At 35.6% G+C, this 57,671-nt stretch carries 57 protein-coding genes, 1 pseudogene and 2 riboswitches (2 of these 60 cut by a window edge); of the genes and pseudogenes, 10 read left to right on the forward strand and 48 right to left on the reverse strand.

The annotated features are described in order from the left end of the window. The 5 genes from COD11_RS10930 to COD11_RS10945 form a co-directional block, all read right to left on the reverse strand. Nucleotides 1-687, reverse strand: the 5' portion of a protein-coding gene (locus COD11_RS10930; RefSeq protein WP_098796956.1) for a sirohydrochlorin chelatase. 237 nt of this gene lie to the left of the window's left edge; the window shows 687 of its 924 coding nt (coding positions 1-687); it begins with the start codon at nucleotides 685-687; its stop codon lies off the left edge, out of view. 20 nt (nucleotides 688-707) lie between these two features. After that, complete coding sequence (gene cobJ / locus COD11_RS10935) at nucleotides 708-2,342, reverse strand: precorrin-3B C(17)-methyltransferase (protein ID WP_098796957.1); 1,635 nt, start codon at nucleotides 2,340-2,342, stop codon at nucleotides 708-710. A 32-nt stretch (nucleotides 2,343-2,374) separates the two neighbouring features. Beyond that, complete coding sequence (locus COD11_RS10940) at nucleotides 2,375-2,758, reverse strand: (2Fe-2S) ferredoxin domain-containing protein (protein ID WP_098796958.1); 384 nt, start codon at nucleotides 2,756-2,758, stop codon at nucleotides 2,375-2,377. 126 nt (nucleotides 2,759-2,884) lie between these two features. Then, nucleotides 2,885-3,071: riboswitch (cobalamin riboswitch) on the reverse strand. A 232-nt stretch (nucleotides 3,072-3,303) separates the two neighbouring features. Beyond that, a riboswitch (cobalamin riboswitch) is annotated at nucleotides 3,304-3,500 on the reverse strand. Nucleotides 3,501-3,605: 105 nt separating this feature from the next. Then, on the reverse strand, nucleotides 3,606-3,752 hold the full coding sequence (locus tag COD11_RS26815) for a hypothetical protein (protein WP_176551045.1): 147 nt from the start codon (nucleotides 3,750-3,752) through the stop codon (nucleotides 3,606-3,608). Nucleotides 3,753-3,821: 69 nt separating this feature from the next. Beyond that, nucleotides 3,822-5,144 carry an MFS transporter gene (locus COD11_RS10945; protein ID WP_098796959.1) on the reverse strand — a complete coding sequence of 441 codons (1,323 nt, stop codon included), beginning with the start codon at nucleotides 5,142-5,144 and terminating at the stop codon, nucleotides 3,822-3,824. 370 nt (nucleotides 5,145-5,514) lie between these two features. On the opposite strand from COD11_RS10945, the gene COD11_RS10950 reads away from it, so the two are divergent. The 3 genes from COD11_RS10950 (at nucleotide 5,515) to COD11_RS10955 (ending at nucleotide 7,234) form a co-directional block, all read left to right on the forward strand. Then, nucleotides 5,515-6,717, forward strand: coding sequence for an L-lactate MFS transporter (locus tag COD11_RS10950; protein ID WP_098796960.1), 1,203 nt, complete (start codon nucleotides 5,515-5,517; stop codon nucleotides 6,715-6,717). Between the two features lie 88 nt (nucleotides 6,718-6,805). Further along, entirely contained in the window at nucleotides 6,806-6,934 is a 129-nt protein-coding gene (locus COD11_RS27475; protein ID WP_255301597.1) for a hypothetical protein, read from the forward strand. A gap of 102 nt (nucleotides 6,935-7,036) precedes the next feature. Then, entirely contained in the window at nucleotides 7,037-7,234 is a 198-nt protein-coding gene (locus tag COD11_RS10955) for an alpha/beta-type small acid-soluble spore protein (RefSeq protein WP_098796961.1), read from the forward strand. Between the two features lie 38 nt (nucleotides 7,235-7,272). On the opposite strand, the gene COD11_RS10960 is transcribed toward COD11_RS10955, so the two are convergent. The 17 genes from COD11_RS10960 to COD11_RS11040 all read right to left on the reverse strand — a co-directional run bounded on the left by COD11_RS10960 (nucleotide 7,273) and on the right by COD11_RS11040 (nucleotide 26,140). Beyond that, complete coding sequence (locus tag COD11_RS10960) at nucleotides 7,273-7,773, reverse strand: GNAT family N-acetyltransferase (RefSeq protein ID WP_098796962.1); 501 nt, start codon at nucleotides 7,771-7,773, stop codon at nucleotides 7,273-7,275. Between the two features lie 16 nt (nucleotides 7,774-7,789). Then, nucleotides 7,790-8,821 (reverse strand): glutathione S-transferase family protein, encoded by a 1,032-nt coding sequence (locus COD11_RS10965; RefSeq protein ID WP_255301598.1) that lies wholly within the window; start codon nucleotides 8,819-8,821, stop codon nucleotides 7,790-7,792. A gap of 120 nt (nucleotides 8,822-8,941) precedes the next feature. Continuing rightward, a complete protein-coding gene (locus COD11_RS10970; RefSeq protein WP_098796964.1) occupies nucleotides 8,942-10,906 on the reverse strand; it encodes a TRAP transporter permease in 1,965 nt (654 codons plus the stop codon). After that, nucleotides 10,899-11,408 carry a DUF1850 domain-containing protein gene (locus tag COD11_RS10975; protein ID WP_098797010.1) on the reverse strand — a complete coding sequence of 170 codons (510 nt, stop codon included), beginning with the start codon at nucleotides 11,406-11,408 and terminating at the stop codon, nucleotides 10,899-10,901. Before COD11_RS10975 ends, COD11_RS10970 begins: the two co-directional genes overlap by 8 nt. Before the next feature lie 73 nt (nucleotides 11,409-11,481). Next, complete coding sequence (locus tag COD11_RS10980; RefSeq protein WP_098797011.1) at nucleotides 11,482-12,492, reverse strand: TAXI family TRAP transporter solute-binding subunit; 1,011 nt, start codon at nucleotides 12,490-12,492, stop codon at nucleotides 11,482-11,484. A gap of 483 nt (nucleotides 12,493-12,975) precedes the next feature. Further along, nucleotides 12,976-13,530 (reverse strand): ribosome hibernation-promoting factor, HPF/YfiA family, encoded by a 555-nt coding sequence (hpf, locus tag COD11_RS10985; protein ID WP_098796965.1) that lies wholly within the window; start codon nucleotides 13,528-13,530, stop codon nucleotides 12,976-12,978. A 19-nt stretch (nucleotides 13,531-13,549) separates the two neighbouring features. Continuing rightward, the gene (locus COD11_RS10990) at nucleotides 13,550-14,011 is read right to left on the reverse strand and encodes a universal stress protein (RefSeq protein ID WP_098796966.1); all 462 of its coding nucleotides are present in this window, start codon (nucleotides 14,009-14,011) and stop codon (nucleotides 13,550-13,552) included. A gap of 139 nt (nucleotides 14,012-14,150) precedes the next feature. Further along, the gene (locus tag COD11_RS10995) at nucleotides 14,151-15,128 is read right to left on the reverse strand and encodes an agmatinase family protein (RefSeq protein WP_098796967.1); all 978 of its coding nucleotides are present in this window, start codon (nucleotides 15,126-15,128) and stop codon (nucleotides 14,151-14,153) included. Beyond that, nucleotides 15,125-16,387, reverse strand: a complete 1,263-nt coding sequence (gene hutI / locus COD11_RS11000; RefSeq protein WP_176551046.1) for an imidazolonepropionase — start codon at nucleotides 16,385-16,387, stop codon at nucleotides 15,125-15,127. The genes COD11_RS10995 and hutI overlap by 4 nt, the downstream gene beginning before the upstream one ends. Continuing rightward, nucleotides 16,380-18,062: a urocanate hydratase gene (gene hutU / locus COD11_RS11005; RefSeq protein WP_098796968.1), complete on the reverse strand. Its 1,683-nt coding sequence runs from the start codon at nucleotides 18,060-18,062 to the stop codon at nucleotides 16,380-16,382. The genes hutI and hutU overlap by 8 nt, the downstream gene beginning before the upstream one ends. Then, a complete protein-coding gene (hutH, locus tag COD11_RS11010; protein WP_098796969.1) occupies nucleotides 18,059-19,573 on the reverse strand; it encodes a histidine ammonia-lyase in 1,515 nt (504 codons plus the stop codon). The genes hutU and hutH overlap by 4 nt, the downstream gene beginning before the upstream one ends. 119 nt (nucleotides 19,574-19,692) lie before the next feature. Beyond that, nucleotides 19,693-20,136: a histidine utilization transcription antiterminator HutP gene (gene hutP, locus COD11_RS11015; protein ID WP_098796970.1), complete on the reverse strand. Its 444-nt coding sequence runs from the start codon at nucleotides 20,134-20,136 to the stop codon at nucleotides 19,693-19,695. A 164-nt stretch (nucleotides 20,137-20,300) separates the two neighbouring features. Further along, entirely contained in the window at nucleotides 20,301-21,278 is a 978-nt protein-coding gene (locus COD11_RS11020) for an aromatic ring-hydroxylating dioxygenase subunit alpha (RefSeq protein WP_176551047.1), read from the reverse strand. 19 nt (nucleotides 21,279-21,297) lie between these two features. Further along, on the reverse strand, nucleotides 21,298-22,434 hold the full coding sequence (locus COD11_RS11025; RefSeq protein ID WP_255301599.1) for a BMP family ABC transporter substrate-binding protein: 1,137 nt from the start codon (nucleotides 22,432-22,434) through the stop codon (nucleotides 21,298-21,300). A 72-nt stretch (nucleotides 22,435-22,506) separates the two neighbouring features. Next, on the reverse strand, nucleotides 22,507-23,436 hold the full coding sequence (locus COD11_RS11030) for an ABC transporter permease (protein WP_098796971.1): 930 nt from the start codon (nucleotides 23,434-23,436) through the stop codon (nucleotides 22,507-22,509). Between the two features lie 56 nt (nucleotides 23,437-23,492). Further along, a complete protein-coding gene (locus COD11_RS11035) occupies nucleotides 23,493-24,602 on the reverse strand; it encodes an ABC transporter permease (protein ID WP_098796972.1) in 1,110 nt (369 codons plus the stop codon). Then, on the reverse strand, nucleotides 24,599-26,140 hold the full coding sequence (locus tag COD11_RS11040) for an ABC transporter ATP-binding protein (protein WP_369689278.1): 1,542 nt from the start codon (nucleotides 26,138-26,140) through the stop codon (nucleotides 24,599-24,601). The genes COD11_RS11035 and COD11_RS11040 overlap by 4 nt, the downstream gene beginning before the upstream one ends. A 245-nt stretch (nucleotides 26,141-26,385) precedes the next feature. On the opposite strand from COD11_RS11040, the gene ndk reads away from it, so the two are divergent. Continuing rightward, nucleotides 26,386-26,841 (forward strand): nucleoside-diphosphate kinase, encoded by a 456-nt coding sequence (gene ndk, locus COD11_RS11045; RefSeq protein ID WP_098797015.1) that lies wholly within the window; start codon nucleotides 26,386-26,388, stop codon nucleotides 26,839-26,841. Between the two features lie 107 nt (nucleotides 26,842-26,948). On the opposite strand, the gene COD11_RS11050 is transcribed toward ndk, so the two are convergent. Next, nucleotides 26,949-27,530, reverse strand: coding sequence for a YitT family protein (locus tag COD11_RS11050; protein WP_098796973.1), 582 nt, complete (start codon nucleotides 27,528-27,530; stop codon nucleotides 26,949-26,951). Between the two features lie 294 nt (nucleotides 27,531-27,824). Between COD11_RS11050 and COD11_RS27995 the strand changes: the two are divergent. Next, nucleotides 27,825-28,157 (forward strand): annotated as a pseudogene (locus tag COD11_RS27995) (GtrA family protein); the annotation flags it as partial. Between the two features lie 134 nt (nucleotides 28,158-28,291). Here the strand turns inward: COD11_RS27995 and COD11_RS11060 are convergent. The 3 genes from COD11_RS11060 to COD11_RS11075 all read right to left on the reverse strand — a co-directional run bounded on the left by COD11_RS11060 (nucleotide 28,292) and on the right by COD11_RS11075 (nucleotide 31,601). Further along, nucleotides 28,292-29,869, reverse strand: coding sequence for a sensor domain-containing diguanylate cyclase (locus COD11_RS11060; RefSeq protein ID WP_176551048.1), 1,578 nt, complete (start codon nucleotides 29,867-29,869; stop codon nucleotides 28,292-28,294). 387 nt (nucleotides 29,870-30,256) lie between these two features. After that, entirely contained in the window at nucleotides 30,257-30,979 is a 723-nt protein-coding gene (locus COD11_RS11070; RefSeq protein ID WP_098796976.1) for a DUF2161 domain-containing phosphodiesterase, read from the reverse strand. Between the two features lie 124 nt (nucleotides 30,980-31,103). Beyond that, nucleotides 31,104-31,601, reverse strand: coding sequence for a GNAT family N-acetyltransferase (locus COD11_RS11075; protein WP_098796977.1), 498 nt, complete (start codon nucleotides 31,599-31,601; stop codon nucleotides 31,104-31,106). Between the two features lie 155 nt (nucleotides 31,602-31,756). Here COD11_RS11075 and COD11_RS11080 point away from each other — a divergent pair, with 155 nt between their 5' ends. Further along, complete coding sequence (locus COD11_RS11080) at nucleotides 31,757-32,599, forward strand: hypothetical protein (RefSeq protein WP_098796978.1); 843 nt, start codon at nucleotides 31,757-31,759, stop codon at nucleotides 32,597-32,599. A gap of 121 nt (nucleotides 32,600-32,720) precedes the next feature. On the opposite strand, the gene COD11_RS26820 is transcribed toward COD11_RS11080, so the two are convergent. From COD11_RS26820 to COD11_RS11095, 4 genes are all read right to left on the reverse strand, one after another. Beyond that, nucleotides 32,721-32,870 carry a hypothetical protein gene (locus COD11_RS26820; protein WP_176551049.1) on the reverse strand — a complete coding sequence of 50 codons (150 nt, stop codon included), beginning with the start codon at nucleotides 32,868-32,870 and terminating at the stop codon, nucleotides 32,721-32,723. 83 nt (nucleotides 32,871-32,953) lie between these two features. Next, complete coding sequence (locus COD11_RS11085; protein ID WP_098796979.1) at nucleotides 32,954-33,139, reverse strand: alpha/beta-type small acid-soluble spore protein; 186 nt, start codon at nucleotides 33,137-33,139, stop codon at nucleotides 32,954-32,956. Between the two features lie 534 nt (nucleotides 33,140-33,673). Further along, nucleotides 33,674-34,132 carry a GNAT family N-acetyltransferase gene (locus tag COD11_RS11090; protein WP_098796980.1) on the reverse strand — a complete coding sequence of 153 codons (459 nt, stop codon included), beginning with the start codon at nucleotides 34,130-34,132 and terminating at the stop codon, nucleotides 33,674-33,676. Nucleotides 34,133-34,179: 47 nt separating this feature from the next. Then, a complete protein-coding gene (locus COD11_RS11095) occupies nucleotides 34,180-34,701 on the reverse strand; it encodes a DinB family protein (RefSeq protein ID WP_098796981.1) in 522 nt (173 codons plus the stop codon). 112 nt (nucleotides 34,702-34,813) lie between these two features. On the opposite strand from COD11_RS11095, the gene COD11_RS11100 reads away from it, so the two are divergent. Further along, nucleotides 34,814-35,371 carry a hypothetical protein gene (locus COD11_RS11100; protein WP_098796982.1) on the forward strand — a complete coding sequence of 186 codons (558 nt, stop codon included), beginning with the start codon at nucleotides 34,814-34,816 and terminating at the stop codon, nucleotides 35,369-35,371. Nucleotides 35,372-35,564: 193 nt separating this feature from the next. Here the strand turns inward: COD11_RS11100 and COD11_RS11105 are convergent, their stop codons facing one another. Further along, the gene (locus COD11_RS11105) at nucleotides 35,565-36,206 is read right to left on the reverse strand and encodes a DUF421 domain-containing protein (RefSeq protein ID WP_098796983.1); all 642 of its coding nucleotides are present in this window, start codon (nucleotides 36,204-36,206) and stop codon (nucleotides 35,565-35,567) included. A gap of 176 nt (nucleotides 36,207-36,382) precedes the next feature. On the opposite strand from COD11_RS11105, the gene COD11_RS11110 reads away from it, so the two are divergent. Continuing rightward, on the forward strand, nucleotides 36,383-36,853 hold the full coding sequence (locus COD11_RS11110) for a nucleoside deaminase (RefSeq protein WP_098796984.1): 471 nt from the start codon (nucleotides 36,383-36,385) through the stop codon (nucleotides 36,851-36,853). Between the two features lie 288 nt (nucleotides 36,854-37,141). Here the strand turns inward: COD11_RS11110 and COD11_RS11115 are convergent, their stop codons facing one another. From COD11_RS11115 to COD11_RS11135, 5 genes are all read right to left on the reverse strand, one after another. Then, complete coding sequence (locus COD11_RS11115; RefSeq protein WP_098796985.1) at nucleotides 37,142-38,638, reverse strand: aldehyde dehydrogenase family protein; 1,497 nt, start codon at nucleotides 38,636-38,638, stop codon at nucleotides 37,142-37,144. 479 nt (nucleotides 38,639-39,117) lie between these two features. Next, entirely contained in the window at nucleotides 39,118-39,312 is a 195-nt protein-coding gene (locus tag COD11_RS11120) for a hypothetical protein (RefSeq protein WP_098796986.1), read from the reverse strand. 86 nt (nucleotides 39,313-39,398) lie between these two features. Then, nucleotides 39,399-40,826 carry a sigma-54-dependent transcriptional regulator gene (locus tag COD11_RS11125; protein WP_098796987.1) on the reverse strand — a complete coding sequence of 476 codons (1,428 nt, stop codon included), beginning with the start codon at nucleotides 40,824-40,826 and terminating at the stop codon, nucleotides 39,399-39,401. Continuing rightward, the gene (locus COD11_RS11130; protein ID WP_231309534.1) at nucleotides 40,823-42,472 is read right to left on the reverse strand and encodes a sensor histidine kinase; all 1,650 of its coding nucleotides are present in this window, start codon (nucleotides 42,470-42,472) and stop codon (nucleotides 40,823-40,825) included. Before COD11_RS11130 ends, COD11_RS11125 begins: the two co-directional genes overlap by 4 nt. A gap of 13 nt (nucleotides 42,473-42,485) precedes the next feature. Beyond that, nucleotides 42,486-43,634 (reverse strand): iron-containing alcohol dehydrogenase, encoded by a 1,149-nt coding sequence (locus tag COD11_RS11135; RefSeq protein ID WP_098796988.1) that lies wholly within the window; start codon nucleotides 43,632-43,634, stop codon nucleotides 42,486-42,488. A 230-nt stretch (nucleotides 43,635-43,864) separates the two neighbouring features. Here COD11_RS11135 and COD11_RS11140 point away from each other — a divergent pair, with 230 nt between their 5' ends. Then, on the forward strand, nucleotides 43,865-44,821 hold the full coding sequence (locus COD11_RS11140; protein WP_231309533.1) for a C40 family peptidase: 957 nt from the start codon (nucleotides 43,865-43,867) through the stop codon (nucleotides 44,819-44,821). A gap of 77 nt (nucleotides 44,822-44,898) precedes the next feature. Here the strand turns inward: COD11_RS11140 and COD11_RS11145 are convergent, their stop codons facing one another. Together COD11_RS11145 and COD11_RS11150 are read right to left on the reverse strand one after the other, a co-directional pair. Next, complete coding sequence (locus COD11_RS11145) at nucleotides 44,899-45,423, reverse strand: hypothetical protein (RefSeq protein ID WP_231309532.1); 525 nt, start codon at nucleotides 45,421-45,423, stop codon at nucleotides 44,899-44,901. 72 nt (nucleotides 45,424-45,495) lie between these two features. Then, a complete protein-coding gene (locus COD11_RS11150; protein ID WP_255301600.1) occupies nucleotides 45,496-46,872 on the reverse strand; it encodes a sodium-dependent transporter in 1,377 nt (458 codons plus the stop codon). 161 nt (nucleotides 46,873-47,033) lie between these two features. On the opposite strand from COD11_RS11150, the gene COD11_RS11155 reads away from it, so the two are divergent. Further along, a complete protein-coding gene (locus COD11_RS11155; RefSeq protein WP_098796990.1) occupies nucleotides 47,034-47,603 on the forward strand; it encodes a DUF6434 domain-containing protein in 570 nt (189 codons plus the stop codon). Nucleotides 47,604-47,849: 246 nt separating this feature from the next. On the opposite strand, the gene COD11_RS11160 is transcribed toward COD11_RS11155, so the two are convergent. The 10 genes from COD11_RS11160 to COD11_RS11200 form a co-directional block, all read right to left on the reverse strand. Further along, on the reverse strand, nucleotides 47,850-48,590 hold the full coding sequence (locus tag COD11_RS11160; RefSeq protein WP_098796991.1) for a YdcF family protein: 741 nt from the start codon (nucleotides 48,588-48,590) through the stop codon (nucleotides 47,850-47,852). A 302-nt stretch (nucleotides 48,591-48,892) separates the two neighbouring features. Beyond that, complete coding sequence (locus tag COD11_RS11165) at nucleotides 48,893-50,236, reverse strand: MATE family efflux transporter (RefSeq protein WP_098796992.1); 1,344 nt, start codon at nucleotides 50,234-50,236, stop codon at nucleotides 48,893-48,895. A gap of 23 nt (nucleotides 50,237-50,259) precedes the next feature. Then, the gene (locus COD11_RS11170) at nucleotides 50,260-51,021 is read right to left on the reverse strand and encodes an ABC transporter ATP-binding protein (protein WP_098796993.1); all 762 of its coding nucleotides are present in this window, start codon (nucleotides 51,019-51,021) and stop codon (nucleotides 50,260-50,262) included. Further along, complete coding sequence (locus COD11_RS11175; protein WP_176551050.1) at nucleotides 50,990-51,979, reverse strand: ABC transporter ATP-binding protein; 990 nt, start codon at nucleotides 51,977-51,979, stop codon at nucleotides 50,990-50,992. The genes COD11_RS11170 and COD11_RS11175 overlap by 32 nt, the downstream gene beginning before the upstream one ends. A 7-nt stretch (nucleotides 51,980-51,986) precedes the next feature. Then, nucleotides 51,987-52,832 carry a nickel transporter permease gene (gene nikC / locus COD11_RS11180; RefSeq protein ID WP_098796995.1) on the reverse strand — a complete coding sequence of 282 codons (846 nt, stop codon included), beginning with the start codon at nucleotides 52,830-52,832 and terminating at the stop codon, nucleotides 51,987-51,989. Continuing rightward, a complete protein-coding gene (nikB, locus tag COD11_RS11185) occupies nucleotides 52,829-53,770 on the reverse strand; it encodes a nickel ABC transporter permease (RefSeq protein WP_255301601.1) in 942 nt (313 codons plus the stop codon). Before nikB ends, nikC begins: the two co-directional genes overlap by 4 nt. 1 nt (nucleotide 53,771) lies before the next feature. Further along, on the reverse strand, nucleotides 53,772-55,304 hold the full coding sequence (gene nikA / locus COD11_RS11190) for a nickel ABC transporter substrate-binding protein (RefSeq protein WP_098796996.1): 1,533 nt from the start codon (nucleotides 55,302-55,304) through the stop codon (nucleotides 53,772-53,774). Between the two features lie 334 nt (nucleotides 55,305-55,638). Next, complete coding sequence (locus tag COD11_RS11195; protein ID WP_255301602.1) at nucleotides 55,639-56,802, reverse strand: serine hydrolase domain-containing protein; 1,164 nt, start codon at nucleotides 56,800-56,802, stop codon at nucleotides 55,639-55,641. A 127-nt stretch (nucleotides 56,803-56,929) separates the two neighbouring features. Further along, nucleotides 56,930-57,082, reverse strand: coding sequence for a hypothetical protein (locus tag COD11_RS26825; RefSeq protein WP_162987314.1), 153 nt, complete (start codon nucleotides 57,080-57,082; stop codon nucleotides 56,930-56,932). A gap of 191 nt (nucleotides 57,083-57,273) precedes the next feature. Further along, nucleotides 57,274-57,671: the end of a hypothetical protein gene (locus tag COD11_RS11200; protein ID WP_098796997.1), read on the reverse strand. Its footprint extends 454 nt past the window's final position; only the last 398 of its 852 coding nucleotides appear in the window; its start codon lies beyond the right edge, outside the window; its stop codon occupies nucleotides 57,274-57,276.

The following is a 57,671-nucleotide window of genomic DNA, read 5'->3' on the forward strand; positions in this document are numbered from 1 at the left end:
ATAGCCGGCAAGCTTGAATTCAACCTCAGGAAACTCTTGTTGAAACTCTTCAATCATGTGCTCTAAACGTTTGATTAAAATACCAGTAAATAGAAAATAAGGTAAAATAACAATTCTCTTTGCCCCTAATTTCACACAACGTTCAACGCCTTCTTTAATTAAAGGATCTGTTACACCCATAAAAGCAGGTTCAACAAACTTATAATGTAGCTTTTCCCATAAAAGTCTTGTAATTTTATATAAATCACTGTTTGCATCAGGATCACTGCCGCCGCGACCTAACAAAATAACAGCTGTTTCAGGATCTTCTTCGTTGATTTTCTCGCCAACTTCTTCTAAGCGGCTTTTACAAATTTCCATTGTTTCTTCATGTATGCCAAAAGGTCTTCCATACGTAAATGAAACATGAGGATACTTTTCCTTCGCTTCATCAATCGCAGCTGGTATATGGATTTTAGAATGTCCTGCTGCAAGTAGCATTAGTGGAATGACAAAAACACTAGTTGCCCCTTTTTCTACACATGTTTGAATACCTTGATTAATAGTTGGTCGTTCGAACTCTAAAAAGCAGGTTTCCACTAAAAGCTCCGAATCTAATTGTGGCTTTAACTCTTCAATTGTTTGTCTTACTTGGTCGTTTCCTTCATGATCTCGACTTCCATGTCCAACGAGTAAAATTGCTTTCATACTATTCTCCCCTATCCTTATTAATCTCCGCACGGAGCTGGTTCAATTTCAATTTTTGGACTCATGTCCCTATATGAATAGCCTTGAACATTACCAACACGTTTAAAATACTTGAAAAACCTTTCGTTTGGATGTCCTTTTTCCTTGTATTCATGAACAATATTTTCAATCACTTCGACGATTTTTTCGGGCTCTATTCCTTCAGCAACCGGTTGACCAGGATGAGCTGTTCGACCGACTGTTTTGGCTCCTAAAAACAAATCAAATTTTCCTTTTCGAAAAATAATTCCGATATCTTCATTCACAGCACCAAAACATGCCATTCCACACCCGTTAAATCCTACCTTTAATTCTTTTGGTAAATCTAGCCCGCTTAACTTTTCATGAAGCTCCTCTGCATATGGAATGGAATCTTTCTTTTCTCCTTCACAAAAATCACAAGCCTTGATTTGAAAAACATCACCAATAGGTTCTAATAAAAACCCAACTTCTTTAAGTTTTTCGGTGATCACTTCCGGTTCACTCGTCGGAATTCGTAAAAGAATTTGATGATGTGGTGTATACTCCATTGAACCATCGTCCCCGGTCACTTCTGCAAGAGTCATCATCTGCTTTGGAGTGAATTTTTTATTTGCAATACCAGGGCTGACAGCTAATTCAAAAATCGATGTAATCGGGTTGTTTACAGAATTTCGAGACTTTTCTTCGTTAATAGAAGGATCTGTGTCTCCCTTAACTTTTTGCAACGCTTCTAAAGCAAGTTGCAAAGAGCTTTCTTTTTCTTTGGTTGCTTTTGCTTTTTTATTTGGTGGCATATCGTTAATACCTTTATGTAATGCCCATGGTTCGTTTTCATGTCGAAGACGCTCATGTGGCTTTAATCTCTGCTCAGTGGTATTTAACGTATACTTACGTTGATAACCTCTTGGCGTAATCATTTTATTGTCATATAAAAATGTCGATGAATTTCCAATCACAACCGTTGTAAGCATTCCGATATCAAACTCGAGCATATGCTCAAGATCTGTAATAACGATATGCTGTCTGTCACGATACGCACTTTTCACAAGTCCAACAGGTGTTAATGGTGAACGATAGCTTAATAAAATCCGTTGCGCTTCTTGTATTTGTCTTGTTCGACGACCACTTTTAGGATTATAAAGAGTTATAACAAAATCAGCCTGAGCAGCTGCATCAATACGCTTTTCAATCAATTCCCAAGGAGTTAAATGGTCACTGAGACTGATTGTGCATGCATCATGCATAATTGGGGCACCTAAAAGTGATGCACATGAATTAATTGCCGAAACACCCGGAATGACTTCTACACTCACACCAGTTTCTTCTGACCAGCCTTTTTCAATTAAAACCTCATAAACAAGTCCGGCCATTCCATACACTCCAGCATCACCACTTGATATGACAGCTACTGTTTTTCCTTCTTCGGCAAGTTTCACAGCTGCTTGGGCACGGCTTACTTCCTCTGACATTCCTGTACTAATAATCTCTTGATCTGTTAAAAGATCCTGAATTAATTCAACATATGTTTTGTATCCAATAATACAGTCACTTTCTTGAATCGCATCTTGAGCCCTTTTTGTCATATGTTCAAAGCTTCCTGGACCAAATCCGATCACAAGTAATTTTCCTAGCAAGTAAATTCCTCCTTTCAATACGTATAACGGTATTAAACGTTACTCTTTTGCGGTTTTACTATTCCTTTAATCGACTCTGAATTTTCAGGTGCAGTAAAATGATCTTTATCATATGTGTAAATAACGCTGTCTTCTACCACATTTCCACCTACAAGATGCTCAGTAACAATCTTTTTAGCTAATTCAGGCGTTGCAGCTTTATACCAAACTCCCTCCGGATAGACCACCATTACACACGCATCTTTGCATCTTCCATTACAACGAGTTCTTGTTGTATGAATGCTTGCATCCAAATCTAAGTTTGTAATTTCTTCTCTGATTGCCTGAGTTGCTTCTTCTCCACCCTTTCTCATACAGCTGCTTCCGTTACAAATAAGTACATGATGCTTTGTTTCTGTTAGATTCCAAGTCGTCATCTAAACACTTCCAATCTATTAAAATTTTTCAAATAAAAATGCACCTCTATATAGGCAGAGGTGCATTAAAAAATGGCGCAAGTGACCAGCATTTTCTACTACACGTCTACCTATATGCCCGTAGGTATCAGTATAAAAAGATAGGCAGGTCTCCTGACTTAGGTTCATAGCTTTATAACGTCTTCCCGTTTACATTCAGTGACATTATGCTATAAAGCTTCCCATAACAGTGGCGGGTACCGTGTCGGACTTTCACCGACTTCCCTTTTAAGCACTACAGTAGTTGAAGTGCACCTAATCTTTAAAACTCTATTTAATTTACTCATCTAAACGTATTAGGTTGTCTCTTGAAATATGTCTTTTTATAAAAACAATCATCAAACCAATGGAAAATACCTAAGCTATCAACCATAAAACCTTATACATTTAGACAGAACAAAAAATCCGCTCATATCTTTATTGAGCGGATGAAAAGGCAATACGAAAGCAATCCAAAAAATTAAAATGGTTGCATTCGTCTCACCTTCTCACCTCCCGAAGAAACTGAAACTTGATAAATTAAGACAGGTCTCCTGACTTGTGTTTCACTCTACTTTAAGCCCCTTCCCATATATCACTTTTAATAAAGCTTCAATACAGTGGATTGCTTATTTCGTCGACACTTACAGTTGCGGGGACAGTTTCTGATTTACACCGAATTCCCTATTAAGCCTTAAGCGGCATCTTAATCTACAGCGTTTACTATTTTAAGTTGTTATCAATTGATAGGTATTATATTAAAGCAACCAAAATGATATTTCAACATATTGTTGGATAAAATGACAAAAGTTACAATTAAAGTGGTGATTTATTCCATTCCCTCATCTTTTTCATCATACGCTATTAACACAATATTTTCATTTGTTTCACTTCTTAATTCTTTTTCTAGACTCATGATTTTGTTTAATTGATCACGATCTAAGTTTGCGACTGGAAAGTTTTCATAAACGCTCATGCTTTTAACCTCCTTTGTTTTATAATAAGATTTTCACCAATAAGATATCGATTATGCACCTGGTTATCATCATTCTGTTCTTGGCTTTTTCCTGAAGAACACTTCTGGTTCCCATCTGTTAACAGGATGTGTTCGATGTTGTCCAGGTTCACTTGGAAGTCGAGGTGCATCTTTAGGCTTGTTTTCTTTTGATGATGCCTGTTGTAACGATTGTCTAAGTGGCTGCCATTTTTTAAGAAAAGTAACAACAACTACTAGCGCAAATCCTAAGGCGGTGTAAATGAAAACAGGTGTTAAAGTATTTTCACCTACACCAAGAATTCTTCCACCAGCAGATTTTCCACCAGCCTCTCCTAAGCCGTAAACAACATTTGATAAGGCAAAAAACAACCCGATTAATTCTCCTTTTGACAATTGTGAGATGGTACTGTCTATTGTAGGAAGAATCATCATTTCACCAATAACAAACACTCCTCCACTAAGGATCAAATGGAAAAATGATTGTGCAAAAAATAACGAGGCAATTCCAATCGTTATGAAGAGAATCCCTAATCCTAATGCAGTTAGAGGCTCTACTTTCCTAATAATTCGCTTTGTAATCAAGCCTTGTAATGAGATGACAATTAAGCTATTAACTGTCCATATCAACGCAACATTTTTAGGCTCCGGTAAAATAACTGTTGCTCTAAGTGGTAATGCAAGAGATAACTGTGCATATAAAGCCCATATAATAATCGTTACAAAACTAAACACCATAAAGGGCTTGTTTTGAAATGCCTGTTTGTAAGCTCCCTTAGGAATTCCCTCACATGGCACATCACCACAACCCTTTGGGAGAAAAATCCAACTTTGTAGTGCTAAAAGGATATAAATTCCACCAGCAATCCAAAAGATCATTTTAGATGTTCCGGTTAAAAGAAAAAAAACAATTAATCCTGCTGAGCCTGTCCCAATATTTGCAGCTATGCCTCTTATGGAAAAAGCTGTTGTTTGGTTCTCTGAAGAAGCAAAGGCTGCGATGGCTGCTTTTGTTGAAGGAGCATTTAATCCAGTACCAAATCCCATTGTAATAGCAGTAACGATCAAAAAAGAAAACTGTGTGAATAAACCAAACCCAATAAGTCCGCATGCAGCAATCAAAGCTCCAAGTCCTATCGTAAATCCTCGACCAATACGATCAGCTAAAACTCCTCCGGCCACGCTCCCAACTTGAAAGGCAATGGCAATACTTGCTAACACAATTCCAATTTGTCCTATCGATAAACCTGCATCTGTTTTTAAAATAATCGGAAGCATCGGTGTAACCAAATATGTTCCTAAATGTGAAAGTAAAACACCAAAAAGAAGGATAAGTAGCGGCTTTTCTAGTTGTAATATGTCTTTTATTCCCATATGATTATCCTCCTTTTCTTTTCATTTTACTTTTCCCTAACTGCAATAGGTTATGTAATTGACCCGAAAGATCGCTAGACCTAGTAAGCGCATTCACAAAAAATAGCGTTGACACTAAGAAAAACTATGACATAATAAAAAGAGTTAAATTTGAAAACTTTAGATAGCCAACATCAATATCATGGATAAGGATGGATGGAAATCATATCATTTTATGAAACGTTTAAGCATTAGGCAGATCCACTACAAAATCATAATATTTGGTTGCTTTTGTAAACACTTTAAGTGAGTGCACAAGAGACCAACGTTGATAATCATTTGTCACCGTTGGTCTCTTTTTTATTTGTTAATAACTTAGGAGGAAATAAAATTGAACAGATGGTTAGTTGTATTAGGAGCAATTCTCATTCAAATTAATTTAGGAGCAGTATATGCATGGAGTTTATTTAATCAGCCTTTAATGGATAAGTTTGGTTGGGCAAAAGAAGATATTGTTGTTACCTTCTCCATCACAATTGCAGTATTTGCCTTAACAACCATTTTTGCAGGAAGGCTTCAAGACCGCATCGGACCAAAATGGGTAGCAACAATAGGTGGAATTTTACTTGGAGTTGGCTTAATTCTATCAAGTCAAGCTACTACATTATTTCAATTATACTTTTTCTACGGTGTTGTGGGTGGAATTGGTATCGGAATGACTTATGTTTGTCCATTATCTGCATGTGTAAAATGGTTTCCTGATAAAAGAGGCTTTATTAGTGGAGTTGCTGTTGCCGGATTTGGTTTAGGTGGTTTAATTTATAAACCTGTTATCGGATATTTAATTGATACTTTCGGTGTATCGTCTTCTTTCTTTTATTTAGGAATACTTTATTTTGTATTAGTTGTAGCAGGTGCACAGTTATTAAAAAATCCACCAAACGATGATACCACATCCTTAACAAATACTTCTAAAGTAACAAATGATTTTTCACCAGTTCAAATGTTAAAAACGTATCAGTTTTATCTTTTGTGGACGATGTTTTTATTTGGAAGTGTGTCTGGACTTCTTGTTATTAGCTTTGCAGTAGATATTGGGGTTGATTTAGTAAAACTTGATGTTGAGCAAGCTGCAAATGCTGTAATGGTGATTGCATTATTTAACGCGGCTGGGCGAATTCTTCTAGGAAAAATCTCAGATCGCATTGGACGCAAAAATACACTTGTGATCATTTATGCTTTAACCGCACTCATCATGTTTTATATGAGCACGGGTTTCATGAACTATCCGATTTATTTAATCGCAGTTTCTTTCATCGGCTTTGGTTTTGGTGGATTTCTCGCTCTCTTTCCTTCTGTAACGGCAGACTACTATGGGACAAAAAACATAGGTACAAATTATGGTTTTATGTATCAAGCATACGGACTATCTGCCTTCGCTGGACCTTTTATCATCAAAGCTATTTCTTTTACTCAAGCATTTATTTTTGCAGGTTTTATATGCATATTGGCAATCATTATGGCTAAATTTGTTAAGGTACCTTCTCAATCTTCATCAGATGAACTCCTTAGTAAGGAACCTTTAAGAAACTGATTCTTAAGTAATAAAGATTGGACCAAATTCCCACCTCAAAACATCAAGCATTTGCACAAACTATTAGTGAATCAAAGGAGGGTTAAAAATGGATAAAAACCAATCAATGCAACCACCAGATACAGGTAAATTAACAAATTTTCATTACGGCTCTGAAAAGGATGACCGTACAGAAGAAATGAAGAAAAAAGTAAAAAATCGCCATCAATCAAAATAAAGAGATCCTCAATATTTTTTGAGTTAGGCGGGTACAATAATTCATGAGCAACTGATTGTAGTGCTCGGGAGTTCCTAAACCATTCAAAAGGGGTGTTGTACAATGGCAAGAAACAACAAATTAGTTGTGCCTGGTGCAGAAAATGCTCTTAATTCCATGAAAGAGGAAATTGCGAATGAATTTGGGGTACAACTTGGAGCCGATACGACAGCTCGTGCAAACGGTTCTGTTGGTGGGGAAATGACAAAGCGTTTAGTTGCAATGGCAGAAAACCAACTGCAGAATCATCAACAATTTTAAATGTAAATGTAAATGGACCTCAACATGAGGTCCATTTTTTAAACTGAACGTCTAAAAGCTTTTACAATAACACCATCATTAGCAGGTTCAAAATCATATTGCGGAATTCGTTTAAATCCAAAACTTTCATATAATTTCATTGCACTTTTCATAAAATCAGCTGTGTGAAGTCCAATAGAATCAATATCTTTTTCTTTTGTTCGTTTCATACATTCATTGATTAATGCTGAAGCCACTCCTTTTCCTCTAGCTTCCGTAGAAACAGCAAGTAAACGTATTTCGGAATAATCAAGCTTATCAACGATTCCTTCATATGCATCAGATTGTGGTGGAAATAACGCAACACTTCCTAAAATTTCCCCATCTATTTCAGCCACAATTAACTCTACTCCATCTTGGACATCTGCTTCAGAGGAGATGGCTTGTTTTAGTGCCTGCCAATGCTCTGATGAAACAGATGTTGCATGCTCGCTATAAGCTGAAACTCTTTGTTTTCTAATAAAAGGGATCTCTTCCCTAGACGCATCTCTTATGATCATTTTGTGATCTCCATTTTCATTTTTTTATGATAAACTTCTCTTTTTGTTTACTTAGTAACTCCCGGTTGTGCTGTGATTTCCAAAAAGATAAGTCAGGTCCCTTCGGCAAAATTTTTACATCTTCTTTTTCTGTGAAGATTGTGATTGAAAGATGATAATGATTTTTTATAGCGTTAAAATCTGTTGTATCCCCAAAACCTGGTGTTTGAAATAAATCACGCACATAGCCAGACAAATTTGAAAATTCTCTAATTAAGGTGCGATTTGTATTAAATGCTGAATAATAAGCAGCATCAAATCGAACTAAAGTTGTGTAAAAGCGAACATCTGAATCTGTAATAAAATCACCATGCAAGAAACGCTGGTTAGAAAGTCGCTCATCTAGCTCATCTAACCGAGCAAAAAGCTGGTCATAAGCTTGCTCATAAGCATCTTGAGAAAGCGCAAATCCACATTTATAAACTCCATTATTAATATCTTGAAAAATAAGATCATTTAGTTCATCGATTTCTTCACGCAAGCTTTCAGGATATAAATCTGGTGCTTTTTCCTTATGAAACGGTGACCATACCGTTTCAAAATAATTAGTTAACTTAAAATAGTCATTATTCACTACTTTTTTAGTTTGTAAATCCACCATAACAGGTACTGTAGGACGTCCTGTATATTCAGGATCGGTTTGATGATAAATTTCACTCATATACCTAATATCAAGGATTGGATCCTTACTCTCTTCATCCAATGAAAATTCCCAGTCCACACGATTGAGTTTTGGACGAAAAGGACTTGCTGTTCCTAAGCTGATAACATCTTCTAAGCCTAAAAGTTTACGAACAATAACAGTTCGGTGCGCCCAAGGACATGCTGCTGTCCATAATAAGCGATAGCGTCCTGCTTCAACTGGAAGCTCATCTGGCTCGCTACCGAACGGAGTAGTAAACTTATTGGATTGACGTTTGAAAGCGCCATCTTCATTGATTTCAACAGTTTTTGTAGATTTATCTAAAGATTCAAGATCCAGTTCACAGCTCTGATCTTTACGTGACACCTCATCACTCCCCATCTAAAGTTGCAGTACTATGTTTAGTTTAGTATTTACCTGAATAATCAGTCAATTAATAGGCTCAGCAAAAAGCCTGATACGAGAAGTATCAGGCTTTAAACTAATTTAATTAGACATTTTTAACGTATTTCCTTTATCACGTTTCCAAATAAATTGTAGAGCCAGTAAGGCTGCAAAGGCAATGATTCCTGTAATATCAGAAATACCTTCAGGATAGATGAGCAGAAGCCCTGTAACAAGTGCGACAATTCGCTCAATCCAATGAAGTTTGCGCATCCAATAACCGATAATACCAGCACCGATAGCAAGCATTCCAGATACGGCTGTAATAAGCACCCATACTAATTCATACCACGTTGTGTCAATCATGAGCAACTCTGGTGAAAGAACAAATATATATGGAATGATAAAGGCAGCAATGGCCAGTTTGGCTGAGTTGACCCCTGTTTTCAAAGGCTCTCCTCCTGCTACACCTGCTGCTGCAAATGCAGCTAAGGCAACTGGTGGTGTAATATCTGCAATAATTCCAAAATAGAAAACAAATAGATGAGCTGATAAATCAGGTACACCTAATAAGATAATCGCCGGTGCAGCAATTGTTGATGTAATAACATAGTTAGCAGTTGTTGGCGAACCCATTCCAAGAACAATTGCTGCTAACATGGTTAGCATTAATGTTGGAATTAAGTATCCTCCAGCTAAATCAATCAATCCATTTGCAAGCTTTAATCCTAAACCTGTTTTTGTTACAATTCCAACAATAATACCCGCTGCAGCAGTTGCAGCTGCAACACCTAAAGCAGAACGAGCACCGTCTACAAGTGCTAGCACAAATTGCTTTGGTCCCATTCTCGTTGCTTTATTAAATAGCCCTACGATTATCGCTACTAAAATTGAATATAATGCAGCATGTGTGACAATAATTCCTGACATTAATAATACGATGACCGCTATAATTGGAAGTAGCAGGTAAAACTTTTTTAACACTTCTTTTCGATCAGGCATTTCTTCTTTTGTTAATCCACGAAGACCAATTCGCTTCGCTTCAAAATGAGTCATAATCCAAATTCCTGCGAAATATAGAACGGCAGGGATTGCAGCAGCTTTTGCTATTTCCCAATACGTGATACCGCCGCCGATAAATTCAACCATTAGAAAGGCAGCAGCACCCATTATAGGAGGCATTAGCTGACCACCTGTTGATGCAGCAGCTTCTACAGCTCCAGCAAACTCTTTTTTATATCCAAGCTTTTTCATCATTGGTATTGTAAACGAACCAGAGGTAACAACGTTTGCAACGGAGCTTCCACTTATCGTTCCTTGTAGGGCACTTGAGAAAATCGCAACTTTAGCTGGTCCACCAGTTCTGCGCCCTGCAATGGAAACAGCCAAATCATTAAAATATTGTCCTACTCCAGTTCTCACTAAAAATGCTCCGAACAAGAGAAATAGGAAAATAAATGTTGAGGATACGGCAAGTGGTGTTCCTAAAATCCCCTCAGTAGTAAAGAACATCGTTTGAACTAATCGCTCAAGTGATAATCCTCTGTGTGCAAGGAAACCTGGCATATACTGCCCATAAAGTCCATACACCAAGAAGATAAGGGCAATAATAGTAATCGGAAGACCAACTGCTCTTCGTGTTGCTTCCAACACTAATACTATTGCGATGATTCCAACGATAAAATCCATTTGTGATAGACGTCCAACACTCATAACCAAATCATTAAAATTAATTGGCCAATAAGCTCCTATACCAACACTAAGGAGAGCTAATATGCCATCATACCATGCAATTTGAAGCTTTCCTTTTTGACGTTTTTTCCTATTAGCAGGAAAAAGTAAAAAAATCAAGGATAGTGCAAACCCTAAGTGAATGGTCCGCTGAATTTGTGCAGTAAAAACACCGAAAATGGCTGTATATAATTGAAATAGTGAGAATGATAGCAGTCCAATAAAGGCAATCCAGCCAATAATACCTGTTAATTTACGTGTACCGGCTTCAGGATCATATTTTTCCAATAATGCCTGTTGTTCTTCTTCATTTAACGTTTTATTTTCATCAACCACTTATGTTCACTCCTTTCAATAGCTCCCATAATGACATTTTTTCAGGTGACATCCGCACCCATGTTCCTGGTTTAATAAAATTTGATAATGTATATGTGTGATCTTTATAAATAATTCGATGATCCGCTCTTACCTGCCCGAGACGAAGATCAACAAATGGGAAAGCACGGTTCATATTCTTTATGTAGTATGTACCATTTTTTTCTTCAAATACCTCATCTCCTTCTGCATTAGAAGGCATGCCTATTGCAAAATCTTTGTAAGAAAATTCAGTTAAGATAATTTGCTTCTTAGTAAGTTTGTAGGTTTCAATGACATCTGAAAGATGAATGGAATGTGTATATTTAATTTGAAAGGAATTCTCTTTCTCAAAAGGTAGATATGCAAGTAGTTTTTCTTCGTTTTCATAAGTAAAAGCAAGAGTTTGTTTAAAAGGAATGAAAACGAGCAAAGTGATAAGCAAGAGTAGAGGTACAGTGACTAGAATTATCTTAAGCCTCATAGAACCATCCTTTAAAGCATTGCAAATGAAATCGATAGACCGCACCATGCGATCTACCGATTTTTTAACCATGTTATTTCGAAATGCCTTTTTCTTCAAAGTACTTAGCAGCTCCAGGATGAAGTTCCATATCTCCAATTCCTTCTAGTGCTGATTCAGGTGTAATGAACTCACCTTTTGCATGAGTGATTTGATCAGTGTTATCGAATAAAGCTTTTGTCATCTCATACACTAAGTTTTCATCAAGCTCTTTTGAAGCAACTAACATTGCCTTAACAGCAACTGTACTTACATCAGATTCGATGTTATACGTTCCACCAGGAACAGTGTCTGCCGCATAGTAAGGATATTTTTCTACTAGCTCTTGAACCTTATCTTCTGCGATTGGAACAATCACCACATCATCTTGTGCTGATAGTGCTTCAACAGCTCCAGTTGGAGTACCAGCTGTAATAAATGCAGCATCAATGTTACCAGCTTGAATACCATCTGTTGATTCATCAAATGATAGGTTTTGTGCTTTAATGTCATCAACAGTTAAGCCGTGAATTTCAAGAACTTGGATCGCATTGATGTAAGCTCCAGAACCTGGTGCACCTACAGAAACAGTTTTCCCTTTTAAATCTTCAACAGATGTGATTCCGCTATCAGCAGTTGTCACAAGCTGAACTGTTTCTGGGTAAAGTGAACCAATTGCTTGAACGTTATCAATCGGTGCATCTTTAAACATTTCTTTTCCTTCAAGAGCATATGAAGCAATGTCTGTTTGCGTGAAAGCAAGCTCTGCTTCGCCATTTCTTAATGTCTCCATATTCTCTGCAGATGCTCCTGATGTTTGTGGTGTTATGTTTGCATCTGTGTTTTCAGAAATGATGTTTCCGATTTGTCCACCAAGTGGATAATATGTACCACCAGTACCACCAGTTAAAAGACTAAGGTTTTGAGTTTCGCCACCTGTGTCATTACCTTCTTCTCCACCTGTAGCTCCCTCATCACCGCCTCCAGTGCCACCGCCACAAGCAGCAATGACCATCATAAGTGATAAGATCATGATGAACAGAAAACTACTACGAAATTTCTTCATCATATTTTGTAAAGCCCCCTTTTTTTGGTAATTTTGTGTAAACACATAATTATACTACCATAGGTAATGGTAGATTTGTCAAATGATATGTAAGATAGAGTGACATAAGTTAATTAGGTAAAGTAGTTTAATTTGTAAGGGTTTACTCAAAAAATAACCTAATATCTTTGAAAGAAGTTTATATGTTCTCTATCTTTTGAATGTTGCTAAAATTATCTTAAAATATCGAAATATGTCGAATGGTAGATTCTTATAAACTAGTAACAATGATCAATAGATTACAATAAAGCTAACTAGCCTTTGAATAATTTTTACCCAATATAAGAAAAAAGAAACGTATTTGACTCTTTTTTCGTAGATAATGTGAAAAAGGATTTATCTTCGATTCTGAACATTTTATCTTCGATTAGACAATTTTAGACATTTCATGCACAAAAAAATAGGACCACCTTATCAAGGTAATCCCGTTTTTCTCCCATATATTTAAACATTTACAGCTTTCATCTCATCAGACATTATTAAGCCATACTGACCATTTTTTCGTTTATAAACAATACTAAATTGATCTGTTTTTGCATCTTGATAAACAAAAAACTGGTGATCAAGTAGATTCATTTGTAAAATAGCTTCTTCTGCACTCATCGGTTTGAATTGAAATTGCTTAATACGAACAATTTCTTCTTCTTGCTCTGCTGTCGGAACCTCTTGCACTTGAGCATTTTCAATTAATTTTCCTTTGCGTAGCTTACGATTTCTTCTTGTTTTATACTTACGAATTTGTCTTTTTAACTTTTCTTCTACTAGATCAATAGATTGATACATATCGTTTGTTTTTTCTTCTGCTCGAATGGTTATATCACCGAGATGAATGGTTACTTCAATACAGTGATTATTTTTGAAGGTAGATAAATTGATATGAATTTGGAAAGTAGTTGTGTCCTCAAAATAGTGCTCCATAACCAAACCAATTTTTTGATCAACATAGGTTTTTAAAGCTTCGGTTAATTCAAGATTTTTGCTGTGAATAATTAGATTCATTGCTATTCCTCCTAAAACTTTAGTCTTCCTCTTTTTCTGTTCGAACGATCAATACATCGCAGTTTGCGTATCGTAAAATGTGTTCAGATACACTTCCGACAAATATTCTTTCAACAGCGTTCATTCCTGTTGCACCACATACAATTAAGTCCACATTCTTTTCAGGTGCAATTTCTTTTGCAATTTTTACTTTTGGAGAGCCATATTCAATAATTGTTTCTACATTTGATAACCCGTTTTCTATTGCAGTATTTTTATATTTTGTTAATAGAGAATGTGAGAAATTTTCAGCATGTTCAATAAATGCTGGTTCTATTGGTAAACCATAGGATGTTAACACTACTTCTCTTGAATCAATAATTGTACACAACATTAAGTGTGCATGGTTTCTTTTTGCGATACTAACAGCCTTTCTAAAAGCCCACTCAGCTTCTTTTGATCCATCAATTGCAACAAGGATATTCTCATAGACCATATTCATGATCATCTCTCCCTACTTTTCTTTTAAGGAAGTTTCTTCCTATGAGTTAAGTTTACCTTGTCATAATGGATAGCTCGGTGATATTTCTCACACATTGAAACAAAAAAAAACAGCCCATCTTTAAAATGAGCTGAACCCTCTATTTCTTATCTTGCAACAAACACCCCGTTACATACTGAAGCCATGCATAACAGCCAATTTTCACTGTTTCTTGAACAGATGAATCCTTACTTGGATCTAAACAAACAAAATCTATATGTTTTACAGATGGTTCCTTCCCAATTTCTAATAAGCTATCAAATAATTCTGATGTACTCATACCTCCCGGTGTAGAGGCTGGTACCCCAGGAGCAAAGGAAATATCAAGAACATCCATATCAACTGTAACGTAAATTCGATCAACACAATTTAATAAATGCTGAAGAGATTCTTTCACTGTTTGGAGAACACCTTTTTTTCGTGCAGCTTTTAAGGTGATGATGTTGATACTATGTTTTTTTGCATATTCAATAAGTGATCTTGAATTGAAATAACCGTGTGGACCGATATTCATTATATGCTTACCCATAACAGTATTGTCGTCAATCAATTGACGTATGGGTGTTCCATTCGCCGGGCCTAATATACGTGGATCTCGAACATCAAGATGGGTATCAAGTTGTAAGATCCCGATTGTCTCAGTTGGATACATTTCTTTGATTCCTCGAACAGCACAAGCAGTTGTCGAATGATCACCACCTATCATACATGTTCGAGAAGTTGGATAACGTTTGGTAAGGTATGCGGTTGTTTGCTGAATTCTTTGATGTGACAATGGAATATCTGTTGTATGCATGTCAATATCACCTGCATCCGCAACTTTAAAAGAAACAAGATCCACATCTTCATCAATATTATAAGTGCTAAAACTTTTCCACATTCTTCGAAATTCAGAAGGATATAAAGATGCGCCTGAAACACTTATGGATGAACGAGAAATTGGTGCACCATATACGATTAAATCTGGTGTGTCCTGAAAGCTTTGAAGTGACTCAATCCATTGACAAACTGATGTTTGGTTTTCATCACTAAAGGAATTCCATAGCCATTCTGGTGGTTTCAGCCAATGCTTTTTCATCTGTCTACCACCTTCACACCCTTTTTCCACACCGATTTTACATGATTAACACCAAATAGATATTGCAATTCTTGATAGTTTTTTACCTTCCATCGTACAATATCAGCTTGCTTTCCAGCTTCTAAAGAACCAACTTTATGCTGCTGGTTAATAGCACATGCTGCATTATAGGTGGCAGCTGTTAAAGCCTCGGCAGGTGTTAACCTCATATTTATACAGGCAAGGTTCATCACAAGTGGCATGGAAGTAGTTGGTGAAGAACCCGGGTTACAATCGGTTGAGATCGCAACCGGTACACCATGATCAATCATTTTTCTCCCTTGTGCTGATTCTTCGCGAAGATAAAGAGCAGTAGCAGGTAGTAAGCAAGCAATGGTTCCTGCTTCAGCCATCTTTTCGATTCCTTGATTTGATGTTTTAAGTAAATGTTCAGCAGAGATCGCTCCTACTTCTGCAGCTAGTTCTGCACCTTTGGTATTTACAATTTCATCTGCATGTATCTTTGGTATCAAGCCATAGTGCTTTCCAGCCTCGATTATTCGTTTAGATTGCTCAAATGTGAAAACTCCTTTTTCACAAAAAACATCGATAAATTGTGCAAGATTTTTCTGTGCAATAACTGGTAACATGTCATAAATAATAAAATCGACGTACTCTTCTTCACGACCTTTAAATTCTTTTGGCACTGCATGTGCTCCCATAAAGGTTGCTACCAAATCAATGCTGTGCATTTGTTGAAGCTCTTTCATGACTTTGAGTTGCTTTAGCTCTGTTTCAAGGTTTAAGCCATATCCGCTTTTTCCTTCAATTGTTGTTACACCATGTTCCAAGAAGGAATTTAGGCGAGTTATTGTTTGTTGAATTAATTCCTTTTCCGTTGCCTCTCTCGTCATGCTAGTTGTAGCATGAATTCCTCCTCCCTCATTCATGATGTCCATGTATGTTGAGCCTTGCAGCCTCATTTCAAATTCCTGTTCCCTGCTGCCACCATAAACAACATGTGTATGAGGATCAACTAAGCCTGGTGTTACCAAGCTATTTGAGGCATCTATGATTTCAGCGGAGTCTATTACGTTTCTATAAGTATTCCCCAGTTCGTCTGTTGTACCAACTGCTTTGATAACCCCTGATTCAATCCATAAGCTACCATCTCCAATAATACCGAGCTCAGACATAGCTGTTTTTGAACGAGGTCCATCTATATTTGAAGCAAGTGTAGCCAATTGAGCAGCATGTTTGATCCAGATCGGCTTACTCACAAGAATCAACTCCCTTTTCAAGCATTGGCATTTGAATGTTATGATGTTGTGCTGTGTTCTTCGCAAGTTCGTAACCAGCATCAGCATGGCGAACAACACCCATACCTGGATCTGTTGTTAGTACACGTTGAATTTTTTGCTCGGCTTCTTTCGTACCATCCGCTACAATAACAACACCTGCATGTAAGGAATATCCCATTCCAACTCCACCACCATGATGAACAGAAACCCATGTGGCACCACCAACCGCATTAATCATGGCGTTTAAAATTGGCCAGTCTGCGACAGCATCTGAGCCATCCTTCATTGCCTCAGTTTCACGGTTTGGCGAAGCTACCGATCCTGCATCTAAATGATCGCGACCAATCACAATTGGTGCTTTTAGTTCGCCACTTGCTACCATATCGTTTAAAATCTTCCCGAAATTTGCACGTTCACCGTAGCCTAACCAGCATATCCGCGAAGGTAAGCCTTGGAATTTAATTTTTTCTCTGGCCATCTTTATCCAATTACATAAGTGCTTATTGTCACTAAATGTACGCAGTATCGCTTCATCTGTTTTATAAATATCCTCAGGATCACCTGATAATGCAACCCAACGAAATGGACCTTTTCCTTCGCAAAATTGTGGGCGAATATAAGCTGGTACGAAACCAGGGAATTTATAAGCATTTTCTACTCCTTCATCTTTAGCAACCTGACGAATATTGTTGCCATAATCAAAGGTGACCGCTCCTTTTTCCATCATTGTGAGCATCGCTTTTACATGATTCGCTATAGAAGCTTTCGAAAGCTTTACATATTCTTTTGGATTTATTTTTCGCAGCTTATCCGCCTGTTTCAGTGACATTCCTGAGGGAATATATCCGTTCAATGGATCATGAGAAGAGGTTTGATCTGTTAAAATGTCAGGAGTAAAATTGCGTTCAATCATGTTATATAAAAGATCAGATGCATTACCTAGTAAACCAATTGATAATGCTTTACCCGTTTTCTTCGCTTCTTCGGCTGCATGTATCGCTTCCTCTATTGAATAAGCTTTTACGTCCAAATATCCTGTTGTTATTCTTCGATCGATTTTTCTTTCATCAACCTCTATAGCGATACAAACTCCACCATTCATCGTAACAGCAAGAGGTTGTGCCCCACCCATTCCTCCAAGTCCAGATGTTAATGTTATCGTCCCTTTAAGAGAAGAGTGAAAATGTTGTTTTGCTAATTCAGCAAACGTTTCATATGTGCCTTGAACGATGCCTTGTGAACCGATATAAATCCAACTACCTGCCGTCATTTGGCCGTACATCATAAGTCCTTTTTGGTCGAGTTCATGAAACATATCCCAATTTGCATAGGCCGGAACAAGATTGGAATTAGCAATCAGAACACGCGGCGCATTTTCATGTGTTTTAAAAATAACAACTGGCTTTCCGGATTGAATCAGCAGTGTTTCATCATGTTCTAATGATTTTAGAGATGTGACGATTGCATCGAAACTTTCCCAATTTCGTGCAGCTTTTCCAATTCCGCCATACACAACAAGCTCCTCAGGAATTTCGGCAACATCTTGATCTAAATTATTCATTAACATACGAAGAGCAGCCTCTTGTTGCCATCCTTTTGTATTGAGATTTGTTCCTCTATATCTTTTTATTTTCTCCATATTGTTTGAATTCATCTTCTTCCCCCCGGATTCATTAGCATCGATTGTGTTCCATGTTTTAACCAATTGTGCATTGCTTCAATATCGATCGAAAAAAATCGATCATTTTTAATTGATGGAACAACCTCTCTAGCTTGTTGATAAAACTTCCTTGTTACGGTTGACATTTTTTGAATACCACGAAATTCAGCAGCTTGAATACTGCAAATTGCTTCTACCGCTAGTACTCGCCGAGTATTTGTAATAATTTGATAAGCGTGTCGTGACGCGATTGTCCCCATGCTAACGTGATCTTCTTGATTGGCTGATGAAGGAATACTATCAACACTAGCCGGATGCGCCAACGTTTTGTTTTCTGAGACTAGTGACGCAGCGGCATATTGCATAATCATTGCACCTGATTGTAGACCAGGCTCAGGGCTTAAAAAGGCAGGTAAATCATTTAGTTGAGGATTCACTAATCTTTCAATTCGACGCTCTGAGATATTGGCTAATTCAGCAATAGCTATCTTTAAAAAGTCCATAGCAAAAGCAATTGGCTGACCATGAAAGTTTCCACCAGATAATACTTTTTCACCATCAAGAAAAAGTAACGGATTATCTGTTGCTGCATTCATTTCAATTTCAAGTTTTTCTTTCACATAATTTAACGCTTGCCATGAAGCCCCATGAACTTGCGGAATACACCTGATTGAATAGGCGTCCTGTACGCGAATGTCTCCTTGTCTCGTCGTTAGTAGACTATCAGATAAATAGGATCTAATTCGGTTCGCTACGTCAATTTGCTCTTTATATCCACGAGCAAGATGAATATCCTCATCAAAAGCATCCAGAATTCCCCTTAAACCCTCTATGGTTACAGCCGAGATTAAGTCAGCTTGATAGGCTAACTTTTCTGCCTCTAGATAGGCAACTACGCCCATTGCGGTCATCGCTTGAGTGCCATTAATAAGGGCTAGCCCCTCTTTTGCTGTTAGTGTTATTGGGGGAAGTGATTCTTGCTCTAGTGCTTGAATTGCAGTTGTTTTTTGACCTTTATACAGCACATCACCTTCTCCTATTAACACGAGAGCTAGATGTGAAAGTGGAGCTAGATCACCACTTGCGCCCAAAGAGCCTTGTTGAGGAATAATAGGATGAATTTCGGCATTTACCAAATCAATTAATCTTTCAATGATAATAGGACGCACACCCGAAAAACCTTTGAGTAAGGCATTGGCACGTAAAACAAGCATTGCTCGTGAAACAACCTCTGGAAACGGATCACCAATTCCGCATGCATGTGAACGAATTAAATTGAGTTGAAGGAGCTCAACGTCTTCTTTTTCAATGAACACATCACTAAATTTCCCGAAGCCTGTAGTAATACCATAAACAACTTTTTCCTCGGAAACGATTTTTTCAACCGCTTTTCTGCTTGCCACCACACGTTTTAAGCTTTCATCCGAGAATCCAACTTTTTCTCCTTCAAATATGACTTTTAGTAAACTAGAAAAGCTTAAGCTTTCTCCATCTAGCAAGATCATTTTTACGACTCCCCTCCTGCCCTTTAGTTGATTAAAGGGTCAAAAAAAATGGGAGCTATATCAATGAAATCAAAGATTTCATGATATAGCCCCCTGCTTTTCTATTAACTATGGGCACTTTATATATGATTAATACCAAGGCCAATCGTTTCATGCTCAGAGCCTTTTACTGGAGCACCGATTGTTCCGTACAGTGCTACAGCAATCCAATCTCCTTCTTGCTCGTGATCATATGGATTGCCACGTAAAACCGCGAAAGAAAGTCCAACGGTTCGTAATACTGAACCTAACTGTATTTGACCTCGGGTTACACCATGTAAGGCTTCCATAATCGCATGATATAATGCATGTGATTCACGATAAACATCAGACTGAATAATGCCATTTTTCTTTGCCGCTGTTTCAATAGAAGCAACGACTTTATTCGCCTCCATCGATCCCACTTTTCCCAGACATCCCCTCCATTTGTCTTGTTGAAGAAACGTGAGCTGTTCGTTAGGATCTTCGGATAACAACAGCATAATTGCATTTCGTCCAATTAATCGATTTTTACTTAATGCCATAATAACAACTCTTTCTTTTCATCTAATGTCTAGTATCTAAGATTATCCTATGCATGTGTTTGTTCTTTGAGCACTATATTTTTAAGAAGGAACAAAATTAATAGAGTAAGAGGATATCGATATATGAAAAAAGAAAGGCTAACACAGCCTTCCTTCATTTATCGCTATGCAGTTCCAAATGATAGTCCTACTTCTTTTAACATTTTTCTATAGGCAATACTAACTCTATCGCTTTTTAAGTGTAGCTCAGCTTGCAGATCTAGTGGAAGTAACTCTGGTTTTTGATTTTCTACAATGATTTTGTCTTGCTCGATTAAAAGATCTTGGAAATCCACAAATACTTTTTCGCCTTCTTCTAACGCATAATTGCGTTCCATAATCATAAATGCTTTACTTTTTTCTTCATTTACTGGTGAAACGATAAGATAAAGATCAAAAAACTCTTCAGAATGATCAATTCTTTTTGTAAAGCCTGCACAAAGTGGATGGAAAACTTTATACGTGTATTTTGCATGCACACCATGCCCTCTCCCATCTGGATCTGGTTGATAAATATCGATTTCATCAGAAACTAGAACTCCATCTTGCTCATGAACCTCATAATCACCAATTTCAGGAAACTGACTGTCTCCAAGCAGTCCTTCATGAACGAACATAAGATGTGACACGTCTAGAAAATTTTCAACAACCCGCGGCCCTGCTGCATTGATTTCATAAGGTCCCATTTCAACACGTACCATTTCATCGCCCAAGTTTTCTTCACCAATAGCGGGGGGATGTTCTGGTTGACCAAGGCAAACCCATACTAACCCGGCTTCTTCAGCACAATGATAAGTTATTGCTCTTGCCTTTCTGGGTATTGCCTTTCCTTTTGGCATTGCTGGGATTTTTGTGCATGTTCCACAAGTATTATAGGTCCATCCATGATATGGACAAACGATTGTATCATTCAATACTTTTCCTAATGAAAGCGGTACTCCTCGGTGTATACATAAATCTTTAAAAGCATGCACACCTTGAGATGTACGAAATATGACGATTTTTTCACCAAGAACCTCTACAGCCTTTGGAAGCTCCGCTAACTCTTTCGATAATAGGACCGGATGCCATTGATGAAACAAAACAGGGTCTTTCACTAACATAACATGTCATCCTTTCCAATTATTCTGGAATCGTTCCTTTTACTCCTTTAACAAACCAGTTCATACTCAGAATCTCTTCAAGAGGAATTGTTTCTCCCTCGTCGAGCTTAAGTTCACCCGACTGATCATAAATCGGACCGCTAAATACCTCATATGCTTCATCAATGATTTCTTGTTTTTTTGTATTAACAGCATCTTGCACATCTTGTGGTACATTTTTGCCAAACGGAGCTAAATCAACCATTCCTTCTTTTAATCCTCCATAATAGGAATTCGTCTCCCATGTCCCATCTATTACACTTTGAACAACGTCAACATAATAAGGTCCCCAATTAAGAGTTGGATTGGTTACATAAGTCTCAGGTGCGTATTTGTTCATGTCAGAGTCATTCCCCATTCCCCAAACACCTCGTTCAGCGGCAGCTTGGATACCCGCTGGTGAGTCTTGGTAGTTTGCTAGAACGTCAACACCTTCATCTAATAATGTAACAGCTGCCTGTCTTTCGGTTGCAGGATCAAACCACGTATTACTCCAAACAACTGACACTTCAATATCAGGATTCACACTTTGTGCACCTAATGTGAAAGCATTAATTGTGTAAATAACCTCTGGTATTGGGAAGGCACCAACATAACCAATTTTATTGTTTTCTGTTAACTTTCCAGCAGCAATCCCAGCTAAATATCCAGGCTGATACCCTTTCCCTTGGTATGTACCCACGTTTTCAGAGGTTTTATAACCAGTTGCATGCATAAACACAACATCAGGGTATTTTTTAGCTACATTCACAGTTGGATCCATATACCCAAAGCTTGTTGTAAAAATGATGTTATGATCTTGAGCTAGTTCTTCAATAACACGTTCAGCATCAGGACCCTCCGGAACATTTTCTACTGTTGTCGAGGTAATTCCAAATGTTTCATCAACCATTTGTCTTCCTTTATCATGCTCAAACGTCCAACCACCATCACCAGGTACACCAATATAAACAAATGCTACTTTTGGTAATGTCTCTGTTCCTGATTCTGTTTTTGTTGCTTCTGTTTCTTCTTCTGTTGTCTCAGGTTCAGCAGGCTGTGAAGACTCCTGAGAACAAGCAACAATAATCATGAACATCATAATCAATACAAATAAGCCCATTATTTTTTTCTTCAACTCAATATCCCCCTTATTTTTAAAAGATCTACTCAATTACCGGTTACACCACCTCCTTAAGTGATGTGATCATTAAAATCGTTGCTCACGGAAATACGGAACTCCTAATGCCTTTGGTTCAATCGGAGGTTTGTTTCTGTTTTTCCAGCCAACAAACATTAAGACGACAATCGTTGCAATATAAGGAATCATCTTCAGAAAATAAGAGGGAACTGGTATTTCAAATAGTTGAATACGAAAACCAAGTGCATCAAGGCCACCGAAAAAATAGGCGCAAAATAATGCGTAGATAGGATTCCAGCGAGCAAAGATAATTAAAGCAATCGCAATCCAGCCTCTTCCAGCTGTCATTCCTTCTATCCAGTTCGGCGAATAGGCCATGATGAGATAAAATCCTGATAGTCCCATCAGCATCGAGCCGAAAATGACGTGAAAATAACGAAAACCTGTTACTGAAATTCCCATCACATCTGTAGTTGAAGGACTATCACCAACCGCTTTTAAATGAAGGCCCCATGAAGTTTTGTACATATATAAATAAAGAAAAATTGTTAACACGATACTCATCCAAATGAAAAGATCGAGGTTTGAAAACACCTTACCGATCACAGGGAGGAACTCCAGCCAACTTAACTCCACCTTTGGAACGGATACCGGTAAAGCAATTCCCGCTACAGATTTACCTAAATACGCACTGAGTCCCGTACCGAATAAAGTGATTGCTAACCCACTCACGATTTGATTAGCACCTAAACTAATACTTAAAAATGCATGAATCAGTCCGAGGAATCCTGAGGCTACTAAGCAGGCAACAAATGTTACGAGCAAGCTTTCGGTTTCAATAAAAACAATACATGACATTACCGCCCCAATTAGCATAATGCCTTCAGTACCAAGAGAAATGACACCTGCTTTTTCACTTAAAATTCCTCCTAGTACCGCAAACAGCAATGGTGTACCAGATGATATGGCTGCTGTTAAGAGCAAAATGAAAACATCCATTGTCGTGCCTCCCTTCCTTGTTTTTTCAAATAAACAAATCACGGTTATCTTGTTTCCTACTTTTTCACACGAAATTTGCTAAGCATTTCTCCGCCAATTAAGCAAAATAAAATGGCACCTTGTAGCATTAAAGATATCGAAGATGGTAGTCCAATTGTTTGAACACTATAACCACCGACTATTAATCCACCAATAAAAATCGATGAAACAATCATTGCCCATGGATTTAATCTGGCAAGCCATGCAACGATAATAGCTGTGTATCCATAGCCTGGTGAAATACCGTACATGAGCCTTCCAGCAACACCTGATACCTCAATCATTCCAGCCAAGCCTGCCATACCACCACTAATCATCATAACAAGGAGAATGTGTTTGTTAATTTTGATACCGGCGTATTTAGCTGCTGATGGGTTAGCTCCTAGTACTCTTAATTCATAGCCCCAACGCGTTTTTAAAATGAGAAATGCAAATAAAATAACCGCTATTATTGCGAACAATACTCCAATATGAAGTCGAGTATCACCTATTGTGGCAAGTAATTGTGAAGGTAAAAACATTGGAGTTCCCGGAAAATTAAAGCCTTCAGGATCTCTCCATGGTCCAAAAACAAAATAATCTAACAGTAAGAGGGCGATATAGTTTAACATTAAGGAAGTAATCAGTTCATTTACTTGAAAATAAGTACGAGGTATGGCGGTAAGTAAGCCCCATACAGCACCAGCTACTATTCCAACGAAGACCATAAGTGGGATATATATGATTCCAGGCAAGTTTGGAAAGTAAATGGTAATAGCTGTTGCCCCAATTGCTCCAAGTAAAAATTGGCCTTCTGCGCCAATATTCCAAATCGATATTCGATAAGCAATGGCCACACCGAGCCCACAAAGTAAAAGAGGGGTTGCTTTTACAAGTGTTTCACTTATACCGAAAGCAGAGCCAAATGCACCTTGCAGCATTTTTCCATAAACCGTAATGGGGTTCATCCCGTCGATTGCAATAAAAACAGCACATATAAGTAAAGCTATAAGTATTGATAATAGTGGTACAAACCAGCTGCTCGACTTTTTATGCGGGTCATATTCTAATCGAAAAGGCCATTCAACTTTCTTTTTAGAACCCTGTATTTTAACAGCTGTTTGTTCTACAGATGTTTTTTGGTTCATAAAACAGCTCCTTCCTTCCGCTCATCCAAACCAGCCATAAGTTGGCCAATATACTCTTTTTCAGCTTTTGCCCGAGGAATGACGCCGTTCACTTTTCCGTTATATAAAACTAAAATTTTATCGGACAATTTCATTACTTCATCTAAATCTTCCGATATTAGTAAAATGGCACCTCCTGAAATCTTAAGATTTAGCAACATCTGATGAACTGCTTCAGTAGCACCAACATCCAAGCCCTGTGTTGGATGTACAGCAATCATCAGTTTCGGCTCTTGGTCAATTTCTCTTGCGAATAAAAGCTTTTGCTGATTACCGCCTGAAAGCTGACGAACTGGGCTATGGAGGTCAGCTGTTTTAACATCAAATGTTTCAACTAATTGTCTTGACCATTCACTATTTTGTTTCTTTTGGAGAAGACCCCATTTTGTACGTTTAGTTGTTCGATATGTTTTTAATAGTAAGTTATCAACTATTCCTAAGCTTCCTGCTAAGCCACTTTTCATACGATCCTCAGGAATATGAGCAATTCCTTTATCTATTAAACTCTGTACGGTAGGAGAAATAAGTTGTTCTTGATTAAACATGATGGATCCGCTTTTCCACGGGATAAGTCCTGTTAACGTTTCGGCAAGTTCCTTCTGCCCATTTCCTGCAACACCAGCCACCCCCACAATTTCATGTTCATGAATCGTAAAGCTAACTTGATCAATCGAAAGCACCCCACGCTCTCCTTGAACGGAAAGATTTCGCACTTCTATAACTGGTTTTCCGATTGGCTCTGATGTAACTGTTACCCCTTTTGTACGTAATGCTCCGACCATCAATTGCGCTAACTCTTCAACTGATGTATCAGCACGATTTCGGTGAGCAATCATTTTTCCTTTTCGCATAACAGAAATTCGATCTGAAACCTCCATAACTTCTTTTAGTTTGTGAGTTGTGATAATCATCGTTTTCCCATGTTTTTTTAGGTTCTTCATCGTTTGAAATAATTGATCTGCTTCAAAAGGAGTCAAAACAGATGTAGGCTCATCGAAAATAATGATGTCAGCACCCCGGTAAAGTGTTTTTACAATCTCTACACGCTGTTGCTCTCCAACTGATAATTGCCAGATTGGAACATTTGTAGGAAACTTTAGTCCATATTGCTCTGAGATTATTTCTATTTCTTCTCTCTTTTTCTTCAACCAAGAATGTCCTCGCCATATTTGGCCCTTTTCACCAAGAATAATATTTTCAATGGGTGTTAGTGTATCGACCAAACGGAAGTTTTGATGAACCATACCAATCCCTAATTCCATTGATTCCTTTGGTGACCGAATCTGACATGTTTCACCATGTATGGCAATAGTTCCACCATCCGCTTTATAAATACCTGAAAGCATGCTCATAATGGTACTTTTCCCTGCACCATTTTCACCTAATAAGGCATGAATCTCCCCTTTTTTGACAGAAAAGTTAACAGAATCACTGGCAACTACCGGACCAAATTTTTTTACAATATCTTGCATTTCGATCGCTAGATGTGTTTGTGTCAACGATTATTCACCTCTTACTTACGGTAATATTTTTGGAATTTTCTAAATTATCCTCCACAAAAAAGGTTCAGTCTATGATTGTGTAGCATTATGTAACAAACTAAATAGCATTTTGTAAAAAACAGTTACATTGCGATTTTTTATTCATTCATGTTTAAGAAATTATGAAAATTCCAATAATGACTAGTAGATTTGCCAGAGTCAGGTGAATTTAAATACATTTAAATGAGGTGATTCTCATGCCGATGCAGAGAACTTTTATCATGGTTAAACCTGATGGTGTGAAAAGAAAATTAATTGGAGAAATTGTTAGCCGTTTTGAACAAAAAGGATTTACTCTTTTACAAGCAGAATTTATGACAATTGATCGAGAAAAAGCTGAATACCATTATGAGGAACATAATGAAAAGCCATTTTTCGGAGAGTTAGTTGATTTTATTACATCAGCACCTGTTTTTGCAATGGTTTGGGAAGGTGAAAACATCATTGAAGTTTCTCGAACGATGATAGGGAAAACAAGTCCAACAGAAGCACTGCCAGGTACAATTCGTGGAGATTTTGCTTTTTGTAAAGAAGAAAATGTAATTCATGGATCAGATTCTCTAGAGAGTGCTGAACGGGAAATAGCAAATTTCTTTGATCCATTGAAGCTACGAGATGGAAAAGCAGATTACAATCAGAATGTGAGAAAAAGTAGCTAACAGTAAAAAGAAGCCATTATTTTGACTAAATGGCTTCTTTTCTGCAGGATATCAAGTTTTTATCATATTGATTTTATAGAATAGCTTCTTCCGCTTCGGTCTAGAAATTAAACTTCCTTTATAGATTTTGATGAAACAATTGTTGTTGTTAAACCAACGAATACGATGGTAACACAAGACAAAATTAATGTTTCACTTGATATTAATAGACCTCCTAGCATAATCACAACCATATCAATAAAAAAGATTAAAATTCCAACGTTAACTCCAGATTTGTCAGATATAAATTGAGCAAGCAGATCTGTTCCACCAGTGCTAGTCCCGATACGAAGCATTAATCCAATCCCAGAGCCGACAAATATCCCTCCAATAATTGAACTTACAATTGGTGATGCATGAACAATTCCATCCAATGGTTTTAGCAAATCAATAAAAAAAGATGAAAGTAACAAGCCATGTAAACTATTATAAAAATACTTTCTATAATAGATCCATGCAACGAGAAATATTGGTGTACTAAAAACAATGATCATCAAACCTGTTTTTAAATTGAACAAATAGTGCAAAATCAAGCCAATCCCGATCATCCCACCATCCAGCACTTTATAAGGTGTTAAAAAAACATTGATTCCAATGGATAATAGAAGACTTCCTAACACAATAATACACACTATTTTTATCGTATTCATTTGATTCCCTCACAAACATTTGGACATGTATTAACTTTATGAGGGAATCTTTCATAATATCTGTTAAAAATAGTCGTATTTTTAAAAAACTGTTTTTACATCCTATCTTTTTGTGAAAATTGATAAAAAACCATTACAAAGAGAAAATTCAAACAAAAAAGAATGGTAACTAGAATTTTTGTAAATATTTATTTCTACTAACCGATATGAATAAAGAGTAATTTTAATGTTAAAGGTGATAGTATGATTCTAAATAGACTTTTTATTATTAAATTTATATAATACAGTTTTGTCGGGATTATATGTACACTCATTTATTTTCTTTCTATGTTTATATTTGTGGAATTTTTCTATCAAGAACCAGTTATCGGTGCGTCGATCTCTTTTTTCATCATGACTCTTTTTTCATACCTATTAAATAAAAAATATACATTCGGTGGAAAGTACTCCCATCAACAATTACTGCGATTCCTTGTTGTGTCCATCATTGGCTTCACATTAAATTTTGTGATTATCTTTACAGTTGTTAATGTTCTATCGTTTCATTATGCTATTGGAGAAATTGTTACAGTCCTAGTAATCCCACTCATAAATTTCACTTTAAATAATATTTGGACATTTAATTAGTGCATATGAAAAACCTGGAAGGTAAGTTGATTTCCATCCAGGTTTTTATTATATTTTCTTGCCATCTAGATGCATATTTTACACACCAGTGATACCTAATGTATATAAAACTCCTAATAAAAATATGAGATCATTTATAAGTTTTCATTCCAAATAGTCGACCTATTTTTCCCTTGTGATTTTGACACATATAAAGCTTGGTCGGCTAAGTCGAATAATTTATCCTGTTGTTTTGTGTGTGATGGAAATTCGGCTATGCCTATAGATATTGTAATAGGTTTTCCGATTGGAGAAACTGTATTTTCTATGCATATCCGAATTTTTTCCGCGATTGAATAAGCAATAGTTGATGTAACATCCGGAATTAATAGGACAAACTCTTCCCCGCCGTACCGAAACAGCAAATCGTTTTTTCTAATCATCATTTGTACATATTTCACTAAAAATTGCAGTACTTGATCTCCAGCTTGATGTCCAAACGTATCATTTACTTTTTTAAAATTATCAATATCGAAAGCGATGAGTGTAAAAGGTTTGTTGTTTGTTACCCATTCTTTCATAACCTCATCAAGCAGGCGGCGATTTGAAGTATTTGTTAGAGAATCGGTTGTTGCTTCGTAAGAAAGTTGTTGATGTTTATCTTGCATTCCTTCTATCGCCATTGTCACACTTTTTGTTAATAAATCTGCTTCTCTGTTCCAATGTGATTTCATAGGGGGAATACTCACTAATTTACCGGAAGAAATTTGGTTTACAACGTTAGAAAGATCAAAAAACGGCTTTGCTAATTTTCTGGCAATAAAAATTGAAAATACAAGCAAAATAACAAAAGGAATAAGAATATATATTAGTAATTTTTTTAGGTGATCATACAATGATTCATAGATAAAAGTAACAGGTGTTTGCTGAACAACTCCCCATCCTGTTTCTGGAACAACAGTGTATGCCGCTAACATCGTGACGCCTATTGTATTTGTGACAATTTCCTTTCCACTTTTACCTTGCATGATTTTACCGATAATAGGATTTCCTGATACATCTTCGCCAATTCGTTTTTTGTCAGGATGAAATAAAATCTTCCCTTCTGGCCCAACAACATAATAATATGAACCGTTTTCATCAATGATATCGTTGCCAAGAATCTCGTTAAGCACGTTTTGTTCCTGAAGATAAATAGATCCCCCGATCATACCTTTAAAGTGATTATTCTGATCATATAAAGGATGTGCAAGCAGGACAATTAAACGTCCAGAAGGAGCAATATATGGCTGAGATACCGTTTGTTTTTTTGAATCAACAATTTTTCTTGTCTCACCTGAACTAAGAATTTCACCTCTTAGACCTACCGAAATAGGGGCTATACTTCTAACAACACCACTTCCATCGATCCAAGATAATGAATTGAAGTATCTGCTATTATTACGTAAAAGCTCAAAGTAATTTTGAATTTCATCATCTTTAAAATCATCGTTTTCAGACAAAAAAATCGCTGTTTCTTCTAAACTCATTCTCATTGACTTAAACAACGAATCAACCGATCTACTCATCTTACTTGACTTTGAGTAATTAAGATTTAGATAGGCGTTAGTCAGAGATTCTTTTTCAGATTGATAGGAAGCTAACAATAATATGACTGTAGTCAAAATAACAGAACCAGCTACAAGTCCTGTTAATAAAGTTGAAAGTCTAACTTTTCTATTTTTAATTTTCATAATAACTCCAATACATGAAAGAAACCTGTTGTAGGTATAGTTTATTACGTTAAAGAGAGTAAATAAATAGGGGGTCATTCCTATATGGAACTTGTTCCTACTCTAACTATAAAATATATCACTTTACAAATTTTTTAAATGTGATTTTTATCACTGTAAAAACCAGCTTGAAAAAGAAAGTCAAGCTAGAACCATAAAAATCTACTCAATAAATCTTTTTCGAATCATTCTTATTTGTCGACGATGGTTTAATTCATCCTCAAAAACTTGGAACCATTTATAATAATTATTTGCGGTCAAATTATTCCAAAAAGGAGTTGTTTCATCGAGCCAATCATCACTTCTTTGTTGGAGCTGTTTAGGTGTAATAACATCTAAATTCCACCATTATTCTGATTCTTTTACTTTATCTAAATAATAATCTAGTAATTCAGGAAACTCTTTTATTTCAAGCTTTCCTTTGTCAGTTATGGTATAGATGCCTCTTTTCACTCGATGAAACCACCCATAAAAGTTTTTGGTTAAGATGGAGGATGTTTTTGTACCTGTTCCTAATTGCACTAACTTTTTTGGAGAGAGTTCACCAAATTCAATTAAATAACATGCGATTTGAATGCAATTTTCTTTGTAGGCAGTCATAATTTTCGTTCGACTGCTCCCCCCAATATTATAATCAGCACTTCTTCCATTTATCTCTTTAAGGACTGAATCTCGTTTCCATTTTTGCTGTTTACGTTGTTTACTATATGTAGTTGGATGGAAAATCATCTCCATTCTCTTTCGATTTCCAGTGAATGATACGATAATCAGACCAAGCTCCAGTCTTTTTACAAGATGACATAGATCAGACCATCGCTTCGACCGCTTATTATAGCGAGGCTTCGGAATAGCAATATACACTTGGTCCGTTAAGCGCTGCCGCTTAGTTGCTTGAATTAATAACTCAATACTTAAATTAAGCTTTAGTTCCACCACGATAAGCTCGTCATCTTTTACTGCCGCAATATCGCAATCCTTTACTTCACCATAAACGTCAAATCCTTCACGGGTAAAATAATGTTGGATTGGTTTATATAAGTCTGCTTCTTGTATTTTTTTCTTTTCAGTCATGTTGCCACCATCCAAGTGTGTTTCCAGAGTATTTCTTTATTTAAAAGTTGTATGGCTACTTTGCACTATGTAACCAATCTGTTAGTTGTTCTTTTGCATCTGCATGACATAATCCGCCGTTGTATTACAAATATAGTACCATAAGTTCTTCATCATAATAAGTTTCTTTAACTTTTAATGCCTTTTTATCAATACCAAATGTTTTGAAACCAAATGATTGATAAAGATTTTTTGCTGCTATATTACTTGATGAAACAGTTAAATAAAGTTGCTCGATTCCTTCAATAGACTTTGATTTATTAATCGCTGCTTCTACTAACTTTTGACCTATTCCCGCTTTACGGTAGCCAGTACTAACATAAACAGCGACGATATTAGCTCTGTGTTTTAGTTTATTTTTTGTTTCCGGCAACAATGTAATAACAGCAACTAATTTTTCATCAACAAATGCTCCAAATGTGAAGGAGTTTTCTACACTTAACCTCTTTTCTATAGTAGCTATAGAAAATGTAACTTCCTCCTCATAACTGGAGCTGAATGCTTCTGGATGCTCTTGTAACGCCTTTAATCTTAGACTTTTATAAACAGCTGCGTGTTTTTTACTTAATAATCTTATATCCATCTTTTTTCCTCTCTTTCAAGGAGATTCCATTTCCATTGTACCAAATCAATCGGGTATTTCGTTATTTGAGTAAAAAAACAAATAATAACAAAAGATAAAGGTAAGATATCTTTGAGGAATCAAAATATTATATTAGTCATGAGTTGGTGATACCCTTGCGTAAAGGACAACTGAATAGAAACTCTATACCATTTCTTTTATTAACAATTATTCATCTTATTATTTTTTCTCAATTACTAAAACGAAAAAGAGAATACACATGGACTCTGTTGCTATCAAATATTGGCTTTGCTTTCTTTTTTGAATACTTTGTACTGAATCTTTTTCAAGCATACACATATAAACCCTCCATCTTAAAAATAAAATATTTAGATAATATTCTTGGAGCAATTTTATCTCAAGCCTTTTATGTACCCATTACAGCAACGTTTTTAACGATCTATAAAAAGAATTGGCGGTGGAAAGTTTCCTTCATCACATACTTTTATATTGTTGAAAAATTATTTCTTCGCTTGGGAATTTATAAAACAAACTGGTGGAATCCAAAATTCACTACAGTCTTAATGCTTATGTATTTTTATATAAGCGATTATTTTTATAAACTGATTGAGAAGAGAAAAGATTGGGCTCTTAAATTGGCTCAATATTTAACAATTGTTGTAATTGATGTGACCTTTATGTTTACGATGGCTGTTAGAAGAAAATTAAAATTTGGGGTTGGGTTGCTACATACCTGGAAGGAACATTTTATCATTGCACCTCTTTACAGTTTACTACTGGGTATTTTTTCTACCTTTATCTCTTCTAAAAGTGGAATAATTTATCGCTTCTATCATCTTTTGTATTTTTTAGTAATCGATTATTTTCTTATAAAGGTTCGCTATGTGAAAATAAATTATAGTGCCTTTCTTCAGTTTGTTCCCTGGCACCTATTCGTTATTTATGTTTCACGTTTGGTTCATAAGGAGATATTTTCAAACTCCAAAGAAAGAACATAGTTGATAGTAAAAACACCCCAAAGTTAGATTCTTACTCTAACTTTTGGGGTGCAGTACATTATTCAAAAGAATAATGGGGGTTTTTATTTATAAGTTTGGTGGGGTTAGAGTTCTAGTATAGTCATTCAGTAGCCATTTGGTGTCGTCTGTTCAGCTCTTCAGTTAATTCAAGCACAACAGTTCTTAGATGTTTGTCTTTAGTTACTTTAATTGACTTTCCTAGAATGTTATATAAATGAGCAATTTCATGATCTTTTAAAACACTAAACATTAGAAACCTAAAATGGCATCTTTCATTCTTTAGTTGTAGTTATACATGATGTTTATTTCTACAAGAATGATGCCTTATTCAAATTAACCTAATTGTTGTTGCGCCATTGAAACAAGGCGTTTTGTTATTTCTCCACCAACAGATCCGTTTGCACGTGAAGTTGTTTCACCGCCAAGGTCTACACCGAATTCATTTGCGATTTCCACCTTCATTTGGTCAAGTGAATGTTCAGCTCCAGGTACGACTAAGTTATTTGAGTTATTTGCCATAATCAATTCCTCCTTTGTATAGTGTACTTGTAACATTTGTTGATAGTTTGTATATTATGCATCATTTTAAAAATTTCCTGATAAAAAATTCAAAAACCTCTTCCTGAAGGAATAGTCGAGGCATAATTTTGATTTTATATAAAAATAAATGCTAATGCTAAATACATACATTTGGAAGGACTTGCAAAAACCTGGTTAATAACTCGAGTAGAAAAAAATGGTTTGGCAAATAATAAAATAATAACCATTTTTTATCATGCGATAGGAGAGAACGCTCTATGTCACGTGAACACTTATTAGAGCAAACAGATTCTTTACATGCTAAATTAACTGACCTAATTCTTGAATACTGGAAACAGTTTGGTCATTTTGGAACTTGCTTTTATATGGCATAAGCTTGGTTTGTTGCTTTTTTATAAAGGAATGAATATTTTTCATGTTTTTCTTCTAGATGTAGGTATGGCTATTCTTGCGTATTGGTTTACTAATCTATTTGTTAAATTGAATCAAAGCGTAAAGTAACTAAACATTTTTTTATTCAATATCCAAAGTAAAGCGCACCATATCTCTGCATTGGATATTATTTTCATATATCGGTTCATCATAATGTTTGACGAAAAAATCAAAGTCAACGCCTGTTAGTCTAAATCCACATTTTTGATAAAAGGCAATTTGATCTATGCTAGAATTTCCAGTTCCAACTTCCATGACTTTAAATAATTTTTCTCTAGCTACGGAAATAGCATGCTTTATCAATAACTTTCCAACACCTTTTCCTCGGTAATCCTCTGAAACAGAAATATTCGCTAACTCCACGGAATGTGGTCTTGTTGGAAGTAGCACTAAAACTCCTATGACCATGTTCTCCTGATTTTCAGCAACAAAGCACATTCCCCGGTTAAGGTAATCTTCAATTATTGATACTGAAGGATCCGCAAGTAATAATAATTGTATTGGCGGTGTTTCTTCCTTTTTTAGGGCTCTAATTTTCATTATTTATTACTCCTTGTTATGAGAAGATACTTTTACAATTTAAAAATCTATTTCTTTAATACTCCCAAATATTCCTTCCAAGGGCCAACGTCATCATAATACCTCTTTGCCATTACTCTAACGATTTGCGAAATATGTGTAAGATCATGAACAACCCAGGTTGAAAGAAGCTCTCTTATTTTGACCACACCGAAAGCGGGATGTGTCCCTTCGATTTCTAGGTGATGATGAGGATTAATAAGTTCTTTTAATTTTTCAAGATTTGTTTCTCTTAGTTGGATAAAAGTTAATAGTTTTTCTTCAATTGTACTTTCAGGCTTAGTCAAATGTGAAAAACGATCAAATGAAGGAAAGTGCTTGTTCTTTCCATCATGTAGAATAGATTCTAATCTGGGAATCCAATTATGTAGTTCAGCTTCAATTAAATGTTCAACAATTTCAGAAGCATTCCACGTTCCTTCCCCTTCATTACAATGCAGCCATTGATCAGAAAGTCCAGATAAAAAATGCTCCAATGTCTTTGGTGTTCTCGATAATACCTCGATTGCTTCATTCAAATGAAAATTCATCATGCTACTCCTTTCTATAGGACTATTAGAATATATTTTTTTCTTGTAACAGAGAAAAGTAAAAAGTGCTAAAATAGTGTTAGATATTACCATTTCATAAAGAGAGGTATTTATGAATTATATAGGATGGATTATTATTGCATGCGAGGTTTCATTTTGGGTTGTTATATTACTAGGGTTAACGGCACGATATTTACTGAAGTTTCAAAAGGTAGGATTTTTACTGTTAGCTTCTACCCCCATAATTGACCTTTTGTTAATTATCATTACAAGCATTGATCTGTATCGCGGAGCAACAGCAACTCTTGCACATGGAATTGCTGCAGTTTATATCGGAGTTTCTCTGGCATATGGAAAAAGTATGATTAATTGGATGGACGAAAAATTTCAATTTTATATGATGAAAAAAACGTCAGCTAAGCCGATGAAACGATACGGAATTCCTTTTGCTAGGCATTATAGAAAAGGTTTTATCAAGCACGTTGTAGCATTTCTAATTGGTGTGGCAATCTTAGAAATGATGATCATCTATATCCAGGATCCTCAACGAACCGAAGCACTCAATACAATGGTAAAAGTATGGTTAATCGTTTTAGCGATTGATTTATACATGACAACAAGCTATTTTATCTGGCCCAAGAAAGAAAAAACAGCGAAGAAACTCCACTAAAAAACGGAGGTATTGCCTGGAATCGACCTATCAATGCCTCTTTTCCCCTTTATATTCCTTAAGTTAATATAATAAATCCCTAAGAAAACGGGAGGTCTACTTAGGGATTTATTATAAATAACAATACTATTATACTACATATTTTTTCAAAATTAACTAAAAAATTACATTTATTGGTGTTTTTTACGAAAAATTATTGTAAGTGCTTTGGAGGAGCTTCTTTATGTCGTTTATGTTTAACTTCAGCAAAAATGTCCTCTTTACTTTCTGGCTTTGTATTATTGTTCATTAAGCTTAAAATTTCATTTATATGAGTAAGTTGAGCATTGCTAGGAATTAAGTTAACAATTGTTTGTTTAAAATCGTCAAAATCCTTCTTTGTAACAGGCTGTGCTTCTTGTTTTAACTCATAGCCTAATTGGCCATTTGGTTCCAACGTTGCCCATTTTACATCACTGATTTTCGAAATACTATTTTGGCGAAGCATCATTTCTAGTTGATCTACAGATAATCTAAGTTTTTTAAGATTTTGCTCATTTAAATTTCCGTTATCAATGATAATTTTCGCCTTACCTGTAATAGCCTTTTCAAATTTGTCTGATTTCATTTGAAGAAGTTCCATAACTAAAAGAGTCCCAACTAGTATTCCTCCTATTAGAAATGTCGTCCAAACATTTTTACCCGCAACAGGCTGAATAAGTAGAGAACCGATACCAACCATTAATACTGTCTCAGCCAACGTCATTTGAGAAATTGTTTTTCTTCCTGCAACTCTCAACAAAACTGTTCCAACCAGAACGATGAGAATGGCTTTCCAAATAAAATCCCATTCCATGTATCACTAACCACCAATCATTATTTAGTTAATGATAATTTCCCCAGATTCTTAACCATTATCCATTTGTTTAAGCTATTCAAATAATGAGACGCACTTTGTATAGAAATTCATTTTGAAACTCCCTTAATCTAGTTTTATACTATATTATTATAAAGATTTTAGGAGGCATACATGTGATTGATCATACTTTTTATATGACTGAAGCTTTAAAAGAAGCGGAAGAAGCAGGAAAACGCGGAGATCGGCCAATTGGGGCTGTGATCGTTCATGATGGAAAAATCATTTCGCGAGGCTCCAATCGGATAAGCACATTAGAAAACGAAGTGGCACACGCTGAAATAAATGCGATCCATAGCTGTGCAGCCTATTTAAAAAAACATGCTGAAAACTGTACAATCTACACAACTGTTGAACCTTGTATGATGTGTTTAACAACTATTGTTATGGCAAATATACGCCATGTTGTGTTTGCTGTTAAGGATAACTATTTGCAAATGGAAGACTTTATAGAATCTGTTCCTTATGTCAAAAAGAGATTGTATACATATGAAAGTGGCATTTTATCTAGTGAATCTGAACGAATTATTAAAAAATACTCACCTTTTATGGCAGAAATTATTTTTAATGGGCGGAAGCCGTCTTAAATTTTGTCTTTGGTTGACTGAAATTAGATTTTATCTGCGATAATTGATATTTATCTTTGATTTTGAACGTTTTATCTTCGATTTTTGAGATTTATCTTCGATTCTGAACGTTTTATCTTCGATTTTAGAGATTTATCTTCGATTCTAAACGTTTTATCTTCGATTTTTGAGATTTATCTTCGATTTTAGACGTTTTATCTTCGATTAGACAAAAATCGACACTTTTCCTATTACCTAAAATCAAATTAAAAAGAGGTCATCTCAATGACGACCTCTTATCTTCAGCTATTAATCCATATTTACCCAAACACTTTTTACTTCTGTGTAATTTTCTAATGCATAGCTTCCCATTTCACGGCCGATACCTGATTGCTTATATCCGCCAAAAGGACTTGCTGCGTCAAATGCGTTGTAGCAGTTTACCCATACAGTTCCTGCTTTAATACGGTGTGCAATGTAGTGTGCTTTTTTAATATCTTGTGTCCAAACACCAGCTGCTAGACCATAGTTAGAGTCATTTGCTTTGTCAACAAGATCATCTAAGTCATCAAACGGCATCGCAGCAACAACTGGTCCGAAGATTTCTTCCTTTGCGATCGTCATTGAATTATTAACATCGGCGAAAATGGTAGGAGCTACGAAATAACCTTGTTCAAATGGAATATTACCTCCAGCTAGAACTTCTGCTCCTTCTTCAATTCCTTTATCAATGTATCCTTTTACACGATTTTGCTGTTGTGCTGAAATGAGAGGTCCCATTGTTGTTGCTTCTAATAATCCATTACCTTGAGAGATATCTTTTGTTAGGGATACTAAATCTGCAACAACATTATCGTATTGTTTTTTCTGTACATAAAGACGGCTACCCGCACAACATACTTGACCCTGATTAAACATAATTCCCATTAAAGAACCAGGTACAGCCTTCGAAAGATCAGCATCAGGTAAGATAATATTAGGTGATTTCCCGCCAAGCTCAAGAGTTACACGTTTTAATGATTCACTTGCCTGTCTCATAATTGCTTTACCAACAGCTGTTGAACCTGTGAAAGCTACTTTGTCTACTAACGGATGATTTACTAATGGTGAACCAGCTGTTTGACCGAAGCCTGGAACGATATTAACAACACCTTTAGGGAAGCCAGCTTCATTAATTAATTTCCCTAAATATAGTGCAGATAAAGGTGTTTGTTCTGCCGGCTTAAGGACAATTGTACATCCTGTTGCAAGCGCAGCACCAAGCTTCCAGGCAGCCATTAACAATGGGAAATTCCAAGGAATGATCTGTCCAACTACCCCAACTGCTTCATGACGTGTGTAATTGAAATAGTTTCCTTGTACAGGAATTGTTTGTCCTACAATCTTTGTAGCCCAACCTGCAAAATAACGAAAATGTTCAATTGCTAATGGAATGTCTGCGTTTGCAGTTTCGCGAATCGGTTTACCATTATCTAGTGTTTCTAACTGTGCAAGCTCTACTTTATGTTCTTCAATTAAGTCAGCTAATTTATAAATTAAACGACTTCTTTCAGCAGTTCCCATCTTCGACCATGGACCATTGTCAAATGCTTCTCTAGCAGCTTTCACAGCTAAATCAATGTCCTCTTCCCCTGCTTCAGAAACAGATGCTAGTTTCTCACCAGTTGCCGGGTTTAATGTATCAAATGTTTTACCACTTACTGCCTCTACCCATTCTCCATTAATAAAAAGCTTTTTGTCCCCATTTAAAAATTCAACTAATCTAGGGCTCAATTCTAGTTCTTTTGTTCCTACGTTTTGTACCATTAAAATCTCCTCCTAAAATATTAAAATATAAGTTGGATAGCTAAAAGAATTTATGTAAGACAAATTGATGTATCAAAAATTGTTGGTGATCGTGCCACCGTTATCAAATATATTAATCTTTAGATCGTGTTAGAACGCAGAATGAAAACTATTTCTATTATTTTATTTCTATCATTAAACAACTCCTCTCAAATTGATTCGTTAATAAATAAGCAAGAATTGTGCCAAATAATAAACGCTTACAATTGAAGGAGATTCTAAAACACCATGATAATAGAGCCGAAAAATCGGCTTTTTTCTGCCGTTTTTTTGTTACAGTGCCGAATTTGCGTAGAAAATGCTAGATTTGGTTACTCTTTTCTTAAAAACTGATGCTGGATAAAGCACTCTATCACGCAAAGAGAACAAGCAGAAATTTCAATAGAAAATAAAAAGGACATCTTCTTTTATTAAGAAAATGTCCTTTTTAAAAAGTTTATTTATGAACCCATTTTTCTTCGTGTATTACTTGTTTTTTTGTGTTGCTGACTTTTCATTTTTTGATTAGAAGCAGCACCATTTAATGATTGTTTATTATTAGAAAGCTTTTCTTTCTTTTTTGCTAATTGTTGCTCCATTAATTCCTTAAGACTTACTTTCTTTTTTTCATTTGTATTGTTTTCTGAATTCGACATGATCTTTTCTTTATCTCCTTTTATATAGGACAATTATTGTCATTCTTGCTTATTATAATAAATATTTTATCATAATCAAAGTGTTATTACGTTTTTTCGTTTAACAAATATCTCAGCTTTCTCATTGTAATTTGCAGTCGTTTTGCAGCTTCTTTCCTGTTTCCATGCGTGTCTTTTAATGTTCTTATAATAAACGATTTACCAACCTGTGATTCTAATTCTTTTACTTGGGCCAGCACCTCATCTAGCTTAACTTCGTCTTTTTGTTCAAACGTAGTCAATGTTTCTGTCAGCCATGTTTTTAAGTAACTTTCCAAATTACTTTCTTGTTTATCTGTATTAGAGGTTATCACTTGACTTTTAGTTTGGTGATTTATTGGTAAATCACCGGCCTGAATAATGGTAGCATGAGGATCAGCTAACATAACTGCTCTTGTAACAAAGTTTGATAACTCTCTTATATTTCCCGGCCAATCATATGATTGTAATAAGTCTATCGCAGAATTAGAAAATGAGAGTGCCGTGCCAGTTCGTTGCAGTAAATGCTGAACAAGGAGTGGAATATCCTCCTTCCGCTCACGTAATGGCGGTATTTTCAGATGAACAACATTTAAACGATAAAATAAATCTTCTCTGAATTTCTTTTGTTTAACAGCTTCTTTTAGATCTTCGTTCGTTGCCGCTATTAACCTAGTCTTGGTTCGAAGGATGCTCTCACTACCAACCCGCATAAACTCCCTTGTTTCAAGAACCCGAAGTAGTTTTACCTGAATCGCATAAGATGCTTCAGCTATTTCATCCAAAAATAAGGTTCCGTTGCTGGCAATTTCAAATAATCCTTTTCGATGCTGGGTAGCGCCAGTAAAGGAACCCTTTTCATGACCAAATAATTCACTCTCTAGTAAGTTTTCAGAGAGTGCACCACAGTTTACACCAATAAAAGATTCTTGATGCCGATCACTTGCTTGATGTAAAAAGCGTGATAAGACCTCTTTCCCTGTACCTGTTTCACCCTCAATTAAAATATTTACCGGTTTTCCAGCAACCTTGGCAGCTGTTTGAATAAGCTGATTCATTGCCCTGCTATTTCCAACAATAAGTCCTGATTCACGGGCTATCTTTTCGATATGATGTTGATTCGAAAAACAGGTAGATCCTAGCAATTTTTCTACCTGCTTTTCTAATAAATCAATATCGTCAAAAGGCTTTTCTATATAATCACTCGCACCTAGTTTAATCGCATCGACAGCAGTCTTAATGGTACTGTATCCTGTCATGATCATTACTTTACATGTGGGTTGAACTTGTTTTAGATTTTGCAATAGTGTAAGACCATTTGCATCCGGTAATTTCAGGTCAATCATAGCAACATGAAATTGCTCTAACGAAAAGTCAATTTCAGAAAATTCCTTTCCACTATTAACGACCTTAACCTGATATCCTTTAGACTGAAAAAGACGAGATAAAAAGTAACCAATTTCCACTTCATCGTCAATAATTAAAATCGAAATCATACACTCACCTCAGTTTTAGTTAATGGTTGAAGTGGCAACACGAGTTGAAAAGTACTGCCTTTGTTTACTTCACTTATTACATCAATACTTCCACCATGTGTTTTAGCGATTCCTATGCTTACTGATAAGCCTAAACCAGTTCCTTTTTCAGCTTCTTTTGTTGTATGAAAAGGATGGAAAATTTTTGATAAGCGTTCTTGTTCTATGCCAATACCATTGTCACGGACCGAGACCTTAACTGATTGATTTTCAAGTGATGTCATAATTTCAATTTCTTTATCATCTTTTACTATCACTTCTACTGCATCTTTTGCATTTAGTAGCAGATTAATAATAATTTGTTCAATTTGCTGCTGACTTCCTTCGATCATTGGAAGATCTTCATATAAGTTTGTGATAACGTTTATTTGATTTTTTTTCAACTGATATTTTAATAAATTTAACACCTGTTTCACCGCATCATTTATATGAAAAGATTGAAATGTATACTCCTCTTGTCTGGAGAAAGCTAGTAAACTTTTAATAATGTCTTTACAACGAACTCCACATGTTTTAATATCTCGTAAAAGAGTAAAAGAATCATCGTCTTCCTTTACATTTCTTAATAGAAGCTGTGAATTTCCTAAGATTGCAGTGAGTGGACTATTTAGTTCATGAGCTACTCCTGCTGCCATTTCCCCAATTGCAGCCAATTTTCCCGAATGAAGTAATTGCACCTCCATTTTTCGTTTTTCTGTTACATCTTTTACATAGGCAATAACTCCGTATACAAAGTTTTTATTGTTATAAACGGGATATGTGTAAAGTTCAAAGGTGGATTGGTCCTCAAAATGAATTTCTTGATAACTGGCTTTTTCTGTTTGAAACGTTTTATTAGCGAGTCTTTTATAGTGTTGCTCTAGTAGAAGATTATCTTTATGATGATGGGTTTTCAAAAAGTGCCTAACCGAGTCGTTCATTTGAATAACATTTACATGTTTATCAAAAATAATGATCATATCGTCAACTGCTTTAAATGTGTTCTCCCACTCTTGCTTTGACCTTAATACCTCATTATATAATTGGGTATTTTCTATACTAACTGCTAAATGATCGGCAAGCTGCTCAAGAAATGCTATGTCCTCTGAATGCCAATGTTCATGAAAACAACGACCTATACAGATTACACCGATTTCCTTGTTTTTACTATAAATAGGCACAACGAGAATGCTGTTTAGCTTTAGGTTTCTTAAAAACTCTAGTTCATTAAAATTCCAGGTTGGATATTCTAACTGCTGAAACATAACTTGCCGTTTAGTTAAAGCCATCCAGTAAAGAGAGTTATCACGAGGTAAGTCTATCCCACGTTCAATGGTAGAAGTGTTTTCTGGAAAAACGTTAATTAAAGTAAGGCTTACATTTTGGAGAAGAAAAAAGCTTAATCGATCAAATTGAATAATACTTTTTAATTTATCAACCATATTACTTAAAATCTCTTCTAGTGTCATATCAATTTTAATACTCTTCATTACTTCGTTCATTATTTCAAGTTGCATATTTTTCTTTTGTAACATATCGACTGTTTTCTTAAGTTCTGTATAATAGCTTTTCTTGGAAGATTCAACACCTGTTAACAGGGCAATCATCTCGTTTTTATCTTCAAGCAAAAGAATTTCCTCCTTACAAAACCTGATGTAATAACTGCTTCATTTGTTCAAGATTCATATCACGAGGATTTGTTATCATACATGCATCTTCTAATGCAGTTTGACAGATAGATGTAATCATATCTTGTGAAATTCCAACCTCTCTTAATTGCTTTGGAATTCCGATATCAGCCGATAACTCTCTTACATATTGGATTGCTGCATTTCCAGCTTCTTTTTGGGTAAACGCTCTTGTATCAATTCCTATGCACCCTGCCATATCTGTAAACCGTTTTGGTGCAGCAATAAAATTAAAATCCATCACATATGGTAAAAGTATTGCATTTATTTCACCATGAGGTAACGGAAACCTTCCACCAATTGCATGAGAAATAGCGTGTGCCGCTCCTAAAATCGCATTAGAAAAAGCAAGTCCTGCTTGTAAGCTAGCCATCGCCATTGCTTCCTTTGCCTCTTCATTTGTTTTTGATGCAACAGAAGGTCTTAGATAAGTCGCCACAAGGGATAATGCATTCTTCGCTTGTACATCTGTTAATGGTGTGGCTGCGATACTCACATAAGCCTCAATAGCATGAGTTAAAACATCCATACCAGTTGCAGCCGTTAAACTGCTATCTTTTGTCATTAAAGTAAGCGGATCTATAATGGCAATGTCTGGTACAAGTGATTTCGAAATAATTGTCATTTTCTTTTTTCGAGTTGAATCCACTATGACAGAAAACTGAGAAACTTCCGACCCAGATCCCGCTGTAGTCATAATCATGATCATAGGCGGCAAAGGATGGACGATTTTATCAATTCCTTCATAATCCTTAATTTCTCCTCCATTTGTTGCCACAATGGCAATAGCCTTTGCCACATCTAATGCGCTTCCTCCACCAACACCAATAATGGCATCACATTCGTTTTCTATATAAAGTCGGGATCCGTTAATCACTTCTGTATCCTTAGGATCAATCGTAATATCTGTATATATGGCAAAAGGAAGACAAGATTCTTTACAAAGATTAACAACTTTTTCTAGCCAGCCAGCTGCCGCAACTCCTTGATCACTCACAATTAATACCTTTTTTGCACCAAGGCGTAAACATGCCTCACCCGCTTGTTTAATCGAGTTTTTACCGAAAATAATTTCGGGTGTTACAAATTTTGATATTTTCATCAATATCACCTTTATTCGATTCGATTTTTATACTATGTAATTTCTTATTAGTTATGAAAAATCCTTCTTTTTTGTCGAGAAATGTGTTAAACGCTTACATTTATAAGATGAATTGGATAATATCTCTAGTTACTCCAAATTTTTAGGGGTATAATCAAATCTTTCAACACGTTATGATGAATTCAGACTTTCGCAGAAACAGAATTCTAACACTAAGGAGCGTGTCGTGTTTGAAAAAACAATTTCTTTTTACGATTGCAACTCTTGGGATCATTTCAATTGGATTTACAAAACAAACTTCAGCCCATGAAGTAACATATAAAGTTCAATCTGGGGACTCTTTATGGAAAATATCTTATAATAACAGCTTATCTGTTCAGGAAATTATGCAATACAACAACTTAACGACCTCTACCATTTATGTTGGACAAGAATTATCATTAATTGCTCCACATACACATGAAACACCAGTTGAAGTAGCAACAACTTACACTGTAAAATCCGGTGATTCCCTTTCTTTAATCTCAAAAAACTTCAATACGACTGTGACAAACTTGAAAACGTTAAATAACTTAACATCTGACCTTATTTATGTTGGACAAGTATTAAAAGTACAAGGTCAAGCTGCAGTTACCCCACCACCTACAATGGAAACGACTGCTACAACATATACCGTACAATCTGGTGATACACTATGGAAAATTTCTACAAAAACTAATTTAAGTGTTTCACAGTTAAAAACGTATAATAATTTAACGAGTGATTCAATTTATGTAGGGCAAGTTCTAAAATTAACGGGAGCAACAACTACTGTACCTATTACATTAAATGCAGAAGCACTAATTACTGAGGCAAAAAAATATATAGGAGTTCCATATGTTTGGGGTGGAAGCACTCCTACAGGATTTGATTGTTCTGGTTATTTAAGTTATGTTTATAACACACAAGGAATAAAAATACCACGCACGGTGGCAACAATATGGGAAGCAACAACAACCGTTTCTTCTCCACAAAAAGGAGACCTTGTTTTCTTTACAACAACTGCACCAGGTCCAACACATGCGGGTATTTATATGGGTGATAATAAATTTATCCATGCAGGCTCATCTACAGGTGTAACAATTTCTGATATGAATAACACGTATTGGAAGCCTCGTTATTTAGGTGCTAAAAAAGTAAACTTATAGATTGCTACTTTTATAGAAATAGGAGCCGCAAATTGAGCAGCTCCTTTTTTATTTATAAGTTATTTGCTCTTTAACATTTACATTTCTCTTTTAGAAAAACCAGTCATAATAAAACATGTTAAAAAGGCAACAGAAGTAACAATCATGGCCATAATGATTCCTACCGCCCTCATAAATGTATCTTCACCAGGGTAATCGGGCTTTAATGTAATGAAGAAATATAAAAAAACAATCGTTAAAATCAGATAGAAACTACTACCAACCGCCCCCATTTTCAATCGTCTAAGCTTTGTGCCTTCCCAAGTATAATTAATCATGCACCATACAAAAACACTTACAATCACTGCAAATACCATCACAAATAAATGAACAAATGGAATCATAAAAAACGTTAAAGTATACAGAATAACTCCTGTTATGAAAAAGAGGAAGGCATTTATAAAAAATAAGAAAAGTCCAGATAACCAAGGATTACGAAACCAATTTGTACGTTTAAGAAAATCCATTTTTTTTTGATTTTTTTCGAAAAGAATTATTATTGATTCCTTGAAAAACAGGATGAATAGGATTGCCATAACACCAAGTATTAATAAAACAGACAAGTTTTATCTCCACCTTTTTATGTAGTTTAATAACCTAACTATTATTAATTATAGATATATATTTATCGTTTATCAATAAAAAATTACTTTTAATAAATATAAAAAGAACGATGTTGTATACAGACATCGTTCTTTAAGCATGTTTATAATTAAATAATACCTAGTGTACTTAAAAATACAACAACAATGGTAATTGGCACTACCCATTTCATAAGAAATCTCCATATCTTCTATTAGCTGTTTATTCATTCTAATAGAGATAAAAAGAGCAATAAGCAAGCAGCCTAACGGTAACATAATATTACTAACCAAGAAATCAGTAGCATCAAATATTGTTTTTCCGAAAACATGAAAGTTCTGAAGTTTACTAAACGATAATGCTGCAGGAATTCCCGCAAAAAACACAACAACCCCAGATACCCATGCTGTTCTTTTACGTGTAGACCTTTTATTTTCAGTGAATGCTGAAACGATAATCTCTAATAAACTAAACGATGATGTTAAGGTTGCAAATAAGAAAAGCAAAAGAAATATAGCTAGAAACAACTCACCCAAAGGCATTTGCGAAAATACAGCAGGCAGCACCATAAATAGCAACCCCGGACCTTCAGCTGGTTCTAATCCAAACGCAAAAACAACTGGGAAAATGGCAAGACCTGCAAGTATTGATACTAGAATATTCATGACAACAACAGTACTTGCTGAGGATGGAATGCTCACATTTTTCTCTAAATAGGAACTATATGTAACCATACATGAAAAACCAACTGCTAATGCAAAGAAGGATTGTCCAAGTGCATAAAGAACAGATTCAGCGGTGATTTTTGAAAAGTCAGGCTGTAGGAAAAATCGTACTCCTTCCATTGCTCCTTCCAATGTTAACGCTCTAACAACCAAAATTAAAAATAGAAGAAACAATATTGGCATCATATACTTACTTGCTTTTTCAATCCCATTTTTTATTCCTACTGATATGACAATCATGTTTATAAGTAAAAATACAGCTAAACCTAGTAGTGTAATAAGTGGTGATCCTGTAATGGTACCAAATAACTCTGGATAACTTACACTAGGTTCAATCACACGACCACCAATTGCCATTATCGAATAAATCAGCACCCAGCCTCCAACAACTGCGTAAAAAGAAAGCAATAGAAAGCAGCCGATCACTCCTAATGGTCCAGTAATTGTCCATATACTGTTTGGTGCTAGTTTTTTATAAGCAGATACAGCTTCACTTTGAGCCCCACGTCCAATAATAAATTCTGATATCAGCATAGGTAGACCTATAAGAACAGTAAACAGAATAAAGAGTAGTAAAAATGCTCCACCACCACTCGTACCTGCTACATAGGGGAATTTCCATATTGCCCCAAGTCCTATCGCTGCCCCTGCTGAGGACATGATAAAACCAAATTTTGATGACCATTTTTCTCTATTTGTATTCATTAGATCCCCCTTTATTATTATTTTATTATAACTTATGGAAAGTGGTATAGCATGAAAAATAACTTTTTATTACTATTCCCCCTTGTCCGATTCCATAATTTTCTATATAATGGAACAAACGTTCGAAATCATCTTCAAATTTTAAAGGAGTTTAATAAATAATGAGACCAAAGTTATGTAAAGAAATGAACATAGAGGATTTTAAAAATTATTATTGGCTAAAAGAAGAGCTTGCTACTTTTTGTAAAGAACTTGGTATACCATCATATGGACCAAAATTAGAACTAACGGAAAGAATTATTATGTTTCTATCAATGGGCGTCATAACTAAAGCTCCAAAGAAAAAAGCATCACAAGCAAAACAATATGATTCTCTCTCTTTAGATACGGTCATTATTCCAAATCACAGATGCAGCCAAGATATCAGAGAGTTTTTTATAAAAGAAATCGGCAAACAATTTCATTTTTCTACTTACATACAAAACTTTTTTAAAAACAATGCTGGAAAAACGTTTCAAGATGTTGTTAATGCTTGGTACGAAGAAGAAGAACGAAAAAAAGATCCTTCATTCACTAAAGAGATCTCGCCACAATTTGAATATAATCAATTCATAAGAGATTTCTATCAAGATCCGACCAATAAAGGAAAACCTCGAAAAGATGCGATAGGTGCATGGAACACCATTAAAACTCTACCGGGAGATTATAAATACAAATCTACGACACGATAGTTATAAATAAAAAAGGAGTGAAACACTTTGTCTAGTATTCACTCCTCCTTCATTTTCTTATTTCAGCTCCTCATTAACAGTTGTAAACGAATAGCCTTCTTCTAGTAATGCTTAAATGCACCGAACATTATTAACTATATCCTCATGTAATACGTCCTTTTTCCAAAGATTTATTCATTTTCATGTAGATAAGACCTTATCTATCGATATAAATCAATAAGTTTCACTTATAAAGTTTGCTTCCAGCTAATCAAGGACATCTTCCACCAACATTTTCCCTATCCCCATCATTTCTCTTAAATGTGTAAGTGGAACAATACTTAGTGGTATAGGGGCTCCCGCACGATAAGGAGTAAGTCCGGCTTTATTTGCATAATAACTTGCACGAAATAAATGATAATTACTAGTTACAACCATTACTTCCTGTGATTTCCCTGACATTAGCTTTTGACTGAAATCAGCATTTTCTTTTGTACTTGTTGCTTTATCCTCCATTATTATTACTTGCTCTGGTATACCATTAATAATAAGGTATTCCTTCATAACAAAAGCTTCCGTGTATTGCTCACCAGTATCAAGTCCACCTGACACGATTATGTTTGATTCTGGATATTTACCATGTATTTCAATTGCTTTTTGCAAACGGTTTTTTAACACAGGGGTTGGGGAACCATTTTTTACTCCAGCACCAAAAACGAGAATATAATCAACGGTTTGAGGCTCCTTTTCAATCATCCCGCTTAATAGCAATGCTTCTAAACTTGCTGCAGTAAGTAGTCCAATGGATAAAACAATAATAATTGTTCTTTTAATCTTTTTTCTTCTTTGAACATATTGTTTTAACTTCTTGAAATAAATACTTACTACTAAACAGATCATTCCAAGAAATAGAATAAACACAATTCCAATGTTTATTCTATTTGTCCATAATGATGCTAGTCCATAAATAATTAATAATGCCGAAAAAATCCAAAACAAATTTCTCATATTACCCTCACCTAATTTTAATAGAATTAACGATTATTATCTAAAATTACAATTATTACTAGTTTACCAGGAAATCTATCAAATTGTGTCATATTTTGGTAACATTTACAATGGGATTAATTGCTTATAAAAGCTATTAGAGATATAAAGATGAGAGAAAAAGTGGCTACACCTATTAGTTTAAAAACACTGAAGAATCAAACTTATTAAATCAAATAGGAAAAAGTCCTTCAACAGACAATCTATGAAGGACAATACACATTATATTTACAAATAAAATGCTCTCTACTTGAACATCCTACCTAAAAGTTACTTCTCTCAATCTTCCTAACATACATTGATAAAAATACCGTTCGACCCAAAGTAAACACAGTAAATGACAGCCATAGTTCGTGTGGAGAAATACCTTTACCATATATGATGATTACAATGACAAACGCAAGCAACGCAAAAAAGATTGAGTTTCGAACCGATTTAGCATCTGTCGCTCCTGCGAAGATCCCTTCCAATTGAAGTGCCCAAAAACCAGCGATTGGATAAATAACCATCCAAATTCCTAAATCAACAACTGCATTCTTTACTTTTTCTATCGTTGTAAAAAAATTGAAGATACCCTCATCAAACAGCAGCATAATTAACGATAATAAACAAGCTGATAAAGTTCCCCAAAATAGAGATAGTGATAACGCTCGCTTGAAAAGAGGAAACTGCTTACTACCAATGGATCTTCCGACTACAATACTAGAAGCATTTGCAAACCCTCCAAGTAAATAGGCCATCAAATAATGAATTTGCAATAAGATCGCATTAGCTGCTAATGCTGTTTCTCCCAGTCTTGCACCTATTGTTGTAAAAGTAACCGTCATTGTTAACAAGCAAATTGACCGAAGAAAAAAATCTCGATTTACTTTGAGCATTTTCACTAAAGGGGCTTTTTCAATTAAGATTCTCCATTGAATCAGTGATAAGTCAATCAACTTTGTACGAATCATAAAGAATAGACCGATAAAAATAGCACTAATTTCAGCTATAACCGTTGCATATGCTACCCCAGCCACTCCTAGACCAAACACGAGAACAAATAAGAGATCTAACACAATGTTTAGCACATTCATTGTAATTTGAGTGCTTAACGAAAGCTTTACCTTACCTAGCCCCATCAGCCATCCGATCAAAACATAATTTAAAAGGGCAAAAGGAGCTCCCCAAATTCGAATCGAAAAATAAGTAGAAACAAGGTTTCCTACTGATTCTGAGGTACCAAATAAATAGAGTGAGAGCTTTAAAATCGGAATCTGTAAAATGATAAATAACGATCCTATAAATACAGCCAAAAACATAGGACGTAAACAAGCTAGAGCCATTTCCTTAGCATCATTTGCCCCATTTGCTTGTGAGGTAAGTCCTGTTGTACTTACGCGTAAAAAACCGAGCAACCAATACATCGTATTAAATATAACAGCTCCAAGTGCTACTGCACCAATTGCTGATGCATCAGGTAATCTTCCTACAACAGCTGTATCAACAGCTCCTAATATTGGCGTAGAGATCCCTGATATTATCAGGGGAATTGCTAATGTTAAATATTCACGATGTGTAAAAATGCTTCCTTTATGTAAAGGAGCTGAAGTTAACACAGATTTCATTACTTTCTCCTTCTTAGCCAGCTTTATATAGCGGTATACCGTATAAGTTGTTTTGTATAATCATGACGTTCTTCTTTTAATACATCGTCGGAAGAAAAGCGTTCCAATAGCTTCCCTTCTTTTAAAACTACTATCTCATCACATAAAAAACGTACAGCCGTTAAATCGTGTGAAACGAATAAAAATGAAGTTTGCAATTCTTTTTTAAGAGATTTTAACAGCATTAGAATTTGAGCTTGTATGGAAACATCAAGACTTGAGGTGGGCTCATCTAATATAAGTAATCTTGGATGAAGACTAATCCCTCTAGCAATAGAAACCCGTTGCTTTTGACCACCGCTAAGCTCATGAGGATATTTAGTAAGGTGCTCTTCTTTTAATCCAACCATTTTACCAACCTTCTTGGCAATGTCAAATAAAGAAAGATTTGGGTATAAGGTATCTTTTCGATCACGGAAATTACTAATTGGTTCAACCATACTTTTCCATACTGGAAGCTTAGTATTCAATGAAGAAGAAGGATCCTGCATAATGATTTGAATATCTTTATACAACTCTCTTTTCTGCTTACCTTTTAACTTATGAATATCTTGATTTAAAAAAAGAATATGACCGGAATGGATGCTTTCCATACTTAATATACTCTTGATAAGTGTGCTTTTTCCACTCCCACTTTCCCCTACAACTCCTAACGCTGTTCCTTCACTTATAGAAAAAGAAATATTGTCAAGAGCTGGAAGTTTACCGTAGTTTTTAGATATAGACTGGACTTTTAATAGAGTCACTTGTTGTTCCCTCTCCTTCTTTCGTAGTCACAAGGTGACAAGCTACTTGATGAAGGGGTGTTCCCTTTAATGTAACATGTGAATGAAGGCAAACGGGTTCACAATAAGGACATCTTGTTGCAAATGGACAGCCTTCACGATTCACTTCACCAGGTTCTCCAGGAATAAGTTGAAGATATTCAGCATCTGCCTCAATCGTTGGAATTGTATTCAAAAGTAGTTTTGTATACGGATGTGTAGGGTTCTTTTTAATCTCATTTGTTAGACCGTATTCCATCCATTCTCCACCATACATAACAGCAAGTTGATCACAAGAGTTCATCACATGATGAAGCTGATGACTAATAAAAATAATGGCGGTATTATATTGTGTTTGCAAGTCTTTTAAAAGCTGCATAATTTGGGCAGCATTTTTAGGGTCTAATGCGGTTGTGATTTCATCACATATAAGAAGCTTCGGATTAAGAATCATGGCGGAAGCAATAACTACTCGTTGTAACTGCCCACCGCTAAGTTCAAAGTGATAAGAAGAATAAACTTTTTCAGCCGGTAGTTGTACTCTTTCTAGCATGTCTAAAATTCTTTTCTTTCTCTGTTTTTTTGATAAAGAAGTATGTGTGGCCAATTGTTCATCCATTTGAGAGCCTATTTTAAAGAAAGGAGAAAAGCCGTTTGAATAGTCTTGAGGAATATAACAAATTTCAGTCCCAATCAACTTGTTTTTTTTCTGAAAAGAAATGTATTCTCCCTCAAATAATATGGAGCCATTCATATTAAACGACATAGGAATGGAGCCTAAAATTGCCTGTGCGGTAACACTCTTTCCACTCCCACTTTCCCCGACAATGCCTACCATATCTCCAGAATGTATAGTAAACGAGAGAGATTGAATGATTGTTTGATTTGTATGTTTTACTACGATACATAATTCTTTCATCTCTAAAAGAGGGTCATTCATATAAAAGCTACCCCTTTCTGTTAGATTGAACATCTAGTTTATCTCTTAAACCATCCCCTATTAAATTAAAGGCCATAACAACAAGCATGATTGCTAGACCAGGAAAAATGATTAAAGAGGGAGATGTTTGAAAATATAATCTTCCTTCATTTAACATTGCTCCCCACTCTGGAAGTGGTGGTTGTGCTCCTAACCCGATATAGGATAGGGAGGAAATAAGAAGAATAATTTTCCCTATATCTAATGACGCTAATACAATTACTTGTGGAAGAATATGTTTGAATAAATGCAGGGTCATGATTTTCCAAACGGAGCTTCCACTAAAAACTGACATCGTAATATAGTCCTTATGCTTCTCGGTTAGGACAATACTACGTGTTAACCGGGCATAGCCTACCCACTTCACTGAAATAATGGCAATCATCACATTCCAAATTCCAGGACCAAGTAAACCTGTTATCGCAATTGCCAGTAAAAAATCTGGAAACGCAACAAACGTATCAATTACTCTCATAAATAATTGATCTATTTTTTTCCCGAAGTAGCCTGAAAGAACACCAACTGGTAAGCCAATTAATAAAGAAACAAAGATGGATAAAACAGATATCCCCAATGTGTAGATGGCACCTTCTGTTAACCTCGCTAAAATATCCCTCCCTAGTTGATCTGTTCCAAGTAAATGCTCCATACTAGGCGACTGCAATCGTTCACCAGTGCTAACTTTTAATGGATCATGTGGATTAAATAGATAAGATAAGAAAAAAAGGAGCATAATCAAGATGAGTAATAGTACACCCGTTTGAATAAATAGATTTTGCTTTTTCTTCTTTAGATGCAATACATCCGTTATCATGCTCTCTGCTCCTTTCTTCTTAATTTTGGGTCTAAAAGATAATACGATAAGTCAACAATTAAATTAATACTCATGACAAAAATGCCTGAAAGTAAAATATAAGCTTGAATTAACGGATAATCTCGATTCATGATGGCTTCAACGACCATTTTTCCTAATCCAGGCCATGAAAATAATATTTCTACAACAATTGCCCCTGCCAATAGATTACCAAGGCTCATACCAAACATCGTAACAACTGGTATCATGCTCTCACGTAAGGAGTATTTAAAAATTAAGCTTTTTTCACGGATGCCTTTCATTCTCAACGCCTTAATATAAGGCTTATTCATTGTTTCAAGCATTGCTGCTCTCAATAGCCTAGCGTAAACAGCAGACATTGCAAGTCCTAATGTAAGGGATGGGAGAATAAGGCTTTCGGCACCATTATTACCGATAAACGGAAGAACCTTCAACTTTACACTAAAGAAATAGATTAATAAAAGTCCCAGCCAAAAGCTTGGAATGGAAGCTCCGAAAAAAGCAAAAATTCGTCCAAGATGATCAATCCATTTTGATTGATAAACAGCTGAACAAACTCCTAATGGAATCGATAGTAAGATAACAACAAGCATTCCCCCTCCCATCAGTTCAAGAGAAGCTTGTAAGCGGTCCTGTATTTCACTCAAAACAGGTCGGTTTGTTAAATACGATTCCCCAAAATCTAGCTTAATCGCCTGTTTAAGCCACATTCCATATTGAACAAAGATGGGCTGATCAAAGCCCATCTCCGATCTTATTTCCTCAATTTCTGCTTCTGTAATCATCACTTCATCAATATCCAACATTGCCTTTACAGGATCCCCGGGTGCTAATTTAATGAACACAAAGCTCAAAAACGAAAGACAAAGTAATACGACAATAGTTTGTATAATTTTTGATAAAAGAAATCGAATCACGTTATTCTACATCCAATTGATTTGTTATTAAATAATATTCTTGTTTTGAAACTGAATAGTTCTTTACATCTCTATTCATCGCAACAGTGATCATTGGGTGAACAATATAAGATTGATAAATTTTTTGCTGAGTCATGTTTTCAACCTGTTTTCCAAAATCGTTTCGTTTCTCGACATCTGTTGTTTTATTTAGCTCTGTTACAATTTGATTAATTTCTGAGTCATTAATTTCACCAATATTTAGAGCACCATCAAGTGAATAGGCAGAATTCAGGAAATATCCAACATCTCCACGTGGAGCAGTTAAATTACTGTATGTTGCAATATCCCATTCCTCATTTGTTGATAAGTACTCATCAATATTTTCAACAGATTTAATGTTGATTTCAACACCTATTTCCTTTGCATTCGATTGAAGCATCTGTGCTATAAGTGGAAGCTCTGGTCTTGATTGATAGGTAATCATCTCTAGTTTCAACGGTTCTCCATTTTTCTCCATTACACCCTTATCTTCCTTATAACCAGCTTCTTCAAGCAGTTTCTTTGCATGACTAGGATCATATTTAACGGGATCTGCTTTCATGCTAAACGGAAAGTCAGGATTAAACGGCCCCCCTGCTGGTACAGCCATTCCTCCCATTAAGTCATTGGCAACTGCGTCACGATCAAATAAGGAATCCAAAGCTTGACGGACTTTTTCATCGGCACCTTCAGAGCTGTTCATGTTATAGGAAATAAAATGTGTACGTAAACTACTCACTGATTCTACTACAATATTTTCATCACTCTTTAAAGAGGTGGCTAATTCAGAAGGTAGATAATAAATGATATCCGCTTCCCCGGATTGAAGAGCCATAGCCCTTGCATTCGCATCTGAATTAAAACCAAATGTTACTTTATCAAGTTTTGGTTCTCCATTCCAATACGAAGTATTTTTAGTAAGCTCTACCTTTACCTCTGAATCAAATATATCAACAACAAAAGGTCCTGTTCCTATTGGGGCAGTTCTCAATTTCTCATCATCTTCTACCTTAACAATTGACGTATGCGGATGTGTTAATTCAGAAGGAAAAGCTGGTAGAGGTTGTGTTGTTTTAAAAATAACTGAATTTCCATCAGTTGAGACTGACTCTAGCTTTAAAGCTGTTTTCATTGATTCACTAACGTTGATTCCACGCTCAAACGATTGTTTCATAGCTTCTGCATCTAATTTTGTTCCGTCTTGAAACAGTACTCCGTCCTGAACGGTAAATGACCATGTTAATTCATCAATTGCTTTCCACTCACTTGCAAGCCAAGGTTCAAGCTCCAAATCTTCATTTAACTTGACTAAAGTTTCAGTGATTCCAGCTCGTACTGTTGTACTATTATCGTCTTTGTGTGGATCAAGAGTGCTTGTAGGAAAATTAAACAAAAAAGTTAATGATTTTTCTTCGGCTTCGTTTGCTGCTTCCTTACTATTAGTGCTTGAGTTAGAGCATGCTGACAGCATTAATACGATTCCAATAATGATAGACAAAAATGTAGTTTTCATAAAACATCTCCTCACGTTATGTACATTAAACAAAATTGTTACGATTTAATTATTAAAATAATTTTTAAGTAGATTTCTAAAGTTATATGATATAAATCGGAATTGTTACGCTTTGTATCATATATCAAATTTATACAAACTGTCAACAAAATTTAGAATTTTTTACATAAATCCTATTTTAACAGTTTTTAGCTTTACAATATAGCTTTTTTACTATCGAAATTAATTTAAGATGAAGATGAAGTTGAGGTTAATGTCATATCAGACCAAGTTATTTTAATACATTAATAATGGAAAAAGCCTGTAATCGTATTCGATTACAGGCAACTTTCATCTACTTTACTGCTCCATAAATTACATTTCGCAACCTAGGCTGATGGTAAGCTTCAAAGTTTGGTATCATTTGCTGCATATATACAGCTGATAGCTTTTCTTGAGGATCAATCAATACCCACGTACCGGCTAATCCTGACCATCCAAATTCCCCTTCCGAGCCATTGCTTCCACCTTGTGCCGAATCCATCATAGTCCGAACACCGAGTCCGTAGCCGTATCCAGCTAAATAGTCCCAATTGTATGTTGTAGCTTGTTCATCATTTAGGTGATTTTTTGTCATTAAAGAAATTGTTTTTTCTCCAATAACTTTCACTCCCTCAAATTCTCCACCGTTTGCAAGCATATGAGCAAAACGGCTGTAATCTCCTAATGTTGACAATAAACCACCACCACCAGATTCAAGCTCTGATAATGGTTCAAATTGAACGTCCATTTTTTCATTTTTAGTCAGAGTTCCATCTTCATTACGATTATAGAGTGCAGCAAATCGATGCAGTTTGTCATCAGGAATTCTAAAAAATGTATCCTTCATTCCGAGTGGAGAGAAGATTTCATCTTGGAAAAACTGTCCTAGTGTTTTTTCAGAAAGAACTTCAATTAATGCCCCTAACACATCATGACTTAGACCGTAATACCAGTGGGCTCCGGGTTGAAAGGCAAGTGGAATGGCAGCAAGTACTTCTGATAAACGGCGATTTGTTAATTTTTCACCCTTTTCTTGTAATTGCTGAAACGTTTTAGCAACATGTTTTTCGGTTTCATTTGCTTCTCCACCATACGTAAGTCCAGAAGTCATTGTAAATAAATCTTTTACTAAGATTGATCTTGATGCTGGTATTACAGTAACCTTGCCGGTATCATCTTTATGATATACCTTCATATTTTTAAATTCTGGTAAGTATTTTTCAAGTGGGTCGTTTAATAAAAAAAGACCTCGTTCATATAGCATAAGTGCTGCTGTACACGTGACAACCTTAGTCATGGAATAAATGCGAAAAATCGTATCTTCATCTATCGCAATTTCATCTTCTTTATTAGCAAAACCAACATAACCTTTATAGATTGTATTTCCTTGATGCATAACCTGAAGGGAACAGCCTGATGGGCCCTTTTCCGTAAAGTTTTTTAATAAAGGGTGCAATCTGGTATGTAATTCGTACAAGTGTTTATCTCCTCTCAACACGTTTCTCCCTCTATTTTTCTACAATTAACTAAATTTAGCAATCTATTTTATTGAAATTATGTAAATGTTTTCATAAATAAAGGGCCTTCATTGGCCCTGGACAATCCTATATGTTGGAAAATCGTTCTTTAATCATTTTCAATGCTTCTACCAATCCTGGAAGTTTATCGAAATACTCTGCTTCATTCTTTAGAAGGATTTCATTAATACGTGACTGCAAAAGCTCCTCAACCAACTCAACAGTTTGTCGATGATCCATTGTTCACACCCTTAAATGAAGTTCTTCTACTATATGCATGTGATGATGAAATGTTTCTAATTATTCTTTGTAATATTAGCACTAAGTACTTGGAAAGAGTAATTAATTTTCCTGTTATTCAGTAGCTTAAACCTCTTAATTTCTTAATAAAAAAACTGCTCAACCCTGTATGATTGAACAGTTTTTTCATTTTATTTTACCTCTACAACAAATGGAAAGATCTTCACCTCACCATTTATTTGAAACTCAGCCCATATTTTATATATTCCAGGATTGGTAAACTGTGTTTCAAACACCGGTGTGTCTCCTTCAAGTGGATGAACATGCAAGTATTGTTGTGCTTCTTCATCCAAGATAACAATATGCCCCAGTGCGCCGAGGTAGGTTTCTAAATTTGCACCATGAACATCAAATGTTAATGTAACTGGCTCATTTATCACTAATGGTGTTGTTGACAGTGACACTTTGTTGTCTTCAACTGTCTTTTCAAGTAGTGGATCAACTGTTAATGAACCATGATGATGTTCATCTTCAACAGGATTTCCTACTTTAAAGGAAATTGGTTGAACTTGATAATCTAAATTTTTGG

This window comes from Bacillus sp. AFS040349 (assembly GCF_002577655.1).
GTDB lineage: Bacteria > Bacillota > Bacilli > Bacillales > Bacillaceae > Metabacillus.

Excerpts from the sequence above, each read along its gene's own strand:
- COD11_RS10940 (WP_098796958.1), bottom strand. The coding sequence starts at position 2,758 with ATGACGACTTGGAATCTAACAGAAACAAAGCATCATGTACTTATTTGT.
- COD11_RS26815 (WP_176551045.1), bottom strand. The coding sequence starts at position 3,752 with ATGAGCGTTTATGAAAACTTTCCAGTCGCAAACTTAGATCGTGATCAA.
- COD11_RS10945 (WP_098796959.1), bottom strand. The coding sequence starts at position 5,144 with ATGGGAATAAAAGACATATTACAACTAGAAAAGCCGCTACTTATCCTT.
- COD11_RS27475 (WP_255301597.1), top strand. The coding sequence starts at position 6,806 with ATGGATAAAAACCAATCAATGCAACCACCAGATACAGGTAAATTAACA.
- COD11_RS10955 (WP_098796961.1), top strand. The coding sequence starts at position 7,037 with ATGGCAAGAAACAACAAATTAGTTGTGCCTGGTGCAGAAAATGCTCTT.
- COD11_RS10960 (WP_098796962.1), bottom strand. The coding sequence starts at position 7,773 with ATGATCATAAGAGATGCGTCTAGGGAAGAGATCCCTTTTATTAGAAAA.
- COD11_RS10975 (WP_098797010.1), bottom strand. The coding sequence starts at position 11,408 with ATGAGGCTTAAGATAATTCTAGTCACTGTACCTCTACTCTTGCTTATC.
- COD11_RS10980 (WP_098797011.1), bottom strand. The coding sequence starts at position 12,492 with ATGAAGAAATTTCGTAGTAGTTTTCTGTTCATCATGATCTTATCACTT.
- hpf (WP_098796965.1), bottom strand. The coding sequence starts at position 13,530 with ATGAATCTAATTATTCACAGCAAAAATCTTGAATTAACCGAAGCTTTA.
- COD11_RS10990 (WP_098796966.1), bottom strand. The coding sequence starts at position 14,011 with ATGAATATGGTCTATGAGAATATCCTTGTTGCAATTGATGGATCAAAA.
- COD11_RS10995 (WP_098796967.1), bottom strand. The coding sequence starts at position 15,128 with ATGAAAAAGCATTGGCTGAAACCACCAGAATGGCTATGGAATTCCTTT.
- hutU (WP_098796968.1), bottom strand. The coding sequence starts at position 18,062 with ATGAATTCAAACAATATGGAGAAAATAAAAAGATATAGAGGAACAAAT.
- hutH (WP_098796969.1), bottom strand. The coding sequence starts at position 19,573 with ATGATCTTGCTAGATGGAGAAAGCTTAAGCTTTTCTAGTTTACTAAAA.
- hutP (WP_098796970.1), bottom strand. The coding sequence starts at position 20,136 with ATGGCATTAAGTAAAAATCGATTAATTGGACGAAATGCAATTATGCTG.
- COD11_RS11020 (WP_176551047.1), bottom strand. The coding sequence starts at position 21,278 with ATGTTAGTGAAAGACCCTGTTTTGTTTCATCAATGGCATCCGGTCCTA.
- COD11_RS11030 (WP_098796971.1), bottom strand. The coding sequence starts at position 23,436 with ATGGATGTTTTCATTTTGCTCTTAACAGCAGCCATATCATCTGGTACA.
- COD11_RS11035 (WP_098796972.1), bottom strand. The coding sequence starts at position 24,602 with ATGAACCAAAAAACATCTGTAGAACAAACAGCTGTTAAAATACAGGGT.
- ndk (WP_098797015.1), top strand. The coding sequence starts at position 26,386 with ATGCAGAGAACTTTTATCATGGTTAAACCTGATGGTGTGAAAAGAAAA.
- COD11_RS11050 (WP_098796973.1), bottom strand. The coding sequence starts at position 27,530 with ATGAATACGATAAAAATAGTGTGTATTATTGTGTTAGGAAGTCTTCTA.
- COD11_RS11060 (WP_176551048.1), bottom strand. The coding sequence starts at position 29,869 with ATGAAAATTAAAAATAGAAAAGTTAGACTTTCAACTTTATTAACAGGA.
- COD11_RS11070 (WP_098796976.1), bottom strand. The coding sequence starts at position 30,979 with ATGACTGAAAAGAAAAAAATACAAGAAGCAGACTTATATAAACCAATC.
- COD11_RS11075 (WP_098796977.1), bottom strand. The coding sequence starts at position 31,601 with ATGGATATAAGATTATTAAGTAAAAAACACGCAGCTGTTTATAAAAGT.
- COD11_RS26820 (WP_176551049.1), bottom strand. The coding sequence starts at position 32,870 with ATGTTTAGTGTTTTAAAAGATCATGAAATTGCTCATTTATATAACATT.
- COD11_RS11085 (WP_098796979.1), bottom strand. The coding sequence starts at position 33,139 with ATGGCAAATAACTCAAATAACTTAGTCGTACCTGGAGCTGAACATTCA.
- COD11_RS11090 (WP_098796980.1), bottom strand. The coding sequence starts at position 34,132 with ATGAAAATTAGAGCCCTAAAAAAGGAAGAAACACCGCCAATACAATTA.
- COD11_RS11095 (WP_098796981.1), bottom strand. The coding sequence starts at position 34,701 with ATGAATTTTCATTTGAATGAAGCAATCGAGGTATTATCGAGAACACCA.
- COD11_RS11100 (WP_098796982.1), top strand. The coding sequence starts at position 34,814 with ATGAATTATATAGGATGGATTATTATTGCATGCGAGGTTTCATTTTGG.
- COD11_RS11105 (WP_098796983.1), bottom strand. The coding sequence starts at position 36,206 with ATGGAATGGGATTTTATTTGGAAAGCCATTCTCATCGTTCTGGTTGGA.
- COD11_RS11115 (WP_098796985.1), bottom strand. The coding sequence starts at position 38,638 with ATGGTACAAAACGTAGGAACAAAAGAACTAGAATTGAGCCCTAGATTA.
- COD11_RS11120 (WP_098796986.1), bottom strand. The coding sequence starts at position 39,312 with ATGTCGAATTCAGAAAACAATACAAATGAAAAAAAGAAAGTAAGTCTT.
- COD11_RS11125 (WP_098796987.1), bottom strand. The coding sequence starts at position 40,826 with ATGATTTCGATTTTAATTATTGACGATGAAGTGGAAATTGGTTACTTT.
- COD11_RS11135 (WP_098796988.1), bottom strand. The coding sequence starts at position 43,634 with ATGAAAATATCAAAATTTGTAACACCCGAAATTATTTTCGGTAAAAAC.
- COD11_RS11150 (WP_255301600.1), bottom strand. The coding sequence starts at position 46,872 with ATGAATACAAATAGAGAAAAATGGTCATCAAAATTTGGTTTTATCATG.
- COD11_RS11155 (WP_098796990.1), top strand. The coding sequence starts at position 47,034 with ATGAGACCAAAGTTATGTAAAGAAATGAACATAGAGGATTTTAAAAAT.
- COD11_RS11160 (WP_098796991.1), bottom strand. The coding sequence starts at position 48,590 with ATGAGAAATTTGTTTTGGATTTTTTCGGCATTATTAATTATTTATGGA.
- COD11_RS11165 (WP_098796992.1), bottom strand. The coding sequence starts at position 50,236 with ATGAAATCTGTGTTAACTTCAGCTCCTTTACATAAAGGAAGCATTTTT.
- COD11_RS11175 (WP_176551050.1), bottom strand. The coding sequence starts at position 51,979 with ATGAATGACCCTCTTTTAGAGATGAAAGAATTATGTATCGTAGTAAAA.
- nikC (WP_098796995.1), bottom strand. The coding sequence starts at position 52,832 with ATGATAACGGATGTATTGCATCTAAAGAAGAAAAAGCAAAATCTATTT.
- nikA (WP_098796996.1), bottom strand. The coding sequence starts at position 55,304 with ATGAAAACTACATTTTTGTCTATCATTATTGGAATCGTATTAATGCTG.
- COD11_RS26825 (WP_162987314.1), bottom strand. The coding sequence starts at position 57,082 with ATGGATCATCGACAAACTGTTGAGTTGGTTGAGGAGCTTTTGCAGTCA.